This window comes from Micromonospora sp. NPDC023956, from assembly GCF_040639195.1.
GTDB lineage: Bacteria > Actinomycetota > Actinomycetes > Mycobacteriales > Micromonosporaceae > Micromonospora.
The window spans coordinates 1-41,600 of record NZ_JBEZZN010000025.1 but is presented as its reverse complement, the minus strand read 5'-3'; the positions used below and the strand labels follow the sequence as shown (position 1 = coordinate 41,600).

The following is a 41,600-nucleotide window of genomic DNA, read 5'->3' as shown; positions in this document are numbered from 1 at the left end:
ACCCGAAGGCCCAACCAGCACGGGGTATAACTTAATTGGCACTGGCTTATCAAGCACCCTGTTGAGTTCTCAAAGAACAACCACACACCATCCGGAACCCTCACCGGGAACCATCCGGGGCTTTCCCTGCCCCCGCCACTCTCGCGGCGAGCACTTCTACTACGTTACCTCACCGTTTCCGCCGTGTCAAACCGCTCTGTGGCGCTTTGTCGTGCTTCTATCCGGTTTGGGGCACCAAGGATCCTGTCGGCGTCTCCGCCGTTCGATACCGTGGCTTGTGACAGGCCGGCCGCTGCGGTTTCCCGCTCGCTCGCCCGGTTCCCTGCCGGTCGTCAACCTTACCCGGCCGGTTCCGCCCCGCCAAATCGACCCCTCGGTCGACCGGTGGAGCACCACCCGGATCGGGCCCCGGAGGTATCAACCTCGCCGGACCCGCTGTCATTCCCGATCCGGACTCTCAGGCGTTTTGCCTGTTTCGTCCGTTCCGCGCTGACAGAGAGAAAGTTACGCGTCCAGCGGTTTGGTCGTCAAATCCGCTGGACGCGTCCCACGTCACATCATTGCCGTTGGGCTATTTACGCAGCTCAACCCCGGCAAACGACCGCTTGCCCCGGCGTAGGACCAGGAACCGGCCGTGCAGCAGGGACGCCGGATCGACCACCGCGTCGGTCTCGGTCACCCGGTCGTTGTTGACGTACGCCCCGCCCTCGGCGATCACCCGTCGGGCTTCCTTCATGCTCGTGACCAGGCCGGACTCCCGGAGCAGACCGGCGACGTCCGGCAGCTCGGTGAGCTGGACCAGCCCGGCCTCGGCCAGGGCCGCGCGCAGGGTCCCCTCGGCCAGTTCCGCCAGGGAGCCGCGACCGAAAAGAGCCTGACTCGCCGCGACCGCCTGCGCGGTCTCGTTCTCGCCGTGCACCAGCGTGGTCAGCTCGCCGGCCAGCGCCCGTTGGGCCGCCCGCGCCGCCGGACGTTCGGCCGTCGCCCGCTCCAGCTCCTCGATCTCGTCGTGGGATCGGAAGCTGAAGTAGCGCAGGTAACGGTCGACGTCCTTGTCGTCGACGTTGACCCAGAACTGGTAGAAGGCGTACGGGCTGGTCATGGCCGGATCGAGCCAGATCGCCCCGCCCTCGGTCTTGCCGAACTTGGTCCCGTCGGACCGGGTCACCAGCGGGGTGGTGAAGGCCTGCACCGGTCCGGCGCCGCGCCGTCGGACGTAGTCGACCCCGGCGGCGATGTTGCCCCACTGGTCGGATCCGCCGAACTGCAACCGGCAGCCGTGCCGGCGGTGCAGCTCGAAGAAGTCGTTGGCCTGGAGGAGCTGGTAGCTGAACTCGGTGAAGCTGATCCCGCTCTCCAGGCGGGCCTTGACCACCTCGCGGGCGAGCATCCGGTTGACCGGGAAGTGCTTGCCCACGTCCCGGAGGAAGTCGACCACCGACATCTCGCCGGTCCAGTCCAGATTGTTGACCAGGTGGGCGGCGTTGGCTCCGGTGTAGGAGACGAAGGGCGCCAGCTGGTCGCGGATGCGCTCGACCCAGCCGTTCACCACCTCGGGCGGGTTCAACGTCCGCTCGGCGTTCTCCTTCGGGTCACCGATCTGCCCGGTCGCGCCACCGACCAGCAGCAGCGGCCGGTGCCCGGCGAGTTGCAGCCGGCGCGCGGTGACGACCTGCATGAGGTGGCCGACGTGCAGGCTCGGCGCGGTCGGGTCAAAACCGACATAGTACGTGGCGGCCCCGCCGTCGAGCAGAGCGCGCAGCTCGTCGGGGTCGGTGGAGTCCTGGATGATGCCCCGCCACCGCAGGTCGTCGGTCAGGGATTCCCGGCTGGGCGACGGAAGGCTGCTATCGGTCACGGTCACCGATTGTCCCCCATCGTCGGGGCCGGCACGTACCGGGTTTGCCGCGCGACCGGCCCGGCTAGGCTGGCCGTCGCGTCGACCGAGGAGGAGTCACCGTGGAGACGTTGGACATGAACGGTGGGCTCGTCGCCCTGCTCGGGCTGGAGTTCGGCGAGATGAGCGGTGACCGGGTGGTGATCCGCTGGCGGGTCCGGCCGGAACTGCACCAGCCGTACGGCATCCAGCACGGCGGGGTCTACTGCGCGGTGGTGGAGACGGCGGCGAGCGTCGGCGGTTCGCTCTGGCTGGGTGACCGTGGCCGGGTGGTCGGGGTGTCCAACCAGACGGACTTCCTGCGGGCCGTGCGCGAGGGCGAGCTGACCGCGGTGGGGACCCCGGTGCACCGGGGTCGCAGCCAGCAGCTCTGGCAGGTCGAGGTCACCGACGGGGCCGGGCGCCTGGTCGCCCGGGGGCAGGTCCGGTTGCAGAACCTCGCCGCCGCCTGAGGCCGCACCGCCGACGGTCGGTCAGGAGACGGCCGACCGCCGTGTGGCGGCCCCGGAGCTGACCGGTCGCGGGGGACGCCGGCTCACCGCTCGACGGAGTCCAGGGCCGGCTCGGCGTCGGCGGGCCGCGCCGGCCGCTCGGCCGGGCGTACCCGCACCCGGGAGATGGCGTGGTGGTCGATGTCGGCGACCTCCAGCCGCCAGCCGTCGATGGTCACCTGCTCCCCGCTCTCGGTCGGGATGTGCCCGAGGCAGGCCAGCACCAGGCCGGCGACCGTGGTGTAGTCCCCGTCGGGGCGGCCGGGCAGCTCGATCCCCACGTCCGTCAGGTCGTGCACCGGGAAGGTGCCGGGGAGCAGGAGGGTGCCGTCCGGTTCGGGCTGCACGGCGCGCACGTCCCGGTCGGTCTCGTCGTAGATCTCGCCGACGATCTCCTCCAGGATGTCCTCCAGGGTGACGATGCCGTCGACCGCGCCGCGCTCGTCCACGACCAGCGCGATGTGCTGGCGTTCCGCCTTGAACTGGCGTAGCGCGTCGACCACCGGCAGCGAGTCCGGCAGCAGCATGGGCGGGCGGACGCACTCGTCGATCGGCCGGTCGTCCGGTACGCCCACCAGGTCGCGCAGGTGGATCACGCCCACCGCGTCGTCCAGGCCGCCGTGCCGGACCACCGGGGCCCGGGAGTGCCCGGAGGCCGCGAGCACCAGCCGGGCGGCCTCCGCGGTGGTGCCGCTGTCCAGGCAGAAGACCTGCAACCTGGGGACGAGCACGACGCGCAGCCGTCGGTCGGCGATCTCCACGGCCCCGGCGATGATGGTCTGCTGCTCCTTGGTGAAGCCGTGGTTGCCGGCGACGATGTCCCGCAGTTCGTCCGGACTGATCTCGTCGCGTTGCGGCTTCGGGTCGACGCCGAAAAGTCGGACGACCAGGTCGCTGGTGGCGCCGAGCGCCCAGACCGCCGGGCGGGAGAAGCTGGCGACCAGGTCCAGCGGGCGGGCCACCAGCAGCGCCCACCGTTCCGCCCGCTGCATCGCCACCCGTTTCGGGGCCAGCTCGCCGAAGACCAGGGTGACGAAGGTCAACGCCAGGGTGACCAGCACGATCGCCACCGTCTCGGCGGCACCGCCGAGGAAGCCGAGCAGCGGGACCACGGGTTTGGCCAGCGAGACGGCCGCCGCCGCGGAGGCGAGGAAGCCGGCCAGGGTGATGCCGATCTGGATGGTGGCCAGGAACCGGTTCGGGTCCCGGGCGAGTCTGGCCAGCACCCGTCCGGAGCGGCTGGTGCGCTCCAGGCGTTGCACCTGGCTCTCCCGCAACGAGACCAGGGCCATCTCGCTGCCGGCGAAGACCGCGTTCAGCACGACCAGGACTCCGACCAGGGCCAGCTGGCTCCAGTAGCTCTGCACGCCGAGAATCTCCTCACGCAGCCCGCGCCGGCGCTGCGGCGCCGCGCACCGGTGGTCCCGGCCCGCGTACGCGGTTCTTTGCCCCGTCGCCGGGACGGCGAATCATCGTCCGGCGCCGTTCGGGGTCGGCAGGTCGAGCACGTACGAGTCGCCCTCGGGACGGAAGCCGAGCCGGTGGTAGTACGGGGCGACCATGCCCGGCGGGCTGACCACCCGGTGGTACCCCCGTTCGGTGAAGAGGGTGCTCCGCCGGAAGACGAACTCGCCCGGGGTCAGGTCGCGGAACCGTTGGGTGACGTAGTCCAGGTCGATCTGGGCGACGTTGTCCGCCTCGGCGTGCGAGAGCACCACCCCGACCACCTCGTCGGCGCGGAGCACCAGGAAGGCGTCGCCGTGGGCGGTGCGGTCGTCCCAACGGAAGTCCGGGTTGAACCGGGCGATGTCCCGGGCGTGCACCCGCAGCGTGTGGGCGAGGAACTCGTCCCGGACACCGACCTGCACCACCTGGTACGTCTGCTCGTCGTGCCGGGTGGCGAGCATTTTCCGCAGGTACCAGACGTTGATGACGGCGAGTACGACGTTGAGCCCGACCATGGGCCACACCGACAGCATGGCGTTGTACCAGATCAGGACCAGGCAGCCGACGAGGTTGAGGGCGCGCAGCCGCAGGATGCGCGCCTGGAGCAGGGACCAGACCAGCAGCGCCGATCCGATCCAACCGATCATGTCCAGCCAGTTCACGCCGCGAGGGTAGTCCGGCGCGTCGGCGGTGTCGCGCGGTACCCGGGGTCGATGGTTGTCGCCGGCCGTGCCTCGGCCCGGGGCGGCCGGCTCGCAGGTGGTGCACGCGTGGCGTGCCGGGCACCCGCCCGTCGGGTAGGGCAGGGTACGTCCAGGACGGGGTGACGAGCCCGGAACGGGAGGACTGATGAACCGAGCTGTCGTGGTGGGCGTGGACGGGTCACCGGCCAGTCTGGTCGCCGCCGAACACGCCGCGCGGGCTGCGGCGCTGCGGCACCGCCCGCTGCACCTGGTACACGGCTACCTCCACCCGCTCGGCTACGGCGTGCCGATCAACCCGTACGACGTGGGGCTGCCGGAGCCGAGCGAGGAGGCCGACGCGATGCTCGACCGGGTCGCCACCGACCTGCGCGGGCGCTGGCCGGAGCTGACCGTCGAGACACGCCAGGTGGCCGGCGGGCCGGGTGCCACGCTGGTCGAGGAGTCCCGTCGCGCCGAGCTGGTGGTGGTCGGCAGCCGAGGGCTCGGCGGCTTCGCCGGGCTGCTGCTCGGCTCGGTCAGCTCCCAGGTCGCCGGGCACGCGCACTGCCCGGTGCTGGTGGTCCGGCCCGCCGACCGGGAGGTCACCGTTGCCGGGCCGGTGCTGGTCGGGGTGGACGGCTCGGAGCTGGGCGAGCTGGCCGTCGGCCAGGCCGTCGAGGAGGCCGCCCGCCGGGATGTTCCCCTGGTGCTGGCGCACGTCGTCGCCCCCGACACGCAGCCGGTGACCCGGGACGCCGCCGCCGGCGGGGAACCGGCCGACCGCCTGGTGGCGGAGACCGCCGCGACGGTCCGGCAGCGGCATCCGGAGCTGGCCGTCACCGAGCGGGTCGTCCGGGCGGCCGAACCCGCGTCAGCGCTGGTCGAGGCGAGTGCGGACGCGGCGCTGGTGGTGGTCGGCAGCCGGGGTCGGGGTGGCTTCACCGGGCTGCTGCTCGGCTCGGTCAGTCAGGCGCTGGTGCAGCACGCGCGGTGCCCGGTGCTGGTCGCCCGTCCGCACGGGCACACCGGCTGAGCGGGGCCGAGGATCACCCGCGCCGTCGGGGCACGTGCCGGCGGTAGGCGCTGACCGTCGGGTCACCGGTGATCCAGTAGCGCCACGCGACGTCGTGGGCGGCGGCCACGCCGACCCGTGGGCCGGCGGAGACCGACGACGGCGGGACCGGACGGGTGGGCGGGGTCAGCAGCAGCGGCCCGTTCCCGTCGACCATCGACGTGCCGTTCGCCTCGGCGGTGATGCCCAGCGCGACCACGAGCCGCGCCGGGCCACGGGCCAGGTCCCGGTCGGCGACCTCGCCCCGGCGCTTGCGTGCCAGGTCGAGCCCGTCGACGACCTCGCCCGCCCGGAGCAGGACCGCCGCCGCCTCCCCCTCGCCCCCACAGACGACGTTGAGGCACCAGTGCACACCGAACACGAAGTAGGTGTAGGCGTGCCCGGCCGGCCCGAACATCACCCTGGTCCGGGGGGTGGGGCCCCGGTGGGCGTGTGACGCCGGGTCCTCCCCCGTCCCGGCGTAGGCCTCGACCTCGGTCAGCCGGAGCCGGACGCCGCCGGCCGAGAGCTCCCAGCCGAGCAGGGCCCGCGCGGTCCCGGGCACCTGCGCGGCGGGTGCGTGCAACCACGAGTAGTCCACCGGACCAGGAAACGCTGCCGGCCGCCGATCGGCAAACCGAGGATGGCCCGGCCGGGTCGGATCGACCCGCCAGCTGCCGGGACCGGCCGGGGCGTGGCCGTACCACCGGACGCATAAACAATCCGTTGACAACACGTTGGTTAAGTGCTGGGATGGTGGCATGAGCGACACACCGTCCCCGTTCACTCCCCCACATCCCGGCGCCGAACGCGCCCGTCGCGACCACACCGCACTGTTCCGGATCGCCGAGCGGCACGCGGACACCGACGAACGACGGCGACGGTATGCCCACGCGTACGTGCCCGAGCCGTACGAGGCGGCCAGCCTGGTGCTCGCGCTCGCCGCCGGGGCGGCCGAGGCGGCACCCGGTGAGGAACCGGTCGACCACGCCGACCTGATGGCCGCGCTGACCCTCGTGCCCCGGGTCCGCGCCGACGTCGACACCCTGGAGGCCGGGCTGCTCTCGCTGGCCCGCAGCCGGGGGATGACCTGGCAGGAGATCGCCTTCGGCCTCGGCCTGGGCAGCGCACAGGCCGCCCGGCAGCGCTTCGAACGGGTCTCCGGGCGGACCGCTCCCCCGGTCGGCTGACCGCCGCCCGTGACCCGGGGCGATGGCCCCGCCCCGTCGCCCCGGGATGGTAGGCATGCCTCGCGCCCGTGCCACCCGAGGACGGGCCGGGAGGGAGCGACGGGATGACCCGTGCCGAGATGCTGGCGTACTGCCTGGCCAAGCCGGGTGCCTGGGAGGACCACCCGTGGGAGGGGGACGCGGTGGTCAAGGTCGGCAGCCGGATCTTCGCCTTTCTCGGCGGCCCGGACGCCGCGACCGTCGGGGTCAAGTGCGGCCCGGACCGTGACGTCGCCGACGAGTGGCTGCACCGGTACCCCGAGGATGCCCGTTCCTCCCCCTACATCGGCCGGTCCGGGTGGAACACGCTGCGGCTCGACGGCGCGATCGACGACGACGAGCTACGGGAGGCGGTCGACGCCTCGTACGACACGATCGTGGCCCGGCTGCCGAAACGCGAACGCCCGGCCGCGTCCTGACCGCCCGCGCGAAGCCGTCGCGGCGCGCGGGTCGCCCCGTGCGCCGCGACGGTGCCGCTCAGCGGGGAACGACCGTCTCGGCGGCCCACTCCCGCCAGCCGGCGAGCTGCTCGACGGCCGTAGCGAGCTGGTCGGCGACCGGACCGGGGCCGGTCGAGCCGGGCGTGATCCGGGCGGCCAGGGCCGAGCGGACCGACAGCACGTCCCGCACGGACGGGTCGAGGTGCTCGCTGACCGCCGCGAGGTCGGCGTCGGAGACCTCGTCGAGGGCGCAGTCCCGGGCCACGCAGAGCGCGACGAGGCGTCCGGTGATCTCGTGCGCCTCGCGGAACGGCACGTTGCGCCGGACCAGCCAGTCGGCGACCTCGGTGGCGAGCGAGAAGCCCACCGGGGCGGCGGCGACCAGCCGGTCCACCCGCACCGTCATCGTGGAGATCATCCCGGCCAGGGCGGGCAGCAGCAGTTCCAGGGTGTCGACCGCGTCGAAGGCCGGCTCCTTGTCCTCCTGCATGTCCCGGTCGTAACTCAACGGCAGGCCCTTGAGCATGGTCAGCACCGCGACCAGACCGCCGACCAGCCGACCGGACTTGCCCCGGGCCAGCTCGGCGATGTCCGCGTTCTTCTTCTGCGGCATGATCGACGAGCCGGTGGCGAAGGCGTCGTCCAGCTCGACCCAGCCGAACTGCTGCGTCGTCCAGAGCACCACCTCCTCACCGAGGCGGGACAGGTGCACCCCGATCATGGCGGTGACGAAGAGGAACTCGGCCACGAAGTCCCGGTCGGCGACCGCGTCCATCGAGTTGGCGAACGAGGTGCGGAAGCCCAGTTCCTTGGAGACCGCCGTCGGGTCCAGCGGCAGGCCGGAGCCGGCGAGCGCGCCCGCCCCGAGCGGGCTGACCGCCGCGCGGTGGTCCCAGTCGCGCATCCGCTCCAGGTCCCGCAGCAGCGGGTGCACGTGGGCCAGCAGCCAGTGGCCGAAGGTGACCGGCTGGGCGTGCTGGAGGTGGGTCATCCCCGGCGCGGCGGTGTCGACGTGCCGCCCGGCCTGCTCGACCAGGGCCTCGGCCAGTTCGACCAGCCGGGCGGCCACGCCCCGCGCGTGGTCGCGCAGGTAGAGCCGCAGGTCGGTGGCGACCTGGTCGTTGCGGGACCGGCCGGCGCGCAGCTTGCCGCCCAGGGTGCCGAGACGTTCCAGCAGGCCGCGTTCGAGGGCGGTGTGCACGTCCTCGTCGTCGACCGTGGGACGGAACGCCCCGGAGGCACAGGCGGCCTCCAGGTCGTCCAGGGCGGCGAGGATCCGACCCAGTTCGTCCGGGTCGAGCAGGCCGGCGCCGGCCAGGACCCGGGCGTGCGCCCGGGAGCCGGCGATGTCGTACGGGGCGAGGCGCCAGTCGAACTGCACGCTCACCGACAGCCGGGCCAGGGCCTCCGACGGGCCACCGGCGAACCGGCCGCCCCAGAGGCTCGTCCGGTTGGTCGCGGCACTGTTCTCGGTCAGACTCTTGTCGTCCACCCCGCCCATTCTGGTGGTCACTGTCCGGCGCCGCCCAGCCGGGCGTCCCGCGCCGCGGCCATCTTGCTCGGCAGGCCCCACAACTGCACGAAACCCTTGGCGAGGGACTGGTCGAAGGTGTCCCCGGTGTCGTAGGTGGCCAGGCCGAAGTCGTAGAGGCTGGCCTCGGAACGCCGGCCGGTGACGGTGGCCCGCCCACCGTGCAGGGTCAGCCGCACCTCGCCGGAGACCTGCTGCTGGGCGTCGTCGATGAAGACGTCCAGCGCCCGCTTCAGCGGGGAGAACCAGAGGCCGTCGTAGACCAGCTCGCCCCAGCGCTGGTCGACGCCGCGCTTGAACCGGGCCAGGTCCCGCTCGACGGTGACCGCCTCCAGCTCCTGGTGGGCGGTGATCAGGGCGATCGCGCCGGGGGCCTCGTACACCTCGCGGCTCTTGATGCCGACGAGCCGGTCCTCGACCATGTCCAGCCGGCCGACCCCCTGCGCGCCGGCCCGCCGGTTCAGCTCACCGATCGCCTGGTACGGGGTGACCGTCTCGCCGTCGATCGCCACCGGCACCCCGGCGTCGAAGGTGATGACCACCTCGTCGGCGTCACGCGGCTCGGCCGGGTCGGCGGTGTACGAGTAGAGGTCCTCGATCGGCCCGTTCCAGATGTCCTCCAGGAAGCCGGTCTCCACCGCCCGGCCCCACAGGTTCTGGTCGATCGAGTACGGCGACTTCGCCGACACGTCGATCGGCAGCCCCTTCTCCTCGGCGAAGGCGATCGCCTTGTCCCGGGTCCAGGCGAAGTCCCGGGCCGGGGCGATGATCCTCAGGTCCGGGGCGAGCGCGGCCAGGCCGACCTCGAAGCGGACCTGGTCGTTGCCCTTCCCGGTGCAGCCGTGCGAGACGATCGTGCCGCCGTGCTTGCGGGCCGCCGCGACCAGGTGCTTGACGATCAGCGGCCGGCTCAGCGCGGACACCAGCGGGTAGCGGTCCATGTAGAGGGCATTCGCCCGCATCGCCGGCAGGCAGTACTCGGCGGCGAACTCGTCGCGCGCGTCGACCACCTCGGACTCCACCGCGCCGCAGGCCAGCGCGCGCTCCCGGATGGCGTCGAGGTCCTCGCCGCCCTGTCCGACGTCGACCGCGACCGCGATCACCTCGGCGCCGGTCTGCTCGGCCAGGTAGGGAATGGCGACGGAGGTGTCCAGCCCTCCGGAATACGCCAGGACGACCCGCTCGGTCATGATGTGGTGCTCCCTTCAACGTTCTCTTCGCGGCGGGACCAGGCGCTGAGCTTCTCGCCCAGCGCGGCCCCGCCGTCGGCCTCGCGGGCCACGACGAGGATGGTGTCGTCGCCGGCGATGGTGCCGACGACCTCGGGCAGGCCGGCCCGGTCCACCGCGCTGGCCAGGTAGTGCGCCGCGCCCGGTGGGGTGCGCAGGACGGTGATGTTGCCGCTGGCGTCCACCCCGTTGAGCAGTTCGCGCAGCAGCCGGACCAGCCGGGCCGGCGCGCTCTCGGCGTCCCGCAGCGGCCGGTGGCCGTCCTCGGGGATCAGGTAGACGCCCCGGCCGTCGCCGCCGCGCGCAGTCACCGCGCCCAGCTCCTTCAGGTCCCGGGAGAGGGTGGCCTGGGTGACCTGGACGCCGTCGGCGGCGAGCCGGTCGGCCAGTTCGGTCTGCGAGTGGACGGCCGTGTCACGGATCAGTTCGACGATGCGGGCGTGCCGGGCGGCACGGGTCGACGGAGAGGTCACGGGGTGGATACCTCCAGGAGAAACGTCAGCAGCGCCTTCTGGGCGTGCAGGCGATTCTCCGCCTGGTCGAAGACCGCGCTCTGCGGGCCGTCGAGCACCTCGTCGGTGATCTCCTCACCCCGGTGCGCCGGCAGGCAGTGCAGCACGATCGCGTCCGGCGCGGCGTGCCCGAGCAGTTCCTTGTTGACCTGGAACGGCAGGAAGGGGGTGGTCCGGTCCAGCCCGTCCTCCTCCTGCCCCATCGAGGTCCAGGTGTCGGTCGCCACGACGTCGGCGTCGCGCACCGCGACGACCGGGTCGGTGAGCGCCCGTACCGATCCGCCGGTGCCGGCGGCGATCTCGGCGGCGCGGGCCAGCACCGCCGGATCCGGCGCGAACCCGGCCGGACCGGCGACCCGGACGTGCATCCCGGCCGTCGCGCCGGCCAGCAGGTACGAGTGCGCGACGTTGTTCGCCGCGTCCCCCACGTACGCCAGGGTCCGCCCGGCGGTGCCGCCGCACCGCTCCCGGACGGTGAGCAGGTCGGCCAGGAGCTGACAGGGGTGGAAGCCGTCGGTGAGCGCGTTGATCACCGGCACGGTGGCCGCGTCGGCGACCTCGGCGATCCGGTCGTCCCCGTGGGTCCGCAGCACGATCGCCGCGACGTACCGGGAGAGCACCCGACCGGCGTCGCCGAGGGTCTCGCCCCGACCGAAGTGGGTGACCTGGGTGTCCACCACCAGCGGATGACCGCCCAGCTCGGCGATACCGACGTCGAAGGAGAACCGGGTGCGCAGACTCTGCTTGTCGAAGAGCACCGCCACCGAGCGCGGACCGGCGAGGGGGTGGTACCCGAACCGGTCGGCCTTCATCCGGACGGCCAGGTCCAGCACGGCCGCCTGCTCGGCGGGGGTCAGGTCGTCGTCCCGCAACAGGTGCCGGATCATGGAAGCGTCTCCGGGATGCTGGTCGGGGCGGGGGCGGGGCTCGACGCGGCGGCCGGGACCGCCGCCGCGTCGAGAGCTGCGGGAAGAGCCGCGAGGAAGGCGTCGACCTGCCCGGCGGTGAGGATGAGCGGCGGGGCCAGCCGGAGGACGTCCGGTTGCACCGGGTTGACCAGGAAACCGGCGGTCCGCAGCGCCTCGGTGACCGGCTTCGACACCGGTGCGGCGAGCACCACCCCGAGCAGCAGTCCCGCACCCCGGACCCCGGTGACCAGGGGGTGACCGATCGCCTCGACGCCGCGGCGCAACCGCTCGCCGACCCGCTCGACGTGGTCGAGCAGCCCTTCGCTGGCGATGGTGGAGACCACCGCGAGCGCGGCGGCGCAGCTCACCGGGTTGCCGCCGAAGGTGGTGCCGTGCGAGCCGGGACCGAGCAGGTCCGCGGCCCGGCCGAAGGCCAGACAGGCGCCGAGGGGCAGCCCGCCGCCGAGCCCCTTGGCCAGGGTGACCAGGTCGGGTTCGATCCCCTCGGCCTGGTGGGCGAACCAGTGGCCGGTCCGACCGACACCGGTCTGCACCTCGTCGAGCACCAGCAGCGCGCCGTGCCGGGCGGTGACCCGCCGGGCCTCGGCGAGGTAGCCGGCGGGCGGCACGACCACGCCGTTCTCCCCCTGCACCGGCTCCAGGATCACCATCGCGGTGGCGTCGGTGACCGCCGCCGCGAGGGCCGCCGGGTCGCCGTACGGGACGTGCGTGACGTCGCCGGGCAGCGGGCGGAACGGGTCGGCCTTGGCGGGCTGGCCGGTGAGTGCCAGCGCGCCCATGGTGCGGCCGTGGAAGCCGCCCTCGGCGGCGACCACGTGGCTGCGCCCGGTGAGCCGGGAGAGCTTGAAGGCGGCCTCGTTGGCCTCCGCACCGGAGTTGGCGAAGAAGACCCGACCCGGCCGGCCGGCGAGGGCGAGCAGCAGCTCGGCCAGGGCAACCGGTGGTTCGGCCACGAACAGGTTGGAGACGTGCCCGAGGGTGGCGATCTGCCGGGACACCGCCCCCACCACCGCCGGATGGGCGTGCCCGAGCGCGTTGACCGCGATTCCGCCGACCAGGTCGACGTACTCCCGGCCCGCCTCGTCGACCACGACGGCGCCGTTGCCGGCGACCAGCGCCAGCGGCGGGGTGCCGTAGTTGTCCATCATGGTGTGGGTCCAACGTTCGACGAGCGTGCTCATGACGGGATCACCATCGTTCCGAACCCTTCCGAGGTGAACACCTCGAGCAACGTGGAATGGGCGACCCGGCCGTCCACCACGTGCGCGGCGGGGACGCCGCCGCGCACCGCCCGGAGGCAGGCCTCCATCTTCGGCACCATGCCGGACTCCAGGCGGGGCAGCAGCTCCGCCAGGTCGTCGACGGTGATCTCGCTGACCAGGCTGCTGGTGTCCGGCCAGTTCGTGCAGAGGCCGGGCACGTCGGTCAGGACGACCAGCTTGCGGGCCCGCAGCGCGACGGCGAGCGCGGCGGCGGCGGTGTCGGCGTTCAGGTTGTGCAGTACCCCGTCGGCGTCCGGCGCGACCGTCGAGACCACCGGGATCCGGCCGGCGGCGATCAGGTCGGTCACCGCGGAGACGTCGACCGACGCCACGTCCCCGACCAGGCCGACGTCGACCGCTTCCCCGTCCACCCACGCCGGCCGGCGCACCGCCGTGAGGAGTCGGGCGTCCTCACCGGAGAGGCCGACCGCGAACGGGCCGTGCGCGTTGATCAGACCGACGAGTTCCCGGCCGACCTGCCCGACCAGGACCATCCGGACGACGTCCATCGCCTCCGGGGTGGTGACCCGCAGGCCGCCCCGGAACTCGCTGGCGATGCCGAGCCGGTCGAGCATCGCGGAGATCTGCGGCCCGCCGCCGTGCACCACCACCGGCTTCAGGCCGGCGTGCCGGAGGAAGACCATGTCGGTGGCGAAGGCCCGCTTCAGGGCCGGGTCGACCATGGCGTTACCGCCGTACTTGACGACCACGGTGGCCCCGGCGAAGCGGGCCAGCCAGGGCAGCGCCTCGATCAGCGTGGCGGCCTTGGCCTGGGCCCGGGTGAGGTCGGCGGTCAGGCTCCTCGCGCTCACGACGAGTAGGCCGAGTTCTCGTGGACGTACGCGTGGGACAGGTCGTTGGTCCAGACGGTGGCCCGGTCCGACCCGGTGTGCAGGTCGATCCGGATGGTGACGTGGCGGCCGGTCAGGTCGACCTTCGCGCGGTCCTCGGCGGCGGCCCCGCCCCGGCACACCCAGACGCCGTTGACCGCGACGTCGATGTCGTCGGGCTCGAAGGCGGCGGCGGTGGTGCCGACGGCGGCGAGGATCCGTCCCCAGTTCGGGTCGTTGCCGAACAGCGCGGTCTTGACCAGGTTGTTGCGGGCCACCGCGCGACCCACCTCGACCGCGTCGTCCTCGTCGGCCGCGCCGACGACCTCGATGGCGATCTGCTTGGTGGCGCCCTCGGCGTCGGCGAGGAGCTGTTGCGCCAGGTCGTGACAGGCGGCGGTGACCGCGGCGGTCAGCTCCGCCCCGGTCGGCTCGATGCCGGAGGCGCCGCTGGCCAGCAGCAGCACCGTGTCGTTGGTGGACATGCAGCCGTCGGAGTCGATCCGGTCGAAGGTGACCCGGCAGGCGGCCCGCAGCGCGGCGTCGAGCGCGTCGGGGCCGGCGACCGCGTCGGTGGTGAGGACGCAGAGCATGGTCGCCATGGCCGGGGCGAGCATGCCCGCGCCCTTGGCCATCCCGCCGACCGTCCAGCCGGTGCCCCGGATGACCGTGGTCTTCGGGCGGGTGTCGGTGGTCATGATCGCCTCGGCGGCGTCGGCCCCACCGTCACGGGAGAGTCCCCGGATCGCCGTGCGCACCCCGGAGACCAGCTTCGGCATCGGGAGCCGCTCGCCGATCAGCCCGGTGGAGCAGACCGCCACGTCCGCCGCGCCGAGGCGCAGCCGGGGGCTGGCCGAGGTGAGCGCGGCGGCGGTGTGCTCGGCGGTGGCGTGGGTGTCCTGGAAACCGGCCGGACCGGTGCACGCGTTCGCGCCGCCGGAGTTGAGCACCACCGCGCGGACCACGCCGCCCCGGACGACCTGCTGGGTCCAGAGCACGGGGGCGGCCTTGACCCGGTTGGCGGTGAAGACCCCGGCCACGGTGGCGTCGGGGCCGTCGTTGACGACGAGGGCGACGTCGGAGGCGCCGCCGCTCTTGAGTCCGGCGGCGACACCGGACGCCCGGAAGCCCCGAGGAGCGGTGACGGTCATGGTGCGATCCCCCAGACGGAGAGGCCGGTGGTCTCGGGCAGGCCGAGCATCAGGTTGGCGCACTGCACCGCCTGGCCGGCCGCGCCCTTGCCGAGGTTGTCGATCGCGCTGACCACGATCACCCGACCGGTGTCGACGTCCCGGGTGGCCTGCAGGTGGCAGGAGTTGGAGCCCAGCGTGGCGGCGGTGTGCGGCCAGCTCCCCTCGGGCAGTACGTGCACGAAGGGCGCGTCCGCGTACGCCTCGGCGAGCACCGCGCGCGGATCGGCGTCGGTGCTGGTCGGCACGGCGGTGACGGTGGCGAGGATGCCGCGCGGCATCGGCGCGAGAACCGGGGTGAAGCTCAGGCCGGTCGCGCCGGTGGCCTGCCTGATCTCCGGCACGTGCTGGTGGGCGCCGACCTTGTAGGGCGAGAGATCGCCCATCACCTCACTGCCCAGCAGGTGCGCTTTGGCAGCCCGGCCGGCGCCGGAGGTGCCGGAGGCGGCGACCACCACCACGTCGGCGGGCGCGACCGCCCCGGCCGCGACCAGCGGCGCGAGCGCGAGGGTGGTGGCCACGGCGTAACAGCCGGTGGCGGCGACCCGGTCGGCGGCGGTGATCGCCGCACGCTGGCCGGGCAGCTCCGGCAGGCCGTAGGTCCAGGTCCCGGCGTGCGGGCCGCCGTAGTACCGCTGCCACGCGGCGGCGTCGACCAGCCGGTGGTCCGCCCCGAGGTCGACCACCTTCACGCTCGGGGGCAGGCTGGCGGCCAGCGCCGCCGACTGGCCGTGCGGCAGGGCCAGGAAGACCAGGTCCGCCTCGGCCAGGGCGGCGGAGTCGGTGGCGGCGAGCGTCAGGTCCAGCCCGGCGAGCTGCGGGTGCACGGCAGCGACCGGCTGACCCGCCTGGCTGTGCGCGGTGGCGGCGACGAGGTCGAACTCCGGGTGCCCGGCGACCAGACGCAGCAGCTCGCCGCCGGCGTAGCCGCTCGCTCCCGCGACCGCAGTTCGGATACCCATACCAACCTCCGCATGACTATGCAGTCAGGTTAGCAGGGGCGGGAACCGGGCCGCAAATTCAGTCGCCGGAGGGCAGACGCAGCGGGCGGTGGTGGACCTGCAGGAGTGGCGGGGCGACCCGGCCGCCCTGCAGAGGCAGTTCGACGACTGGCCCGTACCGGGACTGAAGGAAGTCAAGGCGATCCTGCCGAACGGCGAGATCGTCCAGATCGTCTGAGGAGGGGCAGCACCACGTGGCCATCGAATACCGGTTGGTCCTCGCCGGCGACATCACCGCCGAGCAACTCGCCGACCATGCGTTTCCGGACCCGACCGACCGGGCCACCTTCACGCCGTACGCCAACGGGCTGGAGGGCGACCTCTACGACCGGTACGGGTTCACGGTCGACGTCACGGTCGGCCGAAACGGCTACGTCGACGTGGAGACCGACGAGGGGCAGTGGGAGTGGGAGCCGGACCCGTACGCCCGGCTCAACCTCCGGATGAACAAGGAAACCCTGACCGAGCAGGGCATCCCGCACATGCTCGACGTGTTCGCCCGGGTGCTCCGCACCACCACGCAGGACGCCGCTCTGGTGGCCAACGCCGATTACCTGCTGCTGCTTCGCAGGAACGGCGTCGTCCGCAAGCACCGCCGGGGCACCTGGTGGGACCACTACCCGTTCGCCAACTCGAAGATCCCCGGCTGACCGGATCCGGTGACAGGAGGGGCCCCTGCGGTGCCTGAGGCGTCCGCAGGGGCCCCTCCGTGCGCCTCAGGCGCCGCGCAGGGTCGCGCCGAAGCGGGACGCGGCGGTGGCGACCGCCGCGTCGCGGGCGGCCACCGCCTCCTCGACGGTCAGGGTGCGGTCCGGGGCGCGGAAGGTGAGTTTGTAGGCCAGGGACCGGCGTCCCTCGCCGAGCTGCGCCGAGACGTACACGTCGAACAGCCGGACCGACTCCAGCAGCTCGCCGGCCCCCTCGGCCAGCGCCCGTTGCACGTCGGCCGCCGGCACCGTCTCGTCGACCACCAACGCCACGTCGATCAGCGCGGGCGGGAACCCGGAGACGGTCGGTGCCGGGACGACACCGGCCGCCGGCACGGCGTCCAGGTCCAGCTCCATCGCGACGGTCCGCCGGGGCAGCTCCAGGGTGGCCAGCACCGACGGGTGCAGCTCGCCGGCGTACCCGACGACGGTGTCGTCGACCAGCAGCTGTGCGCAGCGCCCCGGGTGCCAGGGGGCCTGCTCGGCGGCGCGGACGACGACCCGGTGCGCGTCGATCCCGGCGGCGGCGAGCACCGTCCGGCCGGCCTCGACGGCGTCCGCCCAGCTCGCCGGGCGGCCCGCCCCCCACCAGCCGGCCGGCTCGACGTCCCCGGCGAGCACCACGGCCACGTGCCGGGGCTGAGCCGGCAGGGTCGCGTCGGCGGCGGCGAAGTCGGCGTCGGAAGGACGCTGGTCGACCCCCATCGCCGGGGCCGGCCCGGCGTCCGGACGCGGGTGGAAGACCAGGCCGGTCTCGTAGAGGGCGAGGTCGCGGTGCCCCCGGCCGATGTTGCGCTTGAGGATGCCCAGCAGCGGTCCGAGCAGCATGGTGCGCAGCAGCGGCTCCTCCTCCGACAGCGGGTTGGCCAGCCGTACCGCCATCCGACGCGGGTCGTCGGCGGGCAGGCCGAGCTGGTCGGCGAGGTCGGGGGCGACGAACGGGTGCCCGAGCACCTCGACGTACCCCTGCTCGGCCAGCGCGCGGGCGACCGCCCGGTGCCGCCGCTGGCTCGGGGTGAGCCCCCGGCCGGGCGGGGCGGGCGGCAGCACCGACGGAACGCGGTCGTACCCGTCGAGGCGGACCACCTCCTCGACCAGGTCGGCCGGGTCGGTCAGGTCCGGTCGCCAGGTCGGCGGGACGACGGTCAGCACCGTCGGGCCACCGGGAATCACCCCGACCGCGCCCGGGTCCTCGGCGAGCCGGTCGACGCCCCGGGTCACCGTGCAGCCGACCTGCTCGAGCAGGGCGACCACCCGGGCCGGCGGGTAGTCCACGCCGACCCGCCGACCCGGCAGGTCGGCCGGCAGGCTCACCGGGGTGGCCGGCCGGACGTGGTCGATGTCGAGGATCTCCGCGTCGGCGGTCCCGCCGCCGTACTCGGTGAGCAGCCGCACCGCCCGCTCCACGGCGACCAGCGGCAGGGCCGGGTCGACGCCGCGTTCCCACCGCTTCGCCGCCTCGCTGAACAGCTTGTGCCGGCGGGCGGTGCGCCCGACCATCACCGCGTCCCAGTGGGCCGCCTCGAGCAGCACGGTGGTGGTGCCGGCGACCACCTCGCTGGTCTCGCCACCCATCACCGCCGCGAGGGAGATCGGACCGGTCTCGTCGCAGATGACCATGTCCTCCGCGGCCAGGCTGCGGGTCACCCCGTCCAGGGTGGTGAGCTTCTCCCCCGGCTCGGCCCGGCGCACCACCAGACCGCCGACGAGCCGGTCGGCGTCGAAGGCGTGCATGGGCTGCCCCAGCTCGAGCATCACGTAGTTGGTGATGTCGACCGGCAGGGAGATGCTGCGGATGCCGGCGACGGTGAGTCGGCGGCTCATCCACTCCGGGGTCCGGGCGGTCGGGTCGACGCCCCGGACGGTCCGGGCGACGAACCGGTCGCAGCCCACCGGGTCGCGCACCTCCACCGGGTACGCCGGACGCGCCGTCCCGACCGGCGCGGGCACCAGGCCGGGGTCGCGGAACGGTACCCCGAAGGCGTGCGCCAACTCTCGGGCGATGCCCCGGACCGACATCTGGTAGCCCCGGTCGGGGGTGATCTCCAGCTCGACCACGACGTCGTCGAGCCCGACCACCGGGCGCGCGTCGTCGCCGGGCTTGGCCGGGTTCTCCCCGCCGAGCACGATGATGCCCGAGTGGTCGTCGCCGAGGCCCAGTTCCTTGGCCGAGCAGATCATGCCCCGGGAGTTGCGCCCGTACGTCTTGCGCGCGCCGATGACGAAGTCGCCGGGGAGCACCCCGCCGGGGAGGATCACCACGACCCGGTCGCCGGGGGCGAAGTTGCGCGCCCCGCAGACGATCTCCTGCAACTCGCCGGTGCCGTTGGCCTGGCCCACGTCCACCAGGCAGAACCGGATCGGCTTCTTGAAGCCGGTGAGCTCCTCGATCTCGCGGACCTCGCCGACGACCAGCGGCCCGGTGACCGTGGCCCGCAGGTCCACCAGGGACTCGACCTCGATGCCGAGGTCGACCAGGGCCCGCTCCAGGTCGGCCGGTTCGAGGTCGGCGGGCAGGTCGACGTACTCCCGCAGCCAACTGACTGAAACTCGCATGCCTCTAGACCACCGTCTCCGTGTCTCGTTCCCGCATTCCCGCTACGCCCCGGCGCCGAACGCGCGGGTGAACCGCACGTCGCCCTCGGCCATGTCCCGCAGATCGCTGACCCCGTGCCGGAACATGACGGTCCGGTCGATGCCCATCCCGAACGCGAATCCGGAGTAGACCTCCGGGTCGATGCCGCAGGCCCGCAGCACGCGCGGGTTGACCATGCCGCAGCCGCCCCACTCGACCCAACGCGGCCCGTCCCGGTGCTCCGGGAACCAGACGTCGAACTCGGCGGACGGCTCGGTGAACGGGAAGTAGTGCGGCCGGAAGCGGGTCCGCGCGCCCTCACCGAACATCGCGCGGGCGAAGTGGTCCAGGGTGCCGCGCAGGTGGGCCATGGTGATGCCCCGGTCCACCACGAGCCCCTCGACCTGGTGAAAGACCGGCGAGTGGGTGGCGTCGAGTTCGTCGGTGCGGTACACCCGGCCGGGCACCACCACGTAGATCGGGGGCTGGCGGGTGAGCATGGACCGGGCCTGCACCGGTGAGGTGTGCGTCCGCAGCACCTGTCCCGGGCCCGTCGCGCCGCTGGTGGCGACGTGGAAGGTGTCCATCAGGCCCCGGGCGGGGTGGTCGGGGCCGATGTTGAGCGCGTCGAAGTTGGTCCACTCCAGCTCGACCTCGGGGCCCTCGGCCACCTCGTAGCCCATCCCGACGAAGAGGTCGCTGATCTGCTCCATCAGCGTGCTGACCGGGTGGCGCGCGCCCCGGGGCCGCCGGTCGTACGGGAGGGTGACGTCCACCCGCTCCTCGACCAGCACCCGTTCGGCCCGCTCCCGTTCCAGGACCTCCAGCCGGGCGGCGTAGGCCGCCTCGATGCCCCGGCGGGCCTCGTTGACCCGCTTGCCGGCGTCAGACTTCGCGGCCGGCGGCAGGGCGCCGATCTCCCGGCGGGCCAGCGAGACCGGGGACCGGTCGCCCAGGTGCGCGGGGCGCAGCGCGGTCAGCGCGTCCGGGTCGGCGGCGCCGGCGAACGCCTTCTCGGCGTCGGCCACGGCCGCGGCCAGGGCGGCCGGGTCGAGCAGGGCGACCTGCTTCGGGTCGTACGGATCGTTGCGATAGGTCATGGCGTACGGGCACTCCCTCACGACGGCGCCGCCCTCACCGGACGGCCAGGCGAGTCTACGGACGCGCGGCTGTGCCGCAGCCCGCCGGTGGGAGGGACGCGCGGAGGGTCAGGCCCGCCGCCCGCCGGGACCGGCGGGCTGGCTAAAGGAACGCCGAGGCGCGTTCACGGGCGGACGCTCTCCTTCGTGGTGGATCCCCGGACGGGGGATCGCTGTGCTCTCGCCGAAGCGTACAGGCAGACGGCGGCGGCCGCAGCCAGGTTCAGGCTCTCCGCACGCCCGTGCAGCGGCACCCGGACCCGGGCGTCGGCCGTGGCGGTCAGCTCTGCGGGCAGGCCGTGCGCCTCGGAGCCGAAGAGCCAGGCGGTGGGGGCGGCCAGCCGGTCGGTGTCGGCGAGGTCGTCGAGGTCGCTGTCGCCGTACCCGGTGGTGGCCAGGACGGTGAGTCCGGCGGCGCGGGACGCCTCGACCACCTCGGCGGGGTCGGCGGCGCGGACCACGTCGACGTGGAAGAGACTGCCGGCGGAGGCCCGCACGCACTTGCCGTTGTACGGGTCGACGGTGTCCCCGGCGAAGACCACCACCTGCGCTCCGGCGGCGTCGGCGGTGCGCAGCACGGTGCCGGCGTTGCCCGGGTCGCGGATGCCGGCGAGCACCGCGACGAGCCGGGGGGTGGCGGCGAGCGCCCGGTCGAGGGGGACGTCGAGGTGCCGGCAGACCGCGACCAGCCCCTGCGGGGCGACGGTCTCGGCGAGGGCGGCGAGCGCCTCCTCGGTGACCTCGGAGACCGGCACGTCGGTGGCGGCGGCGCGGGCCGCGAGGTCACGGTGCCGGTCGAGGGCGGCCGGGGTGCCGAAGAGTTCGACCACCAGGCCGGTGCGGGTCAGCGCCTCCCGGACGGCCTGCGGCCCCTCGGCGAGGAAGCGGCCGGTGGCGTCCCGGTCGCGGCGGCGGTGCAGCCGGCGGGCGGCGGCGACCCGGGGGGTACGCGGGGTGAACGGACCCGGGACGGCGTCGAGGCGCCTCCCGTGCGCGGGTGGTGGCATGGGAGACGCCTCGATGACCGGTTGCGGTGGATCAGGCGGCCTGGGCCGCCGCGCCACCGGTGCCCTCGGCCGCCACGGCGGCGCGGGCGACCTCGACGATGGCGGCGAACGCCGTCGCGTCGTTCACGGCCAGGTCGGCCAGGATCTTGCGGTCGACCTCGACGCCGGCCAGCTTGAGACCCTGGATCAGCCGGTTGTAGGTCATCCCGTTGGCGCGGGCTCCGGCGTTGATCCGCTGGATCCAGAGCTGCCGGAAGTCGCCCTTGCGGTCGCGACGGTCCCGGTAGGCGTACTGCATCGAGTGCAGCACCTGCTCCTTGGCCTTGCGGTACAGGCGGGAGCGCTGGCCGCGGTAGCCGCTCGCGGCTTCCAGCAGGGTACGACGCTTCTTGTGGGCGTTCACAGCCCGCTTGACGCGTGCCATTCAACTACTCCTTACTAGTGGTCGCGTGGCGCGCGTCAGCGGCCGAGCAGCTTCTTGATTCGCTTGACGTCAGCCTTGGCCAGCTCGACCGTGCCGGTCAGCCGCCGGGTCTGGGTGGAGGGCTTCTTCTCCAGGTTGTGACGCAGGCCGGCCTGCTGGGCAACGATCTTGCCCTTGCCGGTCACCTTGACCCGCTTGCCCATTCCCGTGTGGCTCTTCATCTTCGGCATGTGAAACGTCTCTCCCCTGTTACTCGCCGGGCGTGCCGGCGGGCTCGGCCTCCTCGGCCGCTGGTGCCTCGGCGGCACCGGCCTCCCGCTCCCGCGGTGCGCCGGACCGGGCTGCCGTGGCGGCGGCCTTGGTGGCACGGTGCGGAGCGAGAACCATGATCATGTTTCGACCGTCCTGCTTCGGAGCGGCCTCGACGTACCCCAGTTCCGAGATCTCCGACTCGAGCCGGCGCAGGAGGCGGTAGCCCAGCTCCGGACGGCTCTGCTCGCGACCACGGAACATGATCGTCACCTTGACCTTGTCGCCGGCCTTGAGGAACCGCACCACGTGACCCTTCTTGGTCTCGTAGTCGTGCGGGTCGATCTTGGGCCGGAGCTTCATCTCCTTGATGACGGTCTGCTGCTGGTTACGCCGCGCTTCGCGCGCCTTGAGTGCGCTCTCGTACTTGAACTTGCCGAAGTCCATGAGCTTGCACACCGGCGGGCGCGCCATGGGCGCAACCTCGACCAGGTCCAGGTCGACGTCCGCGGCCAGCTGAAGGGCGCGCTCCAGCGGGACGATGCCCACCTGCTCACCCTCAGGGCCGACCAGTCGGACCTCACGTGCCCGGATCTGCTCGTTCACGCGTGGTTCGACGCTGATGGGGCCTCCTCGAGTCCGTTCTCCTAGGCGGCCGACTCCGTGGTTCCCGGGAGGGAACCGACCCGGAAAGCAGAAGGCCCCGGCACACGCCAGGGCCCGCTCGACCGGTCGGCACGATCACATGATCGCGCATCCGGAGCCGGAACATGCCCGGAACCGGTGACCGGACCCGGCCGCCGACGCGGGCGACTCGGGTGGGAGCAGGCGCTCCACTTCAGGGCTGCCCACATATCTGCGGCAGCCTGGTCGACAGAGTCACATTACACCCCCGACGGGGAGGCACCCAAATCGACCCACCGGGCCGGGCTCAGCCCTGGGCCAGGGTGGCCTGGCGGGCCCGGTGCAGGCGGCGCAACGCGCGCACCCCGTCCACCGCCAGCTCCTTGTCGGCCGCCTGGAGGGCCACCATCGGCATCAGGTCGTCGTCGTACAGCTCCAGGCTCGCCCAGGGCGCCCCCCGGTCGAACCGGACGTTGCGCACGACGTCCCAGGGGAGTTCGTACGAGCCGATGATGTTGCGCACCCGGACGCCGTGCGCGTCGGCCTCGACGCGCGGACGGGTGAAGAGCAGGGCGCCGAGCGCGCCGAGCACGCCCAGGCCGATCATGGCCAGCTGGTCGCCCCGCTGGAAGGAGCCGTAGCCGTTACCGGTGGGGCCGTGCAGCGAGGTGGCCACCAGGGTGAAGACCACCACCAACGCGACGGCCGAGGACCAGCAGACCACCCGGATCCGGCGGGGACGCAGGCGTACCAGGTCGGAATCGCTCACCCCACCAGTCTGCCATCCGGTTCCGGGACGACCCGCGCCGCCATGCGCGACATCCGGCGTCAGTGCCGCCGGTCCGTCGTCACGGGACGGTCCCGGGCGGCCCGGAGCACCGGCGGTGCGACCGCCCGATCCCCGCCCACCCGAGTGCCCCGGCCGGCCAGCACCGCGGCGAGCAGGGTGAGCACCGCGCCGGCCAGCACCGGCAGCCGCAGCCCGGCGCCGCCGGGCACCAACGCGTCGAACAGCAGGGACCCGCCGAGCTGCCCGCCGACCAGCACCAGACCGGTGCGCAGCACGCCAACCGACCGGACCCCGACCAGCAGCGCGCCCACGATGCTCACCCCGAGCAGCCCGCCGGTCCAGAGGTACCAGTCGCCGGGCCAGCTCGCCGGGGACCGCACGAGGGTGCCGGCGACCGCCGCGGCGGCGAACACCGCCGCCGTGCTCACCACGAAGTTGACCGCGATGCCGGCGCCGGGGCCGACGGCGGCGGAGACGCGTCCGTTCAACGCGGACTGGAGGGCCACGGCCAGGCCCCCGGCCACGGCCAGCAGGAGCGGGCCGACCGCCAGTTCCCCCACCGGACGGCCGAGCTGGGCCAGGGCGACCGCCGCCAGACCGAGCAGCGCGCCGGTGACCCGGGGGCCGGTCAGCGGCAGTCGTCCCACCGGGGCCAGACCACCCCGGTCGGCGGCGAGCCCGCCGAGGCTGCCCCCGGCGACCTGGGCGACGGTGAAGGCCGCCACCCCGAGCACCGGTACGACGTACGCGGCGACCAGCACGATCGCCGCGCCCCCCAGCCCGCCCAGGTACGCCCACCAGGGCAGCCCGGCGGTCCGCAGCTGACGCAGCCCGGCCCGCATCGACGGCCAGGCCAGCAGGGCGACCAGCACGACCGCGCTGCCGCCCACGTTGTTGACGACCGCGGCGAGCACCGGGTCACCGGCCCGCGCCCCGAACTCGGCGTTGAGCACGCCCTGGGCCGCCGAGGCCACCCCGCCCAGCGCCACCAGGGCGAGGGCGGCCGTCGGCGGCAGCGCTCTCACAGCCGGCAGGCGTGGATGTTGGTGACCAGGATGGCCCGCGCGCCCACCTCGTAGAGCTCGTCCATGATCCGGTGCACCTCGTCGCGGGCCACCATGGCCTGCACCGCCACCCAGCCCTCCCGGTGCAACGGGGAGATGGTCGGCGACTCGATGCCCGGGGTGAGCGCGCTGGCCCGCTCCAGCAGGTTCGCCGGCACGTCGTAGGCGAGCATCACGTACCGGCGGGCGACCAGCACCCCGTGCAGCCGGTGCAGCAACTGGTCGGCCTGGACACCGGCGGGGGCCTCGGTCCGGCGGACCAGCACCGCCGACGAGCGCAGCAGCGGCTCGCCGAAGACCGCCAGACCGGCCTGGCGCAGGGTGGCCCCGGTGGAGACCACGTCGGCGACCACGTCGGCGACCCCCAGGCGGACGGCGTTCTCCACCGCCCCGTCCAGGCGGATCACGTCGGCCCGCACGCCCAGGTCGGCGAGGTGCCGCTCGACTAGGCCCGGGTAGGCGGTGGCGATCCGGTGCCCGTCCAGCTCCTGCACGGAGTGGATGTCCTCGGGGCGGGCGGCGAACCGGAAGGTGGCCCGACCGAAGTTCAGGTCGACCACCTCCTCGGCCGGCGCGCCGGAGTCGATCAGCAGATCCCGGCCGGTGATGCCCAGGTCGAGGTCACCGGAGCCGACGTAGGTGGCGATGTCCTTCGGGCGCAGGTAGAAGAACTCGACGTCGTTGCCCTCGTCCCGGCAGACCAGGTCCTTGGCGTCGGTGCGCTGGCGGTAACCCGCCTCGCGCAGCATCTGGGCGGCCGGCTCGGCCAGGGTGCCCTTGTTGGGTACGGCGACACGCAACATGGTGGAGTGCTCCTTGTCTCGATCGTGATGCAACCGGTCGGGTGGGGCACTCACAGATGTCGGTAGACGTCCTCGAGGTCGAGCCCGCTGGCGATCATCAGCACCTGGACCTGGTAGAGCAGTTGGGAGATCTCCTCGGCGGTCCGCTCCGGCCCCTCGTGCTCGGCGGCCATCCACGACTCGGCCGCCTCCTCGACGACCTTCTTGCCGATGAAGTGGACACCCCGTTCCAGCGCGGCGACCGTGCCCGACCCCGGGGTGCCGGCGGCGGCCTTGGCCTGCAGCTCGGCGAACAGCTCCTCGAACGTCTTCACGGGACGCGATTCTTCCAGCCGGGCCTGCCGGCCGGGTGGCCCGGGTCCCGGGCGGGACACGCCGCCCGGGACCCGGTACGGAGAACGCCGGTGCTGCCCGGTGCCCCGGCACCGCCGGCCGGCCACGGTGACCGGCGGTCAGCCGATCGTCGGCAGCCCGGCGCGGCGGCTGGTCACCCGCCGGCACCGCCGGCCGGCCACGGTGACCGGCGGTCAGCCGCCGAAGCCGAGCCGGAGACCGTTGGTGGCGTCCAGCCCCCGGATGGCCAGGGCGGCGTCGAGGGCCGCGACGGTGGCCGCCCAGCCCTTGTCCTCCGCCGAGCCGGGCAGCCCGGCCCGGTCCCGGGCCTGCTCGATGGTGTCCACGGTGAGCACGCCGTGGGCGACCGGCTTCCCCTCGTCGAGGGCCACCCGGGTCAGCCCGTCGGTCACCGACCGGCAGACGTAGTCGAAGTGGGCGGTGGCGCCGCGCACCACCACGCCGAGGGCGACCACCACGTCACAGCGGCGGGCCAGCGCCTGCGCCACCACCGGCAGCTCGACCGAGCCGGCGACCCGGGCGACCACGGTCCGGGCCCCGCACGCCTCGGCTGCCGCCACCGCCCGGTCGCACATGTGGTCGGTGAGGTCACCGTGCCACCGGGCCGCGACCACGCCCACGGTCAGGCCGGTCGCGTCCACCGCGCCCGCACCGGGCTCGCCGAATCCCGCCATCTCGTCATGCTCCGATCTCGTCGGCCGCGGCCACCCGGCGCAGCGGCGTCTCGGTGACCTCGTCCAGCTCGTCGAGGAGGTGTCCCATCCGGTCCCGTTTGGTCCGCAGGTAACGCACGTTCTCCGGGTGCGGACGGACGGGCAGTCCCTCCCGGCCGGAGATGGTCAGGCCGTAGCCCTCCAGGCCGGCCCGCTTGGCCGGGTTGTTCGTGAGCAGCCGCATCGAGCGGACCCCGAGGTCGTAGAGGATCTGCGCGCCGGTGCCGTAGTCCCGGGCGTCCGCCGGCAGCCCCAGGTCGAGGTTGGCGTCGACGGTGTCCCGCCCCAGGTCCTGCAGCTGGTACGCCTGGAGCTTGTGCAGCAGGCCGATGCCGCGCCCCTCGTGCCCCCGCACGTAGAGCACCACGCCCCGCTCCTCCCGCGCCACCCGGGCCAGGGCGGCGTCGAGCTGTGGGCCGCAGTCGCAGCGCAGCGAACCGAAGACGTCCCCGGTGAGGCACTCCGAGTGCACCCGCACCAGCACGTCCCGGCCGTCGCCGAGCTCGCCCATGACCAGCGCGACGTGCTCGGCGCCGTCGTGCTCGCTGCGGTAGCCCATCGCCCGGAACACCCCGTGCGCGGTGGGCATCCGGGCCTCGGCGACCCGCTCGACCTGCTTCTCCGTCCGCCGCCGGTGGGCGATCAGGTCGGCGATGGTGATCAGCGTGAGGGAGTGCTCGGCACAGAACCGCTCCAGGTCCGGCAGGCGCATCATGGTGCCGTCGTCGTTGACCAGCTCGCAGAGCACCCCGGCCGGACGCAGTCCGGCCAGCCGGGTCAGGTCGACGGAGGCCTCGGTGTGTCCGGGCCGGCGCAGCACCCCGCCCTCCCGGGCGCGCAACGGCACCACGTGCCCGGGGCGGGCCAGGTCCGCCGGGCTGGTCGCGGCGTCGGCGAGCAGCCGGATGGTGTGCGCGCGGTCGGCCGCGGAGATGCCGGTGCTGACCCCCTCCCGGGCGTCCACGGTCACCGTGTAGGCGGTGCCGCGCCGGTCCTGGTTGGTGTGGTGCATCGGCGGCAGGTCCAGCCGGTCGCACTCGCTCTCGGTCAGCGGCACGCAGATGTAGCCGGAGGTGTGGCGGACCATGAACGCGACGAGTTCCGGGGTGGCCTTCTCGGCCGCGAAGATCAGGTCGCCCTCGTTCTCCCGGTCGGCGTCGTCGACCACGACGACCGGCCGGCCGGCGGCGATGTCCGCCACCGCCTGCTCGATGGTTCCGAACGTGGTCACGCCGCCTCCAGGTAGCTGTGCGGAACAGGGGTGCGGGCCGCCCGCGCGGTCCTCGCCGAGGTGCGCCACCAGCTGACGAGGCCCCAGGCGCAGAAGAGCCCGTAGAACAGGTACATCGCGGCGGAGGGGTAGAAGCCGCCGCGCAGCAGCAGGGGCACGCCCACCGCGTCCACCGCGATCCAGACCAGCCAGAACTCCACCCAGCCCCGGGCCATGCCGTAGGTGGCGAGCAGGCTGCCGACCAGGATCCAGGCGTCCGGCAACGGTCCCCAGGACCCGAGCGCGGCGAGCACCGGGTACGCGGCGGCGGTGCCGAGCACGGCCACCGCCAGCATCCCCAGCCGTTCCCGGCCGGTGGCCCAGCGGGGGGCGACCGCCGCCCGGTCGGGTGCGGTGCCGAGCCGGCGGGTCCGCGACCAGCTCCACCACCCGTAGCAGCTGACGGCGAAGAAGAAGACCTGCCGCCCGGCCTGGCCGTAGAGGTCGTGGGCCTGCGGGGTGGCGAACACCCCGCCGAGGAAGACGGTCAGCAGCAGGGCGTTGCCGACCATGCCGACCGGCCAGGCCCAGACCAGCCGGCGCAGCCCGAGCAGGGCCGAGGCCAGCCCGAAGCCGTTGCCGACGATCTCCCGCACCAGCACCGGCGCGCCGGCGACCTCGACCTGGGCGGTGAGCAGCCACGCCATCGGGTCCATCAGCGGGCCCCGCCGGTGAGCCGGTCGCCGAGCAGCCGCTCGACGTACTTGGCGAGCACGTCGACCTCGACGTTGACCGGGTCACCGGGTCGCCGCCCCCCGAGGGTGGTCGCCGCGAGGGTGGTCGGGATCAGCCCGACGGCGAACCAGTCGTCACCGACCGAGGCGACCGTCAGCGACACCCCGTCGACGGTGATCGAGCCCTTCTCCACCACGTACCGGGCCAGGTTGGCGGGGAGCCGGAAGCGGACCGTCTCCCACTTCTCGGCCGGTTCCCGGTCGAGAAGTTCGCCGACCCCGTCGACGTGCCCCTGCACCACGTGGCCGCCGAGCCGGCCGCCGACCGCGGCGGCCCGCTCCAGGTTGACCCGGTCACCGGGACGCAGCGCGCCCAGCGCGGAACGGCGCAGGGTCTCCCCCATCACGTCGGCGGTGAAGACCTCCCCGTCGACCTCGACCACGGTCAGGCACACCCCGTTGACCGCGATGGAGTCGCCGTGCCGGGCGTCCGAGACGACCAGCGGACCACGGACGGCGACCAGCGCCGAGTCGTCCCCGGTCTCGGTCACCCGGACGACCTCGCCCAGCTCCTCGACGATGCCGGTGAACATGTCAGCTCTCCCTCTTCCGGGGCAGCGCGATGATCCGCAGGTCGGGTCCGACCCGCGTGACGTCGACGATCTCGAGGTCGACGGCCTCGCCGATGGTGCGTACGCCCGCGTCGAGCAGGGCGGTCGGTCCCGCCCCGAGCAGCCGGGGCGCGAGGTAGCCGACGACCCGGTCGACCAGTCCGGCGGCGAGGAAGCCGCCGGCGAGCCGGGGACCCCCTTCCAACAGGACCGCCCGGATCCCGCGCCGGTGCAGCGCGGTGAGCAGCGCCGGCAGGTCGACCCGGCCGTCCGGCCCCGCGCCGACCTCGGCGGTGGTGGCGATCCAGGTGTCGGCGGCGGCGTCGCGGACCCGGGCGTCGCGCGGGGTACGCCCGGCGCTGTCCACCACCACCCGCAGCGGCTGCCGGATGGCGAGGGTGCCGTCGCGCAGGTTCCGCACGGTCAACCGGGGGTCGTCGGCGAGCACGGTGCCGACCCCGACCACGATCGCGTCGACCGTGGCCCGCAGTGCGTGCACGTCCGTCCGGGCCGCCTCGGAGGTGATCCACATGCTGGTGCCGTCCTCGGCCGCCGACCGGCCGTCGAGCGTGGCGGCGTACTTCCAGATCACGTACGGTCGGCCCCGGCGCGTCGCGGTGAGCCAGGCGATGTTGCCGGCCTCCGCCTCGTCGGCGCGTACCCCCAGCTCGACCTCGACCCCGGCGGCGCGCAGCGTGCCGGCACCGCCGGAGGCGACCGGATTGGGATCGGGGACGGCGACCACCACCCGGGCGACGCCGGCCCGGATCAGCGCGTCGCTACAGGGACCGGTGCGGCCGGTGTGGTCGCAGGGCTCCAGGGTGACCACGGCGGTGCCGCCCCGGGCCCGGGTGCCGGCCTGCGCCAGCGCGACGATCTCGGCGTGCGGTCCGCCGGCGTAGGCGTGGAAGCCCTCCCCGACGATCTCGCCGTCCGGGTCGAGCAGCACGCACCCGACCACCGGATTGGGGCTGGTGGTGCCCAGGCCCCGGGCAGCGAGCGCGATCGCGCGTCGCATCGCCTCGTCGGTGGAGACGCCGGCCATCGCCTGCCCCTGCTCTCTCGCGCGGGTCGGCGCGCGGCGGGGCGGAAGACGGGCATGCGGCGGCGGAGCCGGGAACGGCGGAGCCGACCCGGCAGGGCCCGGAGGGCAGCCGACAGCGCGTGCCGGCCCCGGGGCCTGTCCGTCCCGCGCGCTGTCTCCCATCCGGACTGTCTGGGCGCGGGTCTGCCCGCCCCCAACCGTCGGCCCCGGATTCTCACCAGGTCCACCGGGCGGCCGAGGCCGACCGGGTCGCGGGCTGACCACGGCACGGGCCGTGGATCACCGCCGGTTCGGAATTACACCGAGTCCCGCCAGCGCGTGGTGGGTACGAGGGAAGTCTTACACGTCGACCCCGGGGGTCCGCCACCCCGGCGAGCTACCTCACAGGTTCGTGCGGTGGCGCGCCGCACGGTCAGGGAATGCCCCGGCGCCGGTCCACGGCCACGTACGAACCGGGCTGGCTCTTGGCCACCGTCTTCATCTCCGAGGCGACCGCGATCGCCTCCAGGGGGTCGGTGAAGCGCTTCCGGCTGTCGGAGAGGGAGACGCCGATGGAGAGGGTGACCAGGGCGGCCCGGCGGATGTTGCCCCGCCGGTCCTTCAGCTCGACGTAGCCGCGTTGGGCGTCCTCGGGGTCGTAGAGCGTGTCGGCGGCGGTCTCGAAGTCGACCACCGCGCGGGAGGTGAGGGGGCGCACCTGCTCGGGGGCGCAGACGATGACGAAGTCGTCGCCGCCCACGTGGCCGAGGAAGGCCGGCGGAAGCCCGATCGACACCACCGCCCGGTGCAGACTGCGGGCCAGCGCGGAGATGAAGTCGTCGCCCCGGACGAAGCCGTACCGGTCGTTGACGCTCTTGAACCGGTCGATGTCGACGTACCCGACGGCGTAGTCGGTGCCGCTGCGCACCCGGTCGCTGATCTCCCGACGGATCCGGCTGTTGCCGGGCAGCCCGGTCAGCGGGGAAACCTCCCGGAACTCCTTGTTGCGCCGCAGCGTGGAGCTGACCCGGGCCACCAGTTCGGCGGTGTCGAAGGGTTTGACCAGGTAGTCGTCGGCACCGGCGCTGAGCCCGTGCACCTTGTCCACGGTCATGCCCTTGGCGGTCAGCATGATCACCGGCAGGGCGGAGGTCATCGGGTCGGCCCGCAGCCGGCGGGTCAGCTCCAGGCCGTCGATGCGGGGCATCATCAGGTCCACCACGGCCAGGTCGGGGCGGGCCCGCTCGATCAGCTCGAGCGCCTCCTGGCCGTCGGCGGCGTGCATCACCTCGAAGCCGTGCAGCCGGAGGTTGAACTCGACGAACCGGGCGATGTCCTCGTCGTCGTCGACGACGAGGATGACGTCGGGACGCTCGCCGGTGGGCTCCACGACTCAGGCCCCGGCCGCCGCGCGTTCCGCGAGGGCACGCAGCCGGTGCACCGCCTCGGCCGGATCGTCGGCGCCGTAGACGGCCGTGCCGGCGACGAAGGCGTCCGCCCCGGCCTCGGCGGCCTGCGCGATGGTGTCCGCGGCGATCCCCCCGTCCACCTCGATACGCAGTTCCAGGTGGCCGGCGGCGACGTGCCGGCGGGCGGTACGGACCTTGTCCAGCAGGCCCGGGATGAACCGCTGCCCGCCGAACCCGGCCTTGATCGTCATGATCAGCAGGGTGTCGAAGCTGGGCAGGATCTCCAGGTACGGCTCGATCGGGGTGTCCCGGTCGATCGCCAGGCCCGCCTTCGCCCCGGCCGAGCGCAGGTCCCGGGCGAGCGCCACCGGGTTGTCGCAGGCCTCGGCGTGGAAGGTGACGTTGTACGCCCCGGCGTCGGCGTACCCGGGGGCCCAGCGGCGCGGATCCTCGATCATCAGGTGCACGTCGAACGGCATCGCGGTCACCGCCCGCAGGCTCTGCACCACGGGCAGCCCGATGGTCAGGTTGGGCACGAAGTGGTTGTCCATCACGTCCACGTGCAGCCAGTCCGCGGCGTCTTCCACGGCCCGCACCTCCTCGGCGAGGCGGGCGAAATCGGCGGCGAGGATGCTGGGCGCGACGATCGGGGGCGGTACGGTCACCCGGCCAGTGTACGAACGCGGTCGACACCGCTCGGCACCGCGCCACCACCGCCCGCCCGGCCCCGCCCGGATCGGCTGAGCCACCGGGCGATCCGGACCGTGACGCGCCGCCCGGTGGCCCCTGGTCGCCGACGGGCGCGACCGGGTCGCCCAGGGTCCCGGGAGGACGGTCGGTCCCCTCGTCACCGCCGCGGTTGCCGTATGCTCCTGCGCCGTGGCCCGCCCCGAACACCGGGGCGGTGCCGACAACGTGGCACGGGGAGGTCGGTTCATGCGACGGTGGCTGAGGGCGTGCGCTCTGGGCGGAGTGGCGGCACTGGCGCTCGCCGGTTGCGGCGTGCCGGAGGGCACCGACGGCGACCTGGTCGACGACTGGTCCGCGATCCCCGCCGCGACGGTGTTCCAGCCGGAGTCCGGCACCTGCCACCCGGCCGGGACCTCGCTGAACTTCCTCAGCTCGTACGGGCCGGTGCCCTGCGACGGGCCGCACCACAACGAGACGGTGCACGTCGGCACGCTGCCCGCCGAGCACGCCGACCGGTCCACGCCCCCGGCGGCGGGCTCCCCGGCCTGGCTCTTCGCGTACGCCGAGTGCGAGAAGGCGGCCAACCGTACGCTCGGCGCGGACTGGCGCTCCGGACGGATCGACCTCCAGACGATGCTGCCGTCCGAGTACGGCTGGCGGGGCGGCGCCCGCTGGTTCCGGTGCGACATCGCCGAGGTCAACCGCCTCGACGGGCCGACGACGAAGACCCGCACGGGCAGCCTGAAGGGGGCGCTGGACGGTGCCGCGCCCCTCGCCCACCGCTGCTTCAACGTGAAGCTGGCCGGCGGCAAGGTCGACGACATGGCCGAGACGTCCTGCACCACCGCGCACCACGCCGAGTTCGTCGGCGTCCACCAGGACACCGCCAGCGACCACGCCGACCTGGTCAGCGGCAGCTCGCAGGCGCACAAGCGGTGCCTGTCCATGGTGGCCGCCTACGCGAAGGTCCCCGACGACAGCAACCTGAAGTACCGGGCGGGAACCATCTACTACCACCCGTCCAAGGACGAGTGGGAGGCTGGCAACAAGGGCGTGCAGTGCTTCCTCTGGCTCAGTGACCGCAGCTTGAAGCGCTCGGTCAAGGGCGGCGGCACGAAGGTCCTGCCGATCCGCTACGCCTGACCGGTCCCGTCCTGCCGGCCACCCCGCGACACTTCCGTCCCGGCTCACCGGTTCGCACGATGCCGTCGGCGTACGGCTGGCGAGGCCCTACTTCGGTGACGGTGGGTGCGGTGCTCGGCCGAACACCGCACCCACCCTCCTCTCAGCCCCGGCGCAGCACCGCGAGGAACATCGCGTCCGTGCCGTGCCGGTGCGGCCAGAGCTGCACCGTCGGCCCGGCCCCGAGGCCCGGCATCCCTGCCGGAAGCAGCGTCCGGGCGTCGACGAAGTCCACCGGCGCGCCACAGCGGCGGGCCGCCTCGGTGACCGTCACGTGCGTCTCCACCACGTGCGGGGAACAGGTGACGTAGGCGACCAGCCCACCGGGGCGGGTCGCCCGCAGGCCGGCGGTGAGCAGTTCCCGCTGGAGCCGGGTCAGCGGCGGCAGGTCCGACGGCTGGCGGCGCCAACGCGACTCCGGCCGGCGGCGCAGTGAGCCGAGGCCGGTGCACGGCGCGTCCACCAGCACCCGGTCGAAGTGCTCCTCCGGCAGCTTCGGGTCGGCGCCGACCGTCCGGCCGTCGGTGTGCAGCACGGTGACCGGTAGGCCCCGGGTGGCCTGCTCGACCAGGCGGGCCCGGTGCTCGGCCACCTCGACCGCGGTCACCCGGGCCTCGCGCTGTGCCGCGAGCGCGCCGAGCAGGCCGGTCTTGCCGCCGGGGCCGGCGCACAGGTCCAGCCAGCGACCGTCCGGCCCGTCCAGCGGCGCGGCGGCCAGCGCCGCCGCCACCAACTGGGAACCCTCGTCCTGCACGTGCGCCCGGCCCTGCGCCAGCGCCGGCAGGTCACCCGGTGCGCCGCCGGCGAGGTACACCGCGTACGGCGAGAAGGCCCCCGGTGCGCCGCCGACCTCGTCGGCCAGCTCCCCCGGGTCGGCCAGTCCCGGCCGGGCGCACAGGTGCACCGGCGGGGGTTGGTTGTCCTCGATCAGCAGTCGGGTGGTCTCGCCGAGGTCCCCGCCGAGCGCCTCGCGGAAGGCCCGGACGATCCACTGCGGGTGGCTGTGCGCCAGGGCCAGGTGCCCGACCGGGTCGTCCGCCATCGACGGGGCGATCCGGTCGATCCAGGCGTCGGCGTCCCGGCCGGCGACCTCGCGCAGCACCGCGTTGGCGAACCCGGTCGCGCCCGGAGCGACCGACCGGACCAGGTCGACCGTGGCGGAGACCGCCGCGTGGGCCGGTACCCGGGTGTGCAGGAGCTGGTACGCGCCGAGCCGCAGCGCGTCGCGCACCGGCGGGTCGATGCGCTGCACGTCCCGACCGGCGGCGTCGGTGAGGATGGCGTCCAGGGTGCCCACCGCGCGCAGGGTGCCGTAGGTCAGCTCGGTGGCGAAGGCGGCGTCCCGGCCGTACAGTCCCGCGTCCCGCAGGATTCCCGACAGCACCAGGTTGGCGTACGCGTCGTCGCGGTGCACCGCCGCGAGCGCCTCGTACGCGGCCTGACGCGGCCGGTCCACGACGTCGTGGCGGGCGGTGCGCCCGCCGCCGCGCCGGTCGGCCCCGCCCGGACGGGCACCGGTCCGACCGTCCCGTGGGTCACGCCGGCGGTCGCCGCGCCCGGACTCGCCGCCCGGACCGGACCGGACCGGACGTGGGTACTGTCGCTCCCCCGGCCCGGTCACGCGAACTGCTCGCTGGTCTCGAGCCGGACGCCCCGCGCCCAGTCGGTGGCCGGCATCGGCTTCTTGCCGGCGGCGCGTACCTCGCCGAGCGTCACCGGGCTGGTGGCCGTGCCGGCCAGCACCCGCCGACGCTCCACGAGCAGCTCACCGGGTTTCAGCTCCGGACCGTCGGGCACCGGCCGCACCGGGCCGAGCTTGACCCGGTCGCCCCGGAAGGTCGTCCACCCGCCCGGGGCCGGGGTGCAGGCACGGATGCGCCGGTCCACCGCGAACGCCGGCTCGGTCCAGCGGACCTGGGCGTCCTCGACGGTCAGCTTCGGCGCCAGGGACACCCCGTCGGCCGGCTGCGCGACGGCACGGGCGGTGCCGTCGGCGATCGCGTCGAGCACCGCCACCAGCAGGCCCGCGCCCGAGCCGGCCAGCCGCTCCAGCAGGTCACCGGAGGTGTCCTGCGGCCCGATCCGGTCGGTGAGGGTCCCGTAGACCGGGCCGGTGTCCAGCCCCGCCTCCAACTGGAAGACGCTCGCCCCGGTCAGCTCGTCGCCGTGCAGCACGGCGTGCTGCACGGGGGCGGCGCCCCGCCAGGCGGGCAGCAGCGAGAAGTGCAGGTTGATCCAGCCGTGCCGGGGGATCTCCAGCGCGGCCGGCGGCACCAGCGCGCCGTACGCGACCACCGGGACGCAGTCCGGAGCGAGCGCCCGGAGCCGGTCGAGGAACTCCGGCTCACGCGGCCGGGCAGGGGTGAGCACCTCGACGCCGTGCGCGTCGGCCCACGCGCCGACCGGGGAGCGGGACAGCCCGCGTCCGCGTCCGGCCGGCGCGTCGGGGCGGGTGACCACGGCGACCAGCTCGTGCCCGGAGGCGGCGACCGCCTCGAGAGCGGGAAGGGCGACGGCCGGCGTGCCGGCGAAGACCAGGCGCACGGTCACCGCCCCAGACCGAAGGGGCTGGCGGCACCGTGCGGGTCGACCTTGACCACCGGCGGCGCGGCGACGTCGTACCACTCGGCCTGACGGATCGCCTTCATCGCCTCCTTGCGCCCGGCGGCGTCCAGCCGGTCGATGAAGAGGACCCCGTCGAGATGGTCGGTCTCGTGCTGCACGCACCGCGCCATCAGGCCGGTGCCGACGATCTGCATCGGGTCGCCGTAGGCGTTGAACCCCTTGGCGATCACGTTCTGCCGGCGCTTGGTGTCGAAGTAGAGCCCGGGGATGGAGAGGCAGCCCTCGGGACCGTCCTGCTCCTCGGCGTCGGGGAACTCCAGCACCGGGTTGACCAGGTGTCCGAGCACGTCGTCGACGTCGAAGGTGAACACCCGCAGGCCCACGCCGAGCTGCGGGGCGGCCAGACCGGCGCCGCTCTGCTCCCGCATGGTGTCGGTCAGGTCGGCGACGAGCTTGCGCAGCTCGACGTCGAAGTCGACCACCGGATCGGCCGGCGTGCGCAGCACCGGATCCCCGAACAGACGGATGGGCTGGACGGTCACGCGGGGTGGCTCCTTCGTCGACGGGACGGAACTCGTGCCGCACCAGTCTACGGAGTCCCCGGGCCGGCTCCGGTCGGCGTACCGCGTTCCCCGGCCGGCACGGTCCGCGCGCCCCACCGCTGGTTCACCGCGGCGGTCACCGTCGCCCGCCGGTGGTCGGTGCCGGTGGCCCGGTGGCCGCGGGTTCCGGTGGTCACCGGCAGCGTGGCGTAGCCGCGCAGGGTCAGCCGGGTCCGGTGCCGGGGCTCACCGGCCAGCGCCAGGTCGGGCAGCCCACGCAGCAGCAGCGGGAAGGCGATCCGCGCCTCCAGCCGGGCCAACGCCGCGCCCAGGCAGTAGTGCGGTCCCCCGCCGAAGGAGAGCGGCTGGTTCTGTGGCCGGGTCGGGTCGAACCGGGTCGGGTCGGCGAACCGTTCCGGGTCGCGGTTGCCCGCGCCGAGGAGCAGCAGGACCTCGCCGCCGGCCGGGACCGGCACCCCGCCCGGGGCGACCGGCACACTGCTGATCCGGCTGGTCACCTGCACCGGGGAGTCGATCCGGAGCAGTTCCTCCACGTACGCCCCGGCGAGGTCGGGGTCCGCGCGCAGCGCATCGGCGTGCGCCGGGTGCCGCAGCAGCACCACCAGCCCGTTGCCGAGCAGGTTGGTGGTGGTCTCGAACCCGGCGACCAGGAGGACCACCAGGTTGGCCAGGAGCTCCTCGGCGCTGAGGCGGCCGGTGTCGGCGTCGTGCGCCTGGACCAGCGCCGTGGTCAGGTCGTCGGCGGGGGCCCGGCGACGGGCCTCGACCAGACCCCGGACGTAGTCGCGCAGCGCCACCGCGCCCCGGTCGGCCACGGCCAGCTCGGTCTCGGAGATGTCCGGTTCCAGGACCACGGTGAGGTCGGCGGTCCACTCCCGGAAGGCGCCCCGGTCCGCCTCCGGCACGCCGAGCAGGGCGCAGATCACCCCGATCGGCAGCGGGTAGGCGAACTCGTCCAGCACGTCGACGACCGCGCCGTCGCGACCCCGCTGCGCCATCCCCGCGACCAGCGCGGTCGCCTGGGCGGTCACGACCTCCCGCAGGGCGGCGACCCGACGCGGGGTGAACGCCCCGGCGACGATCTGCCGCATCCGGCCGTGGTCGGGCGGGTTGGCCCGCAGCATCGACCGGGCGATCGAGGCGACCGCCGGGCTCTCCGCCCAGCCGGGGACGGTGGTCTGCGGCAGTGGCTCGTAGCTGACCGCGTACCGGGGATCACGGAGCACCTCGTCGATCACGGCGTACCCGGTGGCCACGTGCAGCCCCGGCCAGGCCTCCACGACCGGGCCGTGGGCACGGAGCCGCTCGTACGCGGGATAGGGGTCAAGGCGGCCCTGTGGTGACAGCAGGCATGCCATCGCCTCGGCAACGTCCACGGTCAACCTCCATCGACGGCGTCCGGGCCCTCATCATGCCCGGAACTGTCCGTGACGGTGACGTGACGCGCCGTGGAGGCGGTTGCTGGATGCCGAGGTCAGGCCCCTGCGACCGGGTCGCCGGCCAGCACCGCGTCGGGGGCCCGCAGGACGTGCTCGGGCAGCGCCAGCTCGATCTTGTGCGCGGCCTCCCAGTCGTGCACGGTGCCGGCGTGGACGTGCCGGGTGAAGTACTGGGCCGCGGTGAGGCCGTCGACGACGGGCTCGTCGGCCTCGGCCACCAGTCGGGCGGGCACCAGCGTGAAGCCGTTCTGGAGCGCGGCGCTGAGCCGGCGGTGGCCGTCGACGACGAAGAAGTACTCCCCGGAGTACCCGATGCTCAGCGGCTCCAGCGCCCGGTCACCGGCGGCACCGACCGTGCCGACGAAGTCGCCCTCCCAGAGCCCGCGCAGGTTGTGCACGTCCTCGGTGGGATAGACCCGCGCCGGGTCGAGCAGCAGCAGCGGGGGGGCGTCGCGGAGCACGTCGGCGGCGAGGCGCCCCTCGTACGCGTCGACGATGTGCGCGATCACCTCGGCCGGGGCGGCCCGCGTGGTGTCGCAGACCAGGTCGTAGTTACGCAACCGGGCCTTGTCCACGCCGTACCGGACCAGGAAGCGGTTCCGCTCGCTGTCGCTGCGCTCCTTGAGCTTGGCCTTCGCCTCCTCCAGCGAGACGTAGCTCTCCGCCGGGCCGGAGGGACGCAGCAGCACGCGTCGGGCCGCCTCCCCCGGTTCGGTGATCATGTGCACCTTGACCGCGTCGGTGAAGAAGTGCCAGGCCAGCCGGGAGTCCATCACCAGCGGCTCACCGGAGGCGGCGATGTCCCGCTGGAGCTGGTCGACGTAGCCGTCGACGGCCTGGTCCAGCTCGGCGTGCAGGTTGAGCTGGAGCGCGGTCATCTGCCGTTCCTGGGCCATCTGCCGGTACAGGTCGCCGACGCTGACCCGCCGCATGCCGAGCCGCTGGGCGATCTCGACGGAGACGGTGCTCTTGCCGCTGCCGAGATCACCGTTGAAGACGATCGATTGACGGACGGTCACGACTGATCCACCTTTGATCACCGGCTGGTTGACATCATCGATTCGGCGTCGCCCCGCCGCGCTCGGGCCACCGTCGCGCCGCACCGGCGCGGGTAATGAGGGGCGATGCTACCACGCACCCGCCAGGACTTTCCCGGCGAACGCCGCACACCGGAGGGGGTCAGAACAGCTCCAGCGGGTCGACCTGCACCCGTACCGGGTCGGTGGCCTTACGGGCGGCGCGGACCCCCGCCGCGACGTGCAGTGCCTCGGCGAGCGCGGCGGCCCGCGACCGGGGCACCCGGACCAGCATCCGTTCCCGGTCGTCGTCGGCCGGGACCGGGCCGAGCACCTCGGCCTGCTCGGGCAGGCGGGCCTCGGCGAGCAGCTCGGCCACGGCCGGCGCCGTGCCGGTGACACTGGCCATCCGCACCGCAGGAGGGAAGCCCAGCTCCCGGCGCTCGGCCAGCTCCCGGGCGGCGAACCAGGTCGGGTCCCAGCGCAGCAGCGCCTGCACCGGGGCGAGCCCACCGTCGGCGACCACCACCACCCGCCCACCGGCGGCGGCCGGCCGGGCCAGCGCCGCCGCGGTCAGCCACCGCCGCAGCGCCTCCTCCCCGGCCCGCAGGTCGGCCCGGGTGAGCAGGGCCCAGGAGTCCAGCAGCAGCACCGCGCCGAAGCCTCCCTCGGCGACCGGTTCGGCCCCGGGGGTGGCCACCACCAGCCCCGCGCCGCCGGGCACCCGGGCGAGCACCTCCTCCCGCCCGGAGGTGCGCACGGGCACCCCAGGGAAGGCGCGGCCCAGTTCCTCGGCGGTCCGCCGGGCGCCGACCACCGCGGCCCGCAACCGTCGGCCGCCGCACTCCGGGCAGGCGTACGCGGCGGCGACCCGGGCGCACCACCGGCAGGCCGGCGTGCCCCGGGCGGAGGGGAGCGCGAGCGGACCCGCGCAGTGCGGGCACCGGGCCGGAGCCCGGCACTCGGCGCAGGAGATCGAGGGCAGGTAGCCCCGGCGGGGCACCTGGACCAGCACCGGCGCGTCGGCGCGCAACGCGTCCCGGGCGGTGGTCCAGGCCAGGCTGGGCAGCCGGGCGGTGGCGGCGCCCGGGTCTCGGGCCAGTTGCGGGTCGTCGCCGGTCGGCGCGACGGCCGGGGTACGCGCCCGCACTGTGGCCCGCTCCGCGAGCACCTCCCGTGCCCAGCCGGTCTCCACCAGCAGTTGCGCCTCGGCGGTCCGGGCGTATCCACCGACCAGGGCGGCAGCCTCGCCGAGCTGGGCCCGGGTGAGCAGCACCTCGCGGGCGTGCGGGTACGGCGCCCGGGGCTCGGCGTGCAGGTCGTCGCCGTCGTCCCAGATCGCCACCAGACCGAGCCGCCGCACCGGGGCGAACATCGCCGCACGGGTGCCGATGACCACCGGCACCCGGCCCCGGAGTGCGGCGAGGAAGGCCCGGTAACGGCGGGCCGGACCGAGGGCGGCGGAGAGCCGGACGTGCCGGTCCGGGCCGAGCACCCCGGTCAGCGCCGCGTCGAGCCGGTCCAGTTCGCGGGCGTCGGCGACCACCGCGACCACGCCCCGCCCACCGCGGACGGTGGCCGCCGCGGCGTCGGCCACGCGGGCCGGCCAGTCCTCCCCCGGCAGCGCGGACCAGACCGCGCGCGGGGACCGGCCCTCGGCGAGCGCCCGCAGGAATCCGGGCCCGGCCGGGTACGCGTCCCAGCCGTCCGGAGCGGCCGAGGGGACGACGTCGACGGTCGCCGGTTCCTCGGGCACGGTCTCCTTCTCCACCCGGGCGTGCCGGGGCGGCACCGCGAGGCGGAGGACGTCGGGGAGGCTGCCGGCGTACCGGTCGGCGACCGCGCGGGCCAGCCGGGCGATCTCCGGAGCCAGCACCGGTTCGGGCGAGACGACCTTCTCCAGGTACGCCAGCCGGCCGGCGTGCCCGGACCGCTCGGTCCGCTCCAGCAGCCAGCCGTCGACGAGTTGACCGGCGAAGCGGACCTTGACCCGGGTGCCGGGCACCGCCGTGGTGTCCAGTTCGGCGGGGACCAGGTAGTCGAAGGGGCGGTCCAGATGGGCCAGGGGCACGTCCACGCAGACACGAGCGACCGGCGACCCGTCAGCGGGCCGCCGGTCGGTGTGCCTGCTGGGGGTCAGGCGCCTGCGGCCGACTTGAGGTCGGCGGCGCGGTCGGTGTTCTCCCAGGTCAGTTCGGGAAGCTCCCGGCCGAAGTGGCCGTACGCGGCGGTCTGCCGGTAGATCGGACGCAGCAGGTCCAGATCCCGGATGATCGCTGCGGGACGCAGGTCGAACACCTCCGCCACGGCCTTCTCGATCCGCTCGACCGGCACGTTCTCCGTACCGAACGTCTCGATGAACAAACTCACCGGGTGGGCCTTGCCGATCGCGTAGGCGACCTGCGTCTCACAGCGTTCGGCCAGGCCGGCGGCGACCACGTTCTTCGCCACCCACCGCATCGCGTACGCCGCCGACCGGTCGACCTTCGACGGGTCCTTACCGGAGAACGCCCCGCCACCGTGGCGGGCGTACCCGCCGTAGGTGTCCACGATGATCTTCCGGCCGGTCAGACCCGCGTCACCCATCGGCCCACCGATCTCGAAGCGGCCCGTCGGGTTCACCAACAACCGGTACCCGTCGGTGTCCAACCCCAGACCCTCGACCTCCGGGGCGATCACATGCTCGCGCACGTCCGGCGTCAACAACGACTCCAGACTGATGTCCGCCGCGTGCTGCGACGAGACGACCACCGTGTTCAGGCGGACCGGACGCAGGCCCTCGTACTCGATGGTCACCTGCGTCTTACCGTCCGGCCGCAGGTACGGGATCGTCCCGTCCTTCCGCACCGCCGACAACCGACGCGCCAACCGGTGCGCCAGAGCGATCGGCAACGGCATCAGCTCCGGGGTCTCCGCACACGCGAACCCGAACATCATCCCCTGGTCACCGGCACCCTGCGCATCCAACGCAGACTCCGACGACCCCG

General features: G+C 73.9%; 41 protein-coding genes and 2 pseudogenes. 7 read left to right on the top strand and 36 right to left on the bottom strand.

Features of this window, described 5'->3' with window-relative positions; translation table 11 throughout:
* Positions 1–571: 571 nt before the first annotated feature.
* Positions 572–1,858 (bottom strand): tyrosine--tRNA ligase, encoded by a 1,287-nt coding sequence (gene tyrS, locus AB0F58_RS28905; protein ID WP_357149673.1) that lies wholly within the window; start codon positions 1,856–1,858, stop codon positions 572–574.
* Positions 1,859–1,974: 116 nt separating this feature from the next.
* Here tyrS and AB0F58_RS28900 point away from each other — a divergent pair, with 116 nt between their 5' ends.
* Positions 1,975–2,349 carry a PaaI family thioesterase gene (locus tag AB0F58_RS28900; protein WP_357149670.1) on the top strand — a complete coding sequence of 125 codons (375 nt, stop codon included), beginning with the start codon at positions 1,975–1,977 and terminating at the stop codon, positions 2,347–2,349.
* Between the two features lie 83 nt (positions 2,350–2,432).
* Here the strand turns inward: AB0F58_RS28900 and AB0F58_RS28895 are convergent, their stop codons facing one another.
* Positions 2,433–3,755 (bottom strand): hemolysin family protein, encoded by a 1,323-nt coding sequence (locus AB0F58_RS28895; protein WP_357149653.1) that lies wholly within the window; start codon positions 3,753–3,755, stop codon positions 2,433–2,435.
* Positions 3,756–3,857: 102 nt separating this feature from the next.
* Positions 3,858–4,496, bottom strand: coding sequence for a hypothetical protein (locus tag AB0F58_RS28890; RefSeq protein WP_357149650.1), 639 nt, complete (start codon positions 4,494–4,496; stop codon positions 3,858–3,860).
* Positions 4,497–4,683: 187 nt separating this feature from the next.
* Here AB0F58_RS28890 and AB0F58_RS28885 point away from each other — a divergent pair, with 187 nt between their 5' ends.
* Entirely contained in the window at positions 4,684–5,550 is an 867-nt protein-coding gene (locus AB0F58_RS28885; protein WP_357149647.1) for a universal stress protein, read from the top strand.
* Between the two features lie 13 nt (positions 5,551–5,563).
* Here the strand turns inward: AB0F58_RS28885 and AB0F58_RS28880 are convergent, their stop codons facing one another.
* Positions 5,564–6,169, bottom strand: a complete 606-nt coding sequence (locus AB0F58_RS28880) for a DNA-3-methyladenine glycosylase (protein WP_357149644.1) — start codon at positions 6,167–6,169, stop codon at positions 5,564–5,566.
* A gap of 160 nt (positions 6,170–6,329) precedes the next feature.
* On the opposite strand from AB0F58_RS28880, the gene AB0F58_RS28875 reads away from it, so the two are divergent.
* Complete coding sequence (locus tag AB0F58_RS28875) at positions 6,330–6,758, top strand: DNA-binding protein (protein WP_357149642.1); 429 nt, start codon at positions 6,330–6,332, stop codon at positions 6,756–6,758.
* Between the two features lie 104 nt (positions 6,759–6,862).
* On the top strand, positions 6,863–7,216 hold the full coding sequence (locus AB0F58_RS28870) for an MmcQ/YjbR family DNA-binding protein (RefSeq protein ID WP_357149639.1): 354 nt from the start codon (positions 6,863–6,865) through the stop codon (positions 7,214–7,216).
* Between the two features lie 58 nt (positions 7,217–7,274).
* Here AB0F58_RS28870 and argH read toward each other — a convergent pair whose 3' ends face one another.
* Genes argH through argC form a run of 8 tightly spaced genes read right to left on the bottom strand, consistent with a single transcriptional unit; the run spans position 7,275 to position 15,682 of the window.
* Positions 7,275–8,738 carry an argininosuccinate lyase gene (argH, locus tag AB0F58_RS28865; protein ID WP_357149667.1) on the bottom strand — a complete coding sequence of 488 codons (1,464 nt, stop codon included), beginning with the start codon at positions 8,736–8,738 and terminating at the stop codon, positions 7,275–7,277.
* An 8-nt stretch (positions 8,739–8,746) separates the two neighbouring features.
* Positions 8,747–9,958: an argininosuccinate synthase gene (locus AB0F58_RS28860; RefSeq protein WP_357149636.1), complete on the bottom strand. Its 1,212-nt coding sequence runs from the start codon at positions 9,956–9,958 to the stop codon at positions 8,747–8,749.
* Positions 9,955–10,470: an arginine repressor gene (locus AB0F58_RS28855; protein WP_357149633.1), complete on the bottom strand. Its 516-nt coding sequence runs from the start codon at positions 10,468–10,470 to the stop codon at positions 9,955–9,957. Before AB0F58_RS28855 ends, AB0F58_RS28860 begins: the two co-directional genes overlap by 4 nt.
* Positions 10,467–11,396, bottom strand: a complete 930-nt coding sequence (gene argF, locus AB0F58_RS28850; RefSeq protein WP_357149630.1) for an ornithine carbamoyltransferase — start codon at positions 11,394–11,396, stop codon at positions 10,467–10,469. The genes AB0F58_RS28855 and argF overlap by 4 nt, the downstream gene beginning before the upstream one ends.
* A complete protein-coding gene (locus AB0F58_RS28845; RefSeq protein ID WP_357149627.1) occupies positions 11,393–12,619 on the bottom strand; it encodes an acetylornithine transaminase in 1,227 nt (408 codons plus the stop codon). The genes argF and AB0F58_RS28845 overlap by 4 nt, the downstream gene beginning before the upstream one ends.
* Positions 12,616–13,512, bottom strand: a complete 897-nt coding sequence (argB, locus tag AB0F58_RS28840) for an acetylglutamate kinase (RefSeq protein WP_357149624.1) — start codon at positions 13,510–13,512, stop codon at positions 12,616–12,618. Before argB ends, AB0F58_RS28845 begins: the two co-directional genes overlap by 4 nt.
* Positions 13,509–14,681 (bottom strand): bifunctional glutamate N-acetyltransferase/amino-acid acetyltransferase ArgJ, encoded by a 1,173-nt coding sequence (gene argJ / locus AB0F58_RS28835; RefSeq protein WP_357149621.1) that lies wholly within the window; start codon positions 14,679–14,681, stop codon positions 13,509–13,511. The genes argB and argJ overlap by 4 nt, the downstream gene beginning before the upstream one ends.
* On the bottom strand, positions 14,678–15,682 hold the full coding sequence (gene argC, locus AB0F58_RS28830) for an N-acetyl-gamma-glutamyl-phosphate reductase (protein ID WP_357149618.1): 1,005 nt from the start codon (positions 15,680–15,682) through the stop codon (positions 14,678–14,680). Before argC ends, argJ begins: the two co-directional genes overlap by 4 nt.
* 88 nt (positions 15,683–15,770) lie before the next feature.
* Here argC and AB0F58_RS28825 point away from each other — a divergent pair, with 88 nt between their 5' ends.
* Both AB0F58_RS28825 and AB0F58_RS28820 read left to right on the top strand, forming a co-directional pair.
* Positions 15,771–15,899, top strand: coding sequence for a hypothetical protein (locus tag AB0F58_RS28825; RefSeq protein ID WP_357149615.1), 129 nt, complete (start codon positions 15,771–15,773; stop codon positions 15,897–15,899).
* A 16-nt stretch (positions 15,900–15,915) separates the two neighbouring features.
* On the top strand, positions 15,916–16,371 hold the full coding sequence (locus AB0F58_RS28820; RefSeq protein ID WP_357149612.1) for a SitI3 family protein: 456 nt from the start codon (positions 15,916–15,918) through the stop codon (positions 16,369–16,371).
* 66 nt (positions 16,372–16,437) lie between these two features.
* On the opposite strand, the gene pheT is transcribed toward AB0F58_RS28820, so the two are convergent.
* The 17 genes and pseudogenes from pheT to rpe form a co-directional block, all read right to left on the bottom strand.
* Positions 16,438–18,984, bottom strand: a complete 2,547-nt coding sequence (gene pheT, locus AB0F58_RS28815; protein WP_357149609.1) for a phenylalanine--tRNA ligase subunit beta — start codon at positions 18,982–18,984, stop codon at positions 16,438–16,440.
* 42 nt (positions 18,985–19,026) lie between these two features.
* Positions 19,027–20,103, bottom strand: coding sequence for a phenylalanine--tRNA ligase subunit alpha (gene pheS / locus AB0F58_RS28810; RefSeq protein WP_357149606.1), 1,077 nt, complete (start codon positions 20,101–20,103; stop codon positions 19,027–19,029).
* Between the two features lie 164 nt (positions 20,104–20,267).
* Positions 20,268–21,149 carry an RNA methyltransferase gene (locus tag AB0F58_RS28805; RefSeq protein WP_357149603.1) on the bottom strand — a complete coding sequence of 294 codons (882 nt, stop codon included), beginning with the start codon at positions 21,147–21,149 and terminating at the stop codon, positions 20,268–20,270.
* A gap of 31 nt (positions 21,150–21,180) precedes the next feature.
* On the bottom strand, positions 21,181–21,573 hold the full coding sequence (gene rplT, locus AB0F58_RS28800) for a 50S ribosomal protein L20 (protein WP_357149600.1): 393 nt from the start codon (positions 21,571–21,573) through the stop codon (positions 21,181–21,183).
* A gap of 35 nt (positions 21,574–21,608) precedes the next feature.
* On the bottom strand, positions 21,609–21,803 hold the full coding sequence (gene rpmI / locus AB0F58_RS28795; protein WP_026267805.1) for a 50S ribosomal protein L35: 195 nt from the start codon (positions 21,801–21,803) through the stop codon (positions 21,609–21,611).
* Positions 21,804–21,822: 19 nt separating this feature from the next.
* Positions 21,823–22,428, bottom strand: a complete 606-nt coding sequence (gene infC / locus AB0F58_RS28790; RefSeq protein ID WP_357149597.1) for a translation initiation factor IF-3 — start codon at positions 22,426–22,428, stop codon at positions 21,823–21,825.
* Between the two features lie 325 nt (positions 22,429–22,753).
* The gene (locus tag AB0F58_RS28785; RefSeq protein WP_357149594.1) at positions 22,754–23,215 is read right to left on the bottom strand and encodes a PH domain-containing protein; all 462 of its coding nucleotides are present in this window, start codon (positions 23,213–23,215) and stop codon (positions 22,754–22,756) included.
* 59 nt (positions 23,216–23,274) lie between these two features.
* A complete protein-coding gene (locus tag AB0F58_RS28780) occupies positions 23,275–24,261 on the bottom strand; it encodes a DMT family transporter (RefSeq protein ID WP_357149591.1) in 987 nt (328 codons plus the stop codon).
* Entirely contained in the window at positions 24,258–25,103 is an 846-nt protein-coding gene (gene hisG / locus AB0F58_RS28775; protein WP_357149588.1) for an ATP phosphoribosyltransferase, read from the bottom strand. The genes AB0F58_RS28780 and hisG overlap by 4 nt, the downstream gene beginning before the upstream one ends.
* Positions 25,104–25,153: 50 nt before the next feature.
* Positions 25,154–25,417, bottom strand: coding sequence for a phosphoribosyl-ATP diphosphatase (locus AB0F58_RS28770; RefSeq protein WP_357149585.1), 264 nt, complete (start codon positions 25,415–25,417; stop codon positions 25,154–25,156).
* Positions 25,418–25,630: 213 nt separating this feature from the next.
* A complete protein-coding gene (gene ribH, locus AB0F58_RS28765) occupies positions 25,631–26,131 on the bottom strand; it encodes a 6,7-dimethyl-8-ribityllumazine synthase (RefSeq protein ID WP_357149581.1) in 501 nt (166 codons plus the stop codon).
* Between the two features lie 4 nt (positions 26,132–26,135).
* Positions 26,136–27,401, bottom strand: coding sequence for a bifunctional 3,4-dihydroxy-2-butanone-4-phosphate synthase/GTP cyclohydrolase II (locus AB0F58_RS28760; protein WP_357149664.1), 1,266 nt, complete (start codon positions 27,399–27,401; stop codon positions 26,136–26,138).
* Complete coding sequence (gene pnuC / locus AB0F58_RS28755) at positions 27,398–28,096, bottom strand: nicotinamide riboside transporter PnuC (RefSeq protein WP_357149661.1); 699 nt, start codon at positions 28,094–28,096, stop codon at positions 27,398–27,400. Before pnuC ends, AB0F58_RS28760 begins: the two co-directional genes overlap by 4 nt.
* Positions 28,089–28,707 (bottom strand): annotated as a pseudogene (locus tag AB0F58_RS28750) (riboflavin synthase); the annotation flags it as partial. The gene pnuC and the pseudogene AB0F58_RS28750, both read right to left, overlap by 8 nt.
* A 1-nt stretch (position 28,708) precedes the next feature.
* Positions 28,709–29,770, bottom strand: a complete 1,062-nt coding sequence (gene ribD, locus AB0F58_RS28745) for a bifunctional diaminohydroxyphosphoribosylaminopyrimidine deaminase/5-amino-6-(5-phosphoribosylamino)uracil reductase RibD (protein WP_357149578.1) — start codon at positions 29,768–29,770, stop codon at positions 28,709–28,711.
* Between the two features lie 412 nt (positions 29,771–30,182).
* On the bottom strand, positions 30,183–31,139 hold the full coding sequence (locus AB0F58_RS28740; RefSeq protein ID WP_357149575.1) for a response regulator: 957 nt from the start codon (positions 31,137–31,139) through the stop codon (positions 30,183–30,185).
* 3 nt (positions 31,140–31,142) lie between these two features.
* Positions 31,143–31,823 carry a ribulose-phosphate 3-epimerase gene (rpe, locus tag AB0F58_RS28735; protein ID WP_357149572.1) on the bottom strand — a complete coding sequence of 227 codons (681 nt, stop codon included), beginning with the start codon at positions 31,821–31,823 and terminating at the stop codon, positions 31,143–31,145.
* A 271-nt stretch (positions 31,824–32,094) separates the two neighbouring features.
* Here rpe and AB0F58_RS28730 point away from each other — a divergent pair, with 271 nt between their 5' ends.
* Positions 32,095–32,991: a septum formation family protein gene (locus AB0F58_RS28730; protein WP_357149569.1), complete on the top strand. Its 897-nt coding sequence runs from the start codon at positions 32,095–32,097 to the stop codon at positions 32,989–32,991.
* Between the two features lie 142 nt (positions 32,992–33,133).
* Here AB0F58_RS28730 and AB0F58_RS28725 read toward each other — a convergent pair whose 3' ends face one another.
* The 7 genes and pseudogenes from AB0F58_RS28725 to metK all read right to left on the bottom strand — a co-directional run.
* Positions 33,134–34,486 carry a transcription antitermination factor NusB gene (locus AB0F58_RS28725; protein ID WP_357149567.1) on the bottom strand — a complete coding sequence of 451 codons (1,353 nt, stop codon included), beginning with the start codon at positions 34,484–34,486 and terminating at the stop codon, positions 33,134–33,136.
* A 161-nt stretch (positions 34,487–34,647) separates the two neighbouring features.
* Complete coding sequence (fmt, locus tag AB0F58_RS28720) at positions 34,648–35,574, bottom strand: methionyl-tRNA formyltransferase (RefSeq protein ID WP_357149658.1); 927 nt, start codon at positions 35,572–35,574, stop codon at positions 34,648–34,650.
* Positions 35,575–35,576: 2 nt separating this feature from the next.
* Positions 35,577–36,137: a peptide deformylase gene (gene def / locus AB0F58_RS28715; RefSeq protein WP_357149564.1), complete on the bottom strand. Its 561-nt coding sequence runs from the start codon at positions 36,135–36,137 to the stop codon at positions 35,577–35,579.
* 191 nt (positions 36,138–36,328) lie between these two features.
* Positions 36,329–37,534: pseudogene (locus tag AB0F58_RS28710) on the bottom strand (cytochrome P450); the annotation flags it as partial.
* A 98-nt stretch (positions 37,535–37,632) separates the two neighbouring features.
* Entirely contained in the window at positions 37,633–38,616 is a 984-nt protein-coding gene (locus AB0F58_RS28705) for an AAA family ATPase (protein WP_357149562.1), read from the bottom strand.
* 160 nt (positions 38,617–38,776) lie between these two features.
* The gene (locus tag AB0F58_RS28700; protein ID WP_357149656.1) at positions 38,777–40,753 is read right to left on the bottom strand and encodes a primosomal protein N'; all 1,977 of its coding nucleotides are present in this window, start codon (positions 40,751–40,753) and stop codon (positions 38,777–38,779) included.
* The coding region (metK, locus tag AB0F58_RS28695; RefSeq protein WP_357149559.1) for a methionine adenosyltransferase at positions 40,750–41,600 on the bottom strand (851 nt) is incomplete at its 5' end. The genes metK and AB0F58_RS28700, both read right to left, overlap by 4 nt.

Excerpts from the sequence above, each read along its gene's own strand:
- AB0F58_RS28900 (WP_357149670.1), top strand. The coding sequence starts at position 1,975 with ATGAACGGTGGGCTCGTCGCCCTGCTCGGGCTGGAGTTCGGCGAGATG.
- AB0F58_RS28885 (WP_357149647.1), top strand. The coding sequence starts at position 4,684 with ATGAACCGAGCTGTCGTGGTGGGCGTGGACGGGTCACCGGCCAGTCTG.
- AB0F58_RS28875 (WP_357149642.1), top strand. The coding sequence starts at position 6,330 with ATGAGCGACACACCGTCCCCGTTCACTCCCCCACATCCCGGCGCCGAA.
- AB0F58_RS28870 (WP_357149639.1), top strand. The coding sequence starts at position 6,863 with ATGACCCGTGCCGAGATGCTGGCGTACTGCCTGGCCAAGCCGGGTGCC.
- argH (WP_357149667.1), bottom strand. The coding sequence starts at position 8,738 with ATGGGCGGGGTGGACGACAAGAGTCTGACCGAGAACAGTGCCGCGACC.
- AB0F58_RS28860 (WP_357149636.1), bottom strand. The coding sequence starts at position 9,958 with ATGACCGAGCGGGTCGTCCTGGCGTATTCCGGAGGGCTGGACACCTCC.
- argF (WP_357149630.1), bottom strand. The coding sequence starts at position 11,396 with ATGATCCGGCACCTGTTGCGGGACGACGACCTGACCCCCGCCGAGCAG.
- AB0F58_RS28845 (WP_357149627.1), bottom strand. The coding sequence starts at position 12,619 with ATGAGCACGCTCGTCGAACGTTGGACCCACACCATGATGGACAACTAC.
- argJ (WP_357149621.1), bottom strand. The coding sequence starts at position 14,681 with ATGACCGTCACCGCTCCTCGGGGCTTCCGGGCGTCCGGTGTCGCCGCC.
- argC (WP_357149618.1), bottom strand. The coding sequence starts at position 15,682 with ATGGGTATCCGAACTGCGGTCGCGGGAGCGAGCGGCTACGCCGGCGGC.
- pheT (WP_357149609.1), bottom strand. The coding sequence starts at position 18,984 with ATGCGAGTTTCAGTCAGTTGGCTGCGGGAGTACGTCGACCTGCCCGCC.
- pheS (WP_357149606.1), bottom strand. The coding sequence starts at position 20,103 with ATGACCTATCGCAACGATCCGTACGACCCGAAGCAGGTCGCCCTGCTC.
- AB0F58_RS28805 (WP_357149603.1), bottom strand. The coding sequence starts at position 21,149 with ATGCCACCACCCGCGCACGGGAGGCGCCTCGACGCCGTCCCGGGTCCG.
- rplT (WP_357149600.1), bottom strand. The coding sequence starts at position 21,573 with ATGGCACGCGTCAAGCGGGCTGTGAACGCCCACAAGAAGCGTCGTACC.
- rpmI (WP_026267805.1), bottom strand. The coding sequence starts at position 21,803 with ATGCCGAAGATGAAGAGCCACACGGGAATGGGCAAGCGGGTCAAGGTG.
- hisG (WP_357149588.1), bottom strand. The coding sequence starts at position 25,103 with ATGTTGCGTGTCGCCGTACCCAACAAGGGCACCCTGGCCGAGCCGGCC.
- ribH (WP_357149581.1), bottom strand. The coding sequence starts at position 26,131 with ATGGCGGGATTCGGCGAGCCCGGTGCGGGCGCGGTGGACGCGACCGGC.
- pnuC (WP_357149661.1), bottom strand. The coding sequence starts at position 28,096 with ATGGACCCGATGGCGTGGCTGCTCACCGCCCAGGTCGAGGTCGCCGGC.
- ribD (WP_357149578.1), bottom strand. The coding sequence starts at position 29,770 with ATGGCCGGCGTCTCCACCGACGAGGCGATGCGACGCGCGATCGCGCTC.
- AB0F58_RS28730 (WP_357149569.1), top strand. The coding sequence starts at position 32,095 with ATGCGACGGTGGCTGAGGGCGTGCGCTCTGGGCGGAGTGGCGGCACTG.